Source organism: Caballeronia sp. LZ019, from assembly GCF_031450825.1.
GTDB lineage: Bacteria > Pseudomonadota > Gammaproteobacteria > Burkholderiales > Burkholderiaceae > Caballeronia.
Genome location: NZ_JARTVZ010000002.1, coordinates 226,738 through 284,408, shown reverse-complemented (window position 1 = coordinate 284,408; position 57,671 = coordinate 226,738). Strand labels below are relative to the sequence as shown.

The window sequence follows — 57,671 nt, the reverse complement described above, 5'->3', positions numbered from 1 at the left end:
GGCTTTGCGAAGAAGCCGGAAGAGCTCGAAGCGACGTACAAGACCGCTGACGGCATCGACGTGAAGAACGGCGACGTGCTGATCGCCGCCATCACCTCGTGCACGAACACGTCGAACCCGAGCGTGCTGCTCGCGGCCGGCCTGCTCGCGAAGAAGGCTGTCGAAGCTGGTTTGACGGTAGCGCCGCACATCAAGACGTCGCTGGCGCCGGGATCGCGCATCGTCACCGACTATCTGACGAAGACCGACCTGCTGCAGTATCTCGACAAGCTCGGCTTCACGCTGGCCGCTTACGGCTGCACGACGTGTATCGGCAATGCGGGCGATCTGACGCCGGAACTGAACGACGCGATCGTGAAGAACGATATCGTCGCGGCCGCCGTGCTGTCGGGCAACCGCAACTTCGAAGCGCGCATTCACCCGAACATCCGCTCGAACTTCCTGGCATCGCCGCCGCTGGTCGTGGCGTACGCCATCGCGGGCAACATCACGCGCGACCTGATGACCGAGCCGGTCGGCAAGGGCAAGGATGGCCGCGACGTGTATCTCGGCGACATCTGGCCGACGAGCGAAGAAGTGCACGCGCTGCTGAAATTCGCGCTCGACGCCGACGCGTTCCGCAAGAACTACTCGCAGCTCACGAAGGAAGGCGACCTGTGGAGCAAGATCGCGGGCGAAACGGGTCAGGTCTATGACTGGCCGAAGTTGACGTACATCGCCGAGCCGCCGTTCTTCGGCAACGACTTCTCGATGAAGCCGGCCGATTCCATCCCGGCTGTCACGGGCGCACGCGCGCTCGGCATCTTTGGCGATTCGGTGACGACCGACCACATCAGCCCGGCGGGTTCGATCAAGGAAACGTCGCCGGCGGGCGTGTGGCTGAAGGCGAACGGCGTGCAGAAGGCCGACTTCAACAGCTACGGCTCGCGTCGCGGCAATCACGACGTGATGATGCGCGGCACGTTCGCGAACGTCCGCATCAAGAACCTGATGATTCCGGCGAAGGCGGACGGCACGCGGGTCGAGGGCGGTCTGACGATTCATCAGCCGAGCGGCGAGCAACTGTCGATCTATGACGCAGCGATGAAGTACATCGCCGACGACACGCCGACCGTCATCTTCGCGGGCGAAGAGTACGGCACGGGTTCGTCGCGTGACTGGGCTGCGAAGGGCACGCAACTGCTCGGCGTGAAGGCCGTGGTCGCGCGCAGCTTCGAGCGTATCCATCGCTCGAACCTGGTCGGCATGGGCGTGCTGCCGCTGCAGTTCAAGGGCGCGGACAGCATTCAGTCGCTGAACATCACCGGCGAAGAAACGTACGACATCGAAGGTCTCGGCGAGGACTTCAAGCCGCAGCAGGAAGTCACGCTCGTGATCCATCGCAAGGACGGTAAGGACGATCGCGTGCAGGTGCTGCTGCGTATCGATACGCCGATCGAAGTCGACTACTACAAGCACGGCGGGATTCTGCCGTTCGTGCTGCGTTCGCTGCTCGCCGCTTAAGCGCGACCGTAGTTTTGCAGGTGACCGCGCTCGAAAGAGCGCGGGAACATTGGACCCGGCTTTGGCCGGGTTTTTTTCGCGCCGGCCTCACAGGTTCGACGCGATCGTTCCGTTTTGCCCCGGGCGACGCGCAAACCACGCCCGCAGCACTTCAATCACGCTCTTGTCGCCCGCCGATGCCGACGCCAACGCGAACCGGCTGCCCTCGCATGTGCCGCTGACCCAGATCGTCGAATACGGCTTCAGTTCGACGGCGTCGCCGGCTTTCAGCCAGTGATCGTCCGCCTCTCCTTCGACCGTCATCCAGATTTGTCCGCGCAGCACGCGCAGCGTTTGAGGGCGATGGCTCGTCCACCGTGTTGGCGCATCGCGCCCGTCGAGTTCGAATGTCCGGATTTCACGCATGATGCCGCTCCCAGTCGATTCATCGGATGGCCGCGCCGTGGCAGTCGTCGCTTGGCCGTTGTGCATATTATTCGGCCGGTTCCGAACATCTTGAATGAACACTTGCATACAGTTGCATCGGAACTGTTAAGTCAGACAGGGTGAACAGTTTCCACTGTTCAGTCGGCAACAGGACACTGCGTTAGCCGTACGGACGGCTTGACATGGCTTTACGGCTGCGTTCGAATCACTTCTGACACTCAGCGAACAGCGCGTCCAACTGTTCACCCGACTCCACCGAACACTTGAAACGATGAACGCACTTCCGCTCAGAATCGACGGCGCGACCGGCGTGCCGCTCACCGAGCAGATCGTCAGCCAGATCGAAGCGATGATCCGCTCGCGGCGCGTGCTGGCCGGCGCGAAGCTGCCGTCGATCCGCCAGCTCGCCGCCGAGCAGCGCATCAGCCGCTTCCCCGTGATTGAGGCCTACGACCGCCTTGCCTCGCGCGGCCTCATTCAGCCGAAGCACGGCTCGGGCTTCTATGTGGCGAATCGCGTCGACGACCGCGACGCCGAGTCCGGAAACTGCGATCCGCGTCTCGCGGAAGAAGAATCGAATCAGGTGCTTCAGCAGTTCAACTATCCCGGCGAGACGCTAAAGCTCTCCAGCGGCTTCATCCCCGAGTCGTGGCGCGATGTGGACGGCCTCACGCAGGCCATCCGTCAGGCGTCGCGCAGCGATGTATCGAGCGTGATCGACTACGCGATTCCGCACGGCGACGCCACGCTGCGCCAGCAAGTGACCCTGCGGCTCAACGCGCTCGGCATCGCCGCCGATTCGCCGAACGTGATGATCACGAACGGCGCGAGCCAGGCGCTCGATCTGATCGTGCGCACGATGCTGAAGCCGGGCGATACCGTGTTCGTCGAAGATCCCGGCTACTACAACCTGTTCGGCCTGCTGAAGCTGCAAGGCGTGCGTCTCGTCGGCGTGCCGCGGCTCGCCAACGGACCCGACATCGACGCCGCCGAAATGCTGCTGAAGCAGCACAAGCCGAAGCTATTCTTCGTCAACACGGTCTTCCAGAACCCGACGGCGACGAACATCTCGCCGCAAGTCGCGTTCAAGCTGCTGCAACTCGCGACGCTGCATGGTTTCGCGCTCGTCGAAGACGACATCTACGCCGACTTCCAGGCTGTGCCGACGCAACGGCTGGCATCGCTCGATCAGTTCGACCGCGTGATCTACGTGGGGGGCTTGTCGAAGACGCTGTCGTCGTCGCTGCGAATCGGCTATCTCGCCGCGAACCGGCAGCTCGTGAAGGATCTCGTCGATGTGAAAGTGCTGACGAGCCTCGGCGGAACGCGATTCGCCGAGAGCGTCGCGGCAAGCCTGCTCGAGCGCGGGACGTATCGCAAGTATCTGGAGCGGCTGCGCAAGCGCGTGCGCGATTCGCTGTCGAGCGCGGTGCAGCAGCTCGAACGTTACGGCTGGAAAGTGTTCGATGAACCGGGCGGCGGCAGCCTGGTTTGGGCGAGCGTGCCCGGCATCGACGATTCAGCGGTGCTCGTGGACGAAGCGTTGAAGTTCGGCGTCACGCTCGCGCCGGGAAGCTACTATCGGCCGAACGGCGAAGCGTGTCCTTGGGTGCGGATCAACTCCGCGTACGCGGGCGACCGGCGCGCGGCGCGCTTCTTCGAGCATATGACCGAGAAGCGCGACGCGGCCTGAAATCCGCCCGTGCGATTACATCGGCGGGGCGACGCCATCCTTTTCGACGACGATCCGCTGCGCCGCATACGCGCCGCCGCTTTCCGGGCTCGCCACCACGAACACCTTCTTGCCGGGCTTGAGATCGTCATGCGTGGCCGGCGCGAAGGTCACGACGGGTACGTTCTCGGGCACCGTCACCGCGTTCGATCCGCCCTTGTACGACAGCTTCAAGTCGCGCCCGCTCGTGCCCTGCACGACCTGATCGACGTTCGCGTTGGTCATCGAGCTTTGCGGGCCGAGATCCCACGCATAGTGGCCTTCGCCGGTGCCGCGCGCGGCTTCCGGGAAGACGAGCACTTCGGTGGCCGTCAGCTTGCCATCGGTGCCGGTGGTGGCGGCCGTGCCGACGAACTGACCCGGCTTGATGTCGGACAGCTTGATGTTTTTCAGCGCCGTGACGGGTGTATCGGACTTCACCGCGATCTTCACGGTATCGCCGCTGCGGCGATGCACGGTCAGGGTATCGCCCGACAACGCGACGATATCGCCGCGAATGCGCGTCGGCTTGGCTGCAGGCGTCTGCGCGAAGGCGGCGGTCGTGAACGCGAGCACCGCGATGCTGAGGCCGAGTTTCATGCGAATCGACATTGAATCTCCTTCAGTGAGTGGACAAGGTAAGCGATGCAGAAGCGTCATCAGGAACCGCCGAACCAGTTATAGCCCTGGTTCTCCCAATAGCCGCCGGGGTAATCGTTGGTCACGGTAATCGCGACGATATGCTTCGGATTCTTGTAGCCGAGCTTGGTCGGCATGCGCAGCTTCATCGGGAATCCGTATTTCGGCGGCAAGACCTGGCCGTCGTAAGTCAGCGTGAGCAGCGTCTGCGCGTGCAGCGCGGTTGGCATGTCGATGCTCGTCGAGTAGTTGTCCGCGCAGTGAAAAGCGACATACTTCGCGCTCGTGTCCGCGCCCGCTCGCGCCAGAAAATGGGCGAAGCGCACGCCGCCCCACTTGCCGATCGCGCTCCATCCTTCGATGCAGATGTGCCGCGTCACCTGGCTTTCTTGCGGCATCGCGTGCAGTTCATCGAGCGTCCACACGCGCTTGCCTTTGACGAGACCGCCCAATTCCAGCTTGTACGCGGATGCATCCACTTCCGGCACTTCGTCGATGTCGTAGAACGCGTTGAACGGAAACGGGCGCGTGATCATCGAATCCGGATACGTCGGCGCGAGCTTGTTCGGATCGAAGAGCAGCGCCTGCGCGTCGTCGTTGAACGACGATATCTTGCGCAGCATCGCGTTGACGGATTTGTCGTCGGTGAGATTGCAGCCCGACAGCATCACGAGGCCGCCTAACGAAAGAATGCGCTTGCCGAAGAGACGCCGTGCGGGCGCTTTCAGTTCTTTCGCGGCATCCTTGATGATGGACTCTGCATCGAGCCTGGGTTTGAGAATCGACATGGCCTTAACGTCCTCTGATCATCAGCACGAGCGACCGCGGCACGAGGGCGACCATCACCACATGCAGCACGACGAACGCCACCAGGAAACTCATGCCGAAGAAATGCACGACGCGGGCGTTGTCGTAGCCGCCCATCAGCGTGCGAAGCAAGGGAAACTGCACGGACTTCCACACGACGAGGCCCGAAAGAACGATGACCACGATATCCACGATCACCGCGAGATAAGCGAGCTTCTGCACGGCGTTGTAGTGCGTGAGATCGTCGTGGCCGAGCTTGCCGCGCAATGCGGCGAGCGCATCGTGCGCGACGCTCTTGATGCTCAACGGAAACATGCGCCGGCGAAAGCGCCCGGTAAGAAGATTCATCGCCACATACACGATGAAGTTCGCCACCAGCAGCCACATGGCCGCGAAGTGCCATTGCAGCGCGCCGCCGAGCCAGCCGCCGAGCGTAATCGATGACGGAAACGTGAGCGGCCTGAAGATCGGCGATGCGTTATAGATCTGCCATCCGCTCGTCACCATCACGACGATGGCGATCGCATTGAGCCAGTGCGTGATACGCAGCCATAGCGGCTGTAGCGTTCCTTGCTGCACGTCGGACCTCGCGTCGGGTTAATGGGACTCGAAACAGGAGCATGAAACGGATGCTAACGGCGCGGCGCTGATGGATCGATGACCACTCGATGACTTTTTTGTCATACTCCGCCGGCCTCACGCGCGCGCTGGCAGAATGGCGTCAACGTATCGACGACAGCGAAGCACGCGCATGACCATCCTCGTGATCGAAGACGACCGCAAGACCGGCGACTACCTGAAAAAAGGGCTTATCGAGTCCGGCTATCAGGTCGATCTCGTGCGCAACGGCACGGACGGCCTGCATCAGGCCCTCGCGAACCCATACGAACTGATCGTGCTCGATGTGATGCTGCCGGGCATCGACGGATGGCAGATCATGTCCGCATTGCGCGCGAAGCGTGACCTGCCTGTCATCTTTCTCACGGCGCGCGATCAGGTCAGCGACCGCATTCACGGCCTCGAACTCGGCGCGGACGATTATCTAGTCAAGCCGTTCTCGTTCACCGAACTCGTGCTGCGCATTCGCACGCTGCTACGCCGTGGGGTGATGCGCGAATCGGATACCTTTCAGGTCGCCGATCTTCACGTCGATGTCCTGCGCCGCAAGGTCACGAGGAAGGGCATCGACATCGTGCTGACGAACAAGGAGTTCGCGCTGCTGCATCTCTTTTGCAGGCATCGGGGCGAAGCGCTGTCCCGCACGCTGATTGCATCCGAAGTGTGGGACATGAACTTCGATAGCGATACCAACGTGGTCGATGTCGCCATCAAGCGTCTGCGCGCGAAGATCGACAATCCGTTCGAACTGAAGCTCATCCATACCGTGCGCAGCATCGGCTATTCGTTCGGGGAAGATTCTTGAGGCGGCCTTCGCAATCGCTCGCGGTTCGCATTGCGCTGTCGTTTGCGGCGATCGTATGCGTGGTCGTCGGCATGGTCGGCGCATCGCTGTATCAGGCGACGAACTCCGCGCTGTCCACGCGCGCCGATTATCAGGTGATCGCGCGCGTCGAACATTTTCGCTCGCTGCTGCACGACCTCTATACGATCAACGAACTCGAAGCGCGGCCCCGGCTCTTCGAAACCATGCTGGGCGACCGGCAGGACGTGATCCTCTTCCGGCGCGCGGGCACGGCGCCGTTCATCAACGTCAATCCGGAGCGCATGCCGTTGCCCCCGCTGTCGATCGTGCCGGTCGATCGCCGCATCGGTCTCGACGACCTGTACGAAGGCACGCGCGCCGACGGCGTGCGCATGCGCTGGGTCGGCGCGCAGGCGCGCATCGGCGATAGCGGCGAAGTGGTCGACATCATCGCGGCGCACGTGATGACGCAGGAAGCGCGCGTGCTGTCCGCGTATCTCGAACGCGTATGGTTCACGGTGATCGGCGCGGTCGCAGTGACGATGCTGCTCGCGTACTGGGTCACGAGCCGCGGGCTCATGCCGCTCAGGCTGATGGCCGACAAGGCCGCCGAGATCACGCCGAACCGCATGTCGGCGCGGCTCGACGTCGCTCATGCGCCGGCGGAACTGCAAAGCCTCGCGGCGTCGTTCAACGCGATGCTCGACCGGCTCGAACACGGTTACGAACGTCTGCTGCAATTCTCGGCGGACCTGGCGCACGAGCTTCGCACGCCGATCGGCGTATTGATCGGCGAGACGCAGGTCATGCTCGCGCACGAACGCAGCGTCGCCGAATATCGCGGCGTGCTCGAATCGAATCTCGAAGAACTGGAGCGGCTCTCGCGCATCGCGCAGAACATCCTTTTTCTTGCACAGGCGGATCATTCGCAACAGCCGATCGCGCGCGAGCGTATCGACATTCGCGACGAACTCGAAACCATTGCGGCATATTTCGAAGGCATCGCGGAAGAACGCCGCATCACGTTCGATATCGACGCCAGCGGCGCGATGCACGCCAACGCGATCATGTGCCGGCGCGCGATCGGCAACGTCGTGGTGAATGCAGTGCGCTATGCGACGGCGGGGACCGTCGTGCGTCTGTCCGGTCATGCCGATGCGAACGGCGCGTGCATCGTCGTGGGCAATCGCGGCGCCGTCATCGCGAACGAAGAGCTTACGCGGCTCTTCGACCGCTTTTATCGCGGCGACGCGGCCCGCAGCGAGTTCACGGAATCGAGCGGGCTCGGCTTGTCCATCGTCCAGGCGATCGTGCGCATGCATGGCGGCAGCGCGTCGGCCGAGTGTTCGCCGGATGGATGGATCGAGTTCACGCTGCGGTTTCCGGCAGGCGCCTGAACGCTACGCCCCGGCGACGCTCAGAGCCTGCCGCTGCGCGAGCAAGCCGTGAATCTGCGCGACGACCGCCGCGCCCTCGCCTACCGCAGCCGCGACGCGCTTGGTCGATGTCGAACGCACGTCGCCGATCGCGAATACGCCCGGCACGCTCGTCTCCAGGCCCATCACCCCTTGCGTGCGTCCGTCGTGCGCTTCGGGGCCGGTCAGCACGAAGCCCTTGCCATCCACGCTCACGCTGCAGTCGCGCAGCCAGTCCGTGTTCGGGTCCGCGCCGGTGAAGAGGAACAGATGGCGCGATTCGAGCGTGAGCGGGCCATCGGGCGTCTTGCAGTGGATGGCCGTGAGCGCGCGGTCATCGCCCTTCAGCGAGACGATTTCGGTACGCGTGCGTACGGTCACGTTCGGCAGCGAGCCGATGCGCTCGACCAGATAATGCGACATGCTCGCCGCGAGCCCGGAACCGCGAATCAGCACATGTACGTGCTTCGCGTGCGACGCCAGATACACCGCCGCCTGCCCCGCCGAATTGCCGCCGCCGACGAGCACGACTTCCGCGTTCTTGCACAGCTTCGCCTCGACCGGCGACGCCCAGTAGTACGTGCCATGCCCTTCGTAACGCTCGAGCCCTTCGATTGCCGGCCGCCGATACGCCGCGCCCGACGCGATCACGACCGTTTGCGTGGTCACGCGCGCGCCGTTCTCCAGTTCGATCTGAATCGGCGATGAACCGCAGTGCAGCGCCTTGATGCGCGTCGGAATCGCGATATGCGCGCCGAATTTCTGGGCCTGCACGAACGCGCGGCCCGCGAGCGCCTGGCCGGAGATGCCGGTCGGAAAGCCCAGATAATTTTCGATGCGCGCGCTCGCGCCCGCCTGCCCGCCCGGCGCGCGGCAATCGAACACCGCCACCGACAATCCTTCGGACGCCGCATAAACGGCCGTCGCGAGACCCGCGGGGCCGGCCCCGACGATGGCGACATCGTAGACATGCGCCGGATCGAATTCGGGCAGCCAGCCGAGTTGGGTGGCGAGCTGATTTTCGTCGGGCGCGCGCAGCACGGTGCCATCGGGGCAGATGACGAGCGGAAAATCCGCCGTCGATGCCGAGATGCGTTCGAGCAGCGCGATTGCGTCCGGGTCCGAGCAGGCGTCGATGACCGTGTGCGGATAGCCGTTGCGGCGCAGGAAGCCTTGCAGCGACACGAGGCGGCCATCGTCGGACTGGCCGAGCAGCACCGGGCCGCTGCCTTTCTCGATCAGGCCGACGCGCCGCAGGATCAGCGCGCGCATGATCCGCTCGCCGAGTTCGGCTTCCGCGACGAGCAGCGCACGGAGCCGCTCGGGCGGCACGACGATGCCTTCGACGTCTTCCACCGCCATGCCGTCGACGAGACAGGGCTTGCCGGACAACTGCGCGACTTCCGCGAGGAAATGCCCCGCGCCGTGTTCGACGATGATTTGGTTCGCGCCGAGCGCATCGCGCCGCGTGACGCGCACGAGTCCGTTCAGGATGATGACCATGCCGCGCCCGACTTCGCCCATGCGGAACATCCACTCGCCCGCACGCCAGCGCGCCGCGGTGCCGAAGCGGCTCATGCGCTCGATTTCGCCGTCGGTGAGGCGCGGAAACATCTGATGCGAGCGCGTGTGCAGCGGCGAGAACGGCGCGCTGTCATCGCCGGATGCGGGTGCATTGACGCCCGTCGGCACGACGTTCGGATCGTCGGGCGGCGGCATTCCCGGGCTCCAGGCGACGACGTTCGGCATCTCGATTGCGTGCCCGTTGCTCGGGGTCGTACTCATGCGCGATCTCCGTGGGGTAAGCCTGGTTCATGCAGGGACGCAGCCGCCTGTGCCGCCTGAACTTCCTTGACCTGCTGCACGATGGGCAGCGAGCATGCCGCCGCCATCTGCTCCGCTTCTTCGGGACTCGTCGCCGCGAGTTCGCCGAACTCGGTGAGATTGGCGACTTCGAAACCGGCGAGCCGCCACGCGTCGAGGCCGCCCGTCAGCGGCAGCACGTCGCGAAAGCCCGCGTTGCGCATCGTCTTGGCCATCCACGCCGCCGACACTTCGTTCGGACACGAGCAATAGATCACGACCTTGCGCGACTTGTCGTAGCTTTCAATGATCTTCTGCAGCTCGCGCTCGTCGGCGAAGAGCGCGCCCGGAATGGCGAACGGATCGAGCATGCGCTTTTCGGCCGAGCGGATGTCGAAGATCACGGGCAGCGGTTCGGCGTGCATCAGCGAGTACAGATCGTCGACGGTGATGCGCGCTTTTTCGAGCGTCGCCATCAGCGCGCGGCGACGCCACCAGCGATACGTCACATAGATCGCAAGCAGGACAGCGACGACCATCCCGGCTTGCCGCCCGAGCCGCGAGATCAGCGCGAAGACCATTTCCAGCTCCGCGGCGAACAGGACGCCGACGCTCAGGCCGACCGCTCCCCACAGCGCGATGCCTGCGCCGTCGTGCGCGATGAAGCTGCGCAGCCGCACGCCCATTGCGCCGGCGAGCGGCACGGAAACGAGCGACAGTCCGGGGATGAACTTCGCGACGAGCAGGATTCGCACGCCCCACCGGCCGAAGAAGCGTTCGGTTTTTTTGACGCAGGTGTCGCGTGACAGCGAGAGCTTGCAGATGGTTTTGAGCGTGCGGTCGCCGTATTTGCGCCCGCCCTGGAACCAGACGAAATCGCCCAGCACCCCGCCCGCCACCGCGACGCACAGAACGCCCGCCAGCGGCGTCCAGAACGCGGCGCCGTTCACGGCCATCAACGCGATGGATGCGCCGACGATGATCATCGTCGGCATGGCGGGCACGGGCAGCCCGAGCGCCGAGCCCATCACGTTGAGGAAAACGATCGCCGGGCCGAAACGATCGACTAGCTGATGCAGCAACATGGGAATCTCCCGCTTGGGCGCTACGGCAAGTGACGGGACGAAGCGGCTTCGCGCGCGGAGGCGGCGAAGGGAGAACCGGAGATTGGGGAAAACGGGCGAGCGACGCCCGTGATCCATGGCGGCGCATGGAGCGCCGGGCCGGCCTTCGTCACATTTAAGGGATGAGTTTAGCGCGGAAATGCGGATGAAAGCGTGACGGCGTGCAGGGGGACGGGGTCACGCCGGTTGCCGGGAACGTGCGCTCCTTAAGCCCGACCCTCCTCCTCGATATAGCCCCGAACCACCTCCGCAAACGACCCATCCCCCGCCAGCCCGAGTTGCTTCGCCCGCGACGTGTCCCACGCGCCCGGCCAGCTTCCGACGATCTTCTCGATGCGCTCGTCGCGCTGCCAGTCGATGCGCGCCGCCGCTTCGTCGCCCGCCACTTCGCGCAATGCCGCGACCATCTCGTTCACGCTCACCGACAATCCCGGCAGATTCACGACGGGACGATTCCCCAGTGCCGCGCGATCCAGTTCACAGCCGGCGATGAGCGCCTCGATCGCGCTTCGCGGCGACAGCAGCCACAGACGCGTTTCACCATCGACGGGACACGTCGAGCGCTCACCGTTCAGCGGCTCGCGAATGATGCCGCTCGCAAACGACGACGCCGCCGCGTTCGGCTTGCCCGGCCGCACGCTGATGGTCGGCAGCCGCAGCACGCGGCCATCGACGAAACCGCGCCGCGCATAGTCGCACAGCAGCAATTCGGCGATCGCCTTCTGCGTGCCGTAGGAAGATTGCGGATTGAGCGCCGTATCGTCCTGAACGATGGCCGGCAGCGCGCCGCCATAGACCGCGACCGAACTCGTGAACACGACGCGCGGCACATGTCCCGCCGCGCGACACACTTCGAGCAGCGCACGCGATGCATCCAGATTGATCTTCATCCCGAGGTCGAAGTCGGCTTCCGCCTGCCCCGATACGATCGCGGCAAGATGGAAGATTGCTTCAGTGCTCGCGTCAACGTGACGCTCCAGCACCGCGCGGTCCGAGATGTCGCCGGTTTCGGCGCGCACGCGGGAATCGGCGAGAAGCGCGGCATCGGCGGGACGCGCCACGTCGAGCAAGACAAGCTCCGTGACGGGCTTGCCGTTCAATTCGCCGCGATCGAGCAGCCGTCTGGCTAGCCGCTGACCCAGAAAACCCGCGCCGCCGGTGATGAGGATCTTCATTCGCATCGCTCCCGAATCAGAGATAGGACTTGAGCCAGCCGAGGCCGTCGGACGTGCCCGCCTTCGGACGATATTCGCAGCCGATCCATCCGTCGTAGCCGAGCGAATCGATCAGGTCGAACAAATACGGATAGTTGATCTCGCCGATGTCCGGCTCGTTGCGATCCGGCACGCCCGCAATCTGAATATGTCCGATGCCCGCGTTGGGCCGCTTCATGTCGCGCTTGAGCTTGACGGCGACATCGCCTTCGACGATCTGACAGTGATAGATATCGAACTGCACCTGCAGGTTCGGCGCGCCGATTTCATCGCAGATGGCCTGCGCTTCGTCCTGACGATTGAGAAAGAAGCCGGGGATATCGCGCGTATTGATCGGCTCGATCACGATACCGATGCCCGCGCCCCGCGCCGCTTTCGCCGCGTAGTCGAGATTCTTCAGATACACCGCGCGATGCTCGTCTCGCGACTGCTGCGGCCCAATGAGACCCGCCATCACGTGCAGCTTCGGGTTGCCGAGCACCGCCGTGTATTCGAGCGCGCGATCGACGCTCGCCCTGAACTCGTCCTCGCGCCCCGGCAACGAAGCGATGCCGCGCTCGCCCGCCGCCCAGTCTCCCGGCGGCGCGTTGAAAAGCGCCTGCGCGAGGCCGTTATCGCTCAGGCGCGTCTTGATCTCGGCGGCGGGGAAGTCATACGGAAACAGGAATTCGACCGCCTCGAAGCCGTCCTTCGCGGCGGCGGCGAAGCGGTCGAGGAACGCGTGTTCCGGGTACATCATCGTGAGATTGGCGGCGAAGCGGGGCATTGCGTTCTCCTTGCATGTGTTGTCGTGGCAGGCCGGGCGCTGCGGTCACTTCGCGGTTTTCGGAACCTCGATGCCCGGAAAGATCTTGATGACCGCGATATCGTCCTCGCCGCCGTGGCCGGCCGTCGACGCCATCATGAACATCTGATGCGCCGCCGCCGACAGCGGAAGCGGAAACTTCGACGTGCGCGCCGTATCGAGCACGAGGCCCAGGTCCTTCACGAAGATATCGACGGCGGAAAGCGGCGTGTAGTCGCCCGACAGCACGTGCGGGACGCGGTTCTCGAACATCCACGAGTTGCCCGCGCTGTGCGTGATGACATCGTAGAGCGCGTCCGGATCGACGCCCTCGCGCAAACCGAGCGCCATCGCTTCGGCGGCCGCCGCGATGTGCACGCCCGCGAGCAATTGATTGATGATCTTCACCTTCGATCCCGCGCCGTGGGCATCGCCGAGCCGATACACCTTGCCCGCGATCGCTTCGAGCACGTCTTCGCATGCGGCGTAGGCATCGGCGGGGCCGGACGTCATCATCGTCATCTGGCCGGATGCCGCTTTGGCCGCGCCGCCGGAAACGGGAGCGTCGATCATCCGCAGGCCCGCCGCCTCCACGCGCTTGCCGAGTTCCACCGCGAAAGCCGGCGAAACCGTCGCGCAGGCGAGCACGACGCCGCCCGGCTTCATCGCGGGTACGGCGCCGTCATCGCCGAACAGCACGGCTTCCGTCTGCGCCGCGTTGACGACGAGCGTGACGACCACATCGCACTTGCCGCCCAGCTCCGCCGGCGACGCGCATGCGATGCCGCCTTCCGCGGCGAAGGCGTCGAGCACGTCGCGGCGCACATCGCACGCATGAACGGCGAACCCCGCGCGCAACAGCGAGCGCGCGACGCCCAGTCCCATTGCGCCCAAGCCGATGACTCCCACGTTTCTGGACATGGCGATTCTCTTCGAGTGATGGTTAGCGGATGCCGGCTTCCGCGAGACGGCGCGCGGCGTTGTAAAGATGCGTCTGGGCGGCGTGACGCGCCGCTGCCGGATCGCCCGCACGAATGGCGTCGGCAATTGCGGCGTGCTCTTCGCGCACCTGCCGCGAGAAGTCCTCACGCAGCGCCTCGTTGCGGCGCGTGACGAGCGTGCCCGCCTCCAGATACTGATTCAGGAACGCGAGTGTCTTGAGGAAATATGGATTGCCGGTCGCGTTCGCGATCTCGCGATGAAACGCCACGTCTTCCGCGACGCCATCGCGGCCAGCGCGCACCGCTTCGTCGATGCGGGCGAGCGCCGCGTCGATAGCGGCGAGGTGCGCATCGGTGCGGCGCGTGGCGGCCTCGGCGGCGACCTCGGCTTCGATAGCCCGCCGCAGCGCGAGAATCTGCACGACCGCGCCCGGCTCGACGGCCTGCGCGTAATCGATGCGCAATGGCCGGATGCCCGCCCGCTCGACAATGAACACGCCGCTGCCCTGCTTCGGCTCGACCATGCCTTCGTTCTTGAGACGCGACACGGCCTCGCGGATCACCGTTCGGCTCACGCCGAATTCCTGCGCGAGCACGGCTTCGCTCGGCAGTTTGCCGGTCGCCGCGAAACTGCCTTTCTCGATCAGCTTTTGAAGTTGCTGCGCGACGGTATCGGAAAGCGCACGGGGCGAAATCTTCTCGAACATGCGCGGCGGCGTGGTGTGCAATGTCATCGGGTCATCATACAAGTCGACGCCGCGCGTGTCTCTTCGGCGATAACCCTTAACTCGCCATCATTCGGCGAGCGGCTCGTCGATGAGCGCGAGCGCGTCGCGGATTTCGCCGGCATCGCCGGGGCGCACGAGGCGCGCGACTTCCTTGCCGCCGAGCATGAAGACGAGCGTCGGCCAGAGCTTGACGCGGAAGGACCGGCCGAGCGGACGGCCGCTGCCGTCCTCGATCTTGATGTGATGCACGCCGCGATGCGCCTGAAACGCCTGCGCGATCAGCGGCTGCGCGGCGCGGCAGTACCCGCACCAGTCGGTGCCGAACTCCACGACCGTGGGCCCGGTGAGGGCGTCAACTTCGCTGCGGTCGGGCGCGGTCTTCGCATATTCGGTGGTCATGCTCATGGCGCTGTCCTCGTGCGTTCGTTGTCTCGCGAAGCAGCAGAAAACCTGCCAGCCCGCGCGTGCTTCACTGCCCGAATCCCGTCAGGCCGATCAGCGCGCCGGCCCCGAGCAGCCACAGCGGATGCAGCCTCGTCCGGTAAGCCAGCCACGCGACGGCGACCGTGATGCCGGCGAGCATCGCGGTCTGATCGGACGCTTCCGCGATCAGCAGCGCGCTCGCCGCGACGAGCCCGACGGTGACCGGCACGAGTCCGAGCTGCACGTAACGCCGCCACGGACGGTCCTTGAAGCGCTCCCACGCGTGCAGCGCGGCGATCGTCACGAGCGATGACGGCCCGAACTTCGCAACCGATGTAATCAGCACGCCCGGCCATCCCGCGACGTGCCAGCCGATCAGCGTGACGACCATCATGTTGGGTCCGGGCGCGGCCTGCGCGAGCGCGAAAAGCGCGGAGAAGTCGGCTTTGGTCATCCAGTGATGGACCTGCACGACTTGCCGCTGCATTTCGGGAAGGATGGTGTTGCCGCCGCCGAATGCGAGCAGCGACAACTGGCTGAAGATCGCGGCGAGGGAGACAAGATCGTCTTTCATCGGCGCACCTTCCATGCGATGAGTACCGAAACCGGCGTGAGCACGAGCATGGACGGGAGCAGCGGCGTGCGGAACAGGGCGATGGCCGCGAACATCGCGAGCGCGACGACAGCGGCTTCGGGCTTCTTGCGAAGCGGCCACATGAGCTTGACCGACATCGCGACCAGCAGTCCCGCCGCGGCCGCCGCGAGGCCCGCGAACAGATGCGCGACGCGCGGATCGTGATGCGTGCGCTGATAGATCACGCCGAGCGCGATCACGACCAGCGATGGCCCGGCCAGCAGCCCGAGCAAGCCCGCGAGCGCGCCGGGCAGCCCGCGAAATTTCATGCCGATAGCCACCGACAGATTGATGACGTTGCCGCCCGGAAGAAACTGGCAGAGCCCGAGTAGATCGGTGAACGCGTCGGCATCGAGCCATTTGCGGCGCTCGACGATTTCGCGCCGTGCAAGCGGCAGCGCGCCGCCGAACGCCGTGAGGCCGAGCGTCAGAAAGCCGATGAAGATTTCGGCGATGGTGGGCCGGGGCGTGTCGCTCTGATGCATGGCGCGCAAGAAAAGGCGAGAAAGCGGCAAGCGTACAGCGTCAGGTGCGCCTCTCGCAATTGCTCAGCCTTTCGACGCACGCCCGCGCCGCGCCTCATACGCCTTCAAGTGCGCGTAGGCGACCGCCAGCAACGACGTTCCATCCACCGCTGCCTTTCGCCGCGCCAACAGATTCCCGACGATATGATCCGCTTCGATCGCCGCGTCGTTTTCGATGTCGCGCAGCATCGACGCGGTCATCAGCGAGCCGCGCTCCGAGAAGAACGTGCGCGAGCGCGCGATCACCGCTTCGCCCGGCGCATGACCGTTGTCACGGGCGACGCCGCTGCATTCTTCGAAGAGCCCGCGCAGCAGCGCTTCGCCGCCGGGCGCGGCCACGATATCGCCAATGGGCGCGCGCATCAGACAGGTTCCGGCGGCGAGCGTCGCGAGGAAAACCCACTTGTCCCACATTGCCTGCAGGATGTTCTCGGTGACGTTCAGTTCAAAGCGCGCGCCGGCCAGTTGCTCACCGATCGAATCGATACGCGCTGACCGCCCGCCCGCGCGTTCGCCGATGGTCATCGACTGCATCGTGTTCAGATGAACGATTGCGCCGTGAGCATCGAGCGTCGCCGCGATCACGCATTGGCCGCCCAGCACCTTGTCCGCGCCGAAGCGCGCGTCGAGCGCATCGAGATGCGCCATGCCGTTCAGGAGCGGCAGGATGGCCGTATCCGGGCCGACGGCGGGCGCCAGCGAATCGATCGCACTGTCGAGATCGTAAGCCTTGCAACTGAGCAGCACGAGATCGAACGGCTTGTCGATATCCTGCGTGAGCACGATCGGCGGATTGGTGAAACGCACATCGCCCTCGGGGCTTCGCACGTTCAGGCCGCCGTCGCGCAGCCGTTGCGCACGCCGCTCGCGCACGAGAAACGTCACGTCGCGGCCCGCTTCGAGCAGCCGCGCCCCGAAATATCCGCCGATGGCGCCCGCGCCCACTACCAGAATCCGCATGCCTCGCTCCTTGTTGTCGATTGTCCGTTTCGCTCAAGCCTGCCACACGCCATAGCCCGCTTCGCGCAAGCCGATTGCGAGTTCCACTTCCATGTCGCGTGCGCCGTCGTAGGGCATCGGGTTGTACATCTCGTACAGATGGGGCAGAAGGCGCAGCCCGAAGTCCCGCACGAACCGGTTCGACTGGATGCCGGCCTTGTGCTTGTCGAAACGCACGTCCGGGTCGATGCCCGTCATCCCGACATAGACGAACGGCTTGCCGGGCACGTAATCCGGGTTCGCGCGACGAAAGCGCGCCTCGTTCCAGACGGCGTCCGACAGTTCGACGACATAAACCGAATAGTGATGCGCTCGTGTGCGCCGGGACAGCGCCATGAAGAATGCGATACGGTCAGGGGCGTCCATTCTATGCCGATGCCCGCACGCGCGCGCGGTCGCGACCGCTGCCGGATGCGGCTCAAAGTGGTAAATTCGGGCGGTCTGCGCTCGCCCACTGGACATGCGTCGTTCGAATCCAGGACGCACCGTGGCGCGCGAGCGCCGCATCCATCGACAGTTTTCATCCGAAGCGCCCGCGCCACGAGCGGCAGGCGCTTCGGTCATTCGGAGATCAAGCATGAGCAAACAAGCTATCGGCGTGGTGGGCCTCGCCGTCATGGGCCGCAATCTGGCCTTGAACATCGAGAGCCGCGGGCACGCCGTTTCGGTCTACAACCGCAGCCGCGCCAAAACCGACGAACTGATTGCCGAACATTCCGACAAGAAGCTCGTGCCGACGTACACGCTCGAAGAGTTCGTGCAATCGCTCGAAACGCCGCGCCGCATTCTGCTCATGGTGAAGGCCGGCGCGGGCACCGACGAGACCATTGCGCAACTGCGTCCGCTGCTCGAAAAAGGCGACATTCTGATCGACGGCGGCAATACGCATTTCACCGATACCATCCGCCGCAATCAGGACCTCGCGAAGTCGGGCCTGCATTTCATCGGCACGGGCGTGTCGGGCGGCGAGGAAGGCGCGCTGAAGGGACCGTCGATCATGCCGGGCGGGCAGAAGGAAGCGTACGAACTCGTCGCGCCGATCCTGCACGAAATCGCGGCGAAGGCGCCGGACGGCGAGCCGTGCGTCGCGTACATGGGTCCGGACGGCGCGGGCCACTTCGTGAAGATGGTGCACAACGGCATCGAGTACGGCGACATGCAGTTGATCGCCGAGAGCTATGACGTGCTGAAGCGCGTGGCGGGCTTGTCGAACGACGAGCTCGGCAAGGTGTATGTCGAGTGGAATCAGGGCGAGCTGGACAGCTATCTGATCGAGATCACGTCGAAGATTTTTTCGAAGAAGGACGATGAGACGGGCAAGGATCTCGTCGATGTCATTCTCGACCGCGCGGCGCAGAAGGGCACCGGCAAGTGGACGAGCCAGAACGCGCTCGATCTCGGCGCGCCGTTGCCGCTGATTACCGAAGCGGTGTTTGCGCGCGTGCTGTCGTCGCTGAAGGATCAGCGCGTCAAGGCGAGCAAGGTGCTCTCCGGCCCGTCGCCGAAGTTCGATGGCGATCGTGAAGCGTTCATCGAATCGGTGCGTCGTGCGTTGTATCTGTCGAAGATCGTGTCGTATGCGCAGGGCTTTGCGCAGTTGCGCGCGGCATCGGATGAGTACAACTGGAACCTGCAGTACGGCGAGATCGCGAAGATTTTCCGCGCGGGCTGCATCATCCGTGCGCGCTTCCTGCAGAAGATCACGGATGCTTACGCGGCTGACAAGGACCTCGCGAATCTGCTGCTCGATCCGTATTTCAGCGATATCGCGGCGAAGTATCAGGATGCGTTGCGCGATGTCGTGGTCGCGGCGGTGAAGGCGGGGATTCCGGTGCCCGCGTTCTCGTCGGCGATCGCTTATTTCGATGCGTATCGGTCGGAAAGGCTGCCGGCCAATCTCGTGCAGGCGCAACGCGATTTCTTCGGCGCGCATACGTTCGAGCGGACGGACAAGGCGGGGAGTTATCACGCGAATTGGGCGTGATGACCTGAACCGTTGAAGGAGCGGGGCAGCCGAAAGCTGCCCCGTTTTTCAATCGATGCCGACCCACGCCCCATCACTCCGGCTACTCCTCAACACCCCTTCCACGAACCTCAACCCCGCGACCCCATCCTCGACGGTAGTCAACCAGTCATCCCCTTGAGTCGTCCCGCTCGCAATACACGCCGCCGCGTCCGTATAAACCTGCGCGAACGCTTCGATATACCCCTCCGGATGCCCTGCCGGCACGCGCGTCGCATGTTGCGCCTCGATGCCCTGCACCCGTCCGCGCGTCAGGCGCCGCGACGTCCCGCCGACCGGCGTGAACCACAACTCATTCGGCGACTGCTGATCGAACGCGAGACCCGCCTTCGTCCCATACACGCGCAAGCGCAAGCCGTTCTCTTCGCCCGCCGCAACCTGACTCGCCCACAACATGCCGCGCGCTCCGTTCGGATACCGAAGCATCGCCTGAACGTGATCGTCAACACGCCGCCCGGGCACGAACGTCGTCACTTCCGCCGATAGCTCCGACGGCCGCATTCCCGTCACGTATTCGGCAAGCTGATACGCGTGCGTGCCGATGTCGCCGAGACAGCCCGCCGGCCCCGCCATCGACGGGTCCGTGCGCCACGCCGCCTGACGGTTCGCCTGCGTCTCCACCGGCAACGAGAGCCAGTCCTGCGCATATTCCACCTGCACGACGCGGATATCGCCGAGCATGCCCTGCCGCACCATCGCGCGAGCGTGGCGCACGAGCGGATAGCCCGTGTACGTGTACGTCACCGCGAACACGAGCCCCTTCTCTCGCGCGAGCCTTGCGAGCGCCTCGCCTTCATCGAGCGATACGGCGAGCGGCTTGTCGCAGATCACGTGAATGCCCGCTTCGAGAAAGGCGGTCGCGATCGGCGCATGCAGATGGTTCGGCGTGACGATCGCCACCGCTTCGATACCATCGGAGCGGCCCGCCTCGATGCGCGCCATCTCGCGATAATCGTCATAGCTGCGCGGCAAGCCGATCGCCGCCGCGCTCGATGCCGCCCGCCGCGCATCCGACGACAACGCGCCCGCCACCAGCTCATAGCGATCGTCGAGCCGCGCCGCCATCCGATGCACCGCGCCGATGAACGCGCCCTCGCCCCCGCCGACCATCCCCAGGCGCACGCGTTTCATCGCTCGTCTCCGATGCCCAGCACATCGCGCATTCGCTCCCGGCTCGCGCCGCTGCCGGCGAAGTCATCGAATGCACGCTCCGCCACGCGGATGATGTGATCGCGGATGAACACCACCCCCTCGCGCGCGCCATCCTCCGGATGCTTCAACGCACATTCCCATTCGAGCACGGCCCAGCCTGCGAAGTCGTACTGCGCCATCTTCGAGAAGATCGCCTTGAAGTCGATCTGGCCATCGCCGAGCGAACGAAAACGTCCGGCGCGATCCACCCATCCCGAGTAGCCGCCATACACGCCTTGCCGTCCGTCGGGGCGAAACTCTGCGTCCTTCACATGAAACGCCTTGATGCGCGCGTGATAAATGTCGATGAACGCCAGATAGTCGAGCTGCTGCAACACGAAGTGGCTCGGATCGAAGAGGATGTTCGCGCGCGGATGATCGTCCACCGCCGCGAGAAAGCGCTCGAACGTCACGCCATCGTGCAGGTCTTCGCCAGGATGCAGCTCGTAGCACACATCGACGCCCGCGCGATCGAACTCATCGAGAATCGGACGCCAGCGTTTCGCCAGTTCATCGAATGCCGCTTCGACGAGACCTGCCGGACGCTGCGGCCACGGATACACATACGGCCACGCGAGCGCCCCCGAGAACGTGACATGCGCGTTCAATCCAAGGCGCTTCGATGCCGCCGCCGCATGCTTCAGCTGCGATATCGCCCATTCGGTCCGCGCGGACGGATTGCCCCGCACATGGGGCGCCGCGAAGCCATCGAACAGCGTGTCGTAAGCGGGATGCACCGCGACGAGCTGCCCCTGCAGATGCGTCAACAATTCGGTGATCGCGACGCCCGCATCTTCCACGGTGCGGCGGATATCATCGCAATATGCATCGCTCGATGCGGCCTTCTCGAGATCGATCAGGCGCGCATCGCAAGGCACCTGGATGCCCTCGTAGCCGAGCGAAGCCGCCCACGACGCTAGGTTCTTCAACGAATCGAACGGCGCGGCGTCGCCCATGAACTGCGCGAGAAAAATCGCAGGGCCCTTGATGGTCTTCATCTTTCGCCTCGATAAGAATGCCGGTCAACGCGTGACCGGCCTGGCGTTCAGAACGGCGAGTTCGGATAGTAGAACTGCTTCGCGTTGTCCTTCGTGATGAGCACCGAAGGAATGATGGTCGTCGGCGGCAGCTTGTCGCCCTTGAGACGCGCTTCGGCGGTCAGCTTGATCGCGTCGTAGATGAACTTCGGCGAGTAGGAGACATCGGCCTGCACGCGCTTGTCGCCATCCATGATGCGTTTCACCGCTTCCTTCGATCCCGCACCGCCGAACACTTCCTTGATGTCGGTGCGCTTCGCCTGATCGATCGCCTTCAGCACGCCGATCATCATGTCGTCGTCGGCGGCCCATACGGCGTCGATATGCTTGAAGCGCGTGAGATAGTCCTGCATCACCTTGAACGCGTCATCGCGATTCCAGTTCGCATACTTCGCGTCCAGTATCCTGATGTCCGGATGCTGCTTGATCACGCCTTCGAAGGCAGTCCAGCGTTCGTTGTCGAGCGTCGTCGGAATGCCGCGCAGCGCGACGATATCGCCACGGCCGTTGAGCGTTTTCGCGAGATACTCGGCGGGCAGCTTGCCGAACGCGGTGTTGTCGCCAGCAACGTAGGCATCCTGAGCATTGGTATCCGTCAGGCCGCGATCGACGACCGTCACGTACACGCCCTTCTTCTTCACTTGCGCCACCGGCTGCGTGAGCGAAGCCGATTCGAACGGGAAGATGACGAGCGCATTGATCTTGTTGACGGTCACGAGATCCTGCAGCTGATTCGCCTGCTCGGGCGCGCCGCCCGCCGTCTTGACGATGATCTTCAGGTCCGGATGCGCCTTTTCCAGCTCCTTTTTCGCCTCGTTCGCCCACCAGACGATGCCGCCCGTGAAGCCGTGCGTGGCGGTCGGGATGGCGACGCCCACCACGACCTTGTCGGCGGCGCGAGCGGATGGCGCAACGGCGAACGCGCTCGCCGTGAGCGTCAGCGCGGTGAGCGCGCGGAAGAGTTTCTTCATGACGATGTCTCCTGTTCGATTATTAACGACGGCCACGCTGCAAGAAGGCTACGAAGATGATCACGGCGCCCTGCACCGCCGCGTTCAGATACACGCTGATGATGCTCGTGAGATTGAGGATGTTGTTGATGACCGATAGCAGGATCGCACCGATGACCGTGCCGATCACGCGCCCTTCGCCGCCCTTGAGCGCCGTGCCGCCGACCACGACGGCCGCGATCGCTTCGAGCTCCCACAAGAGGCCGGTCGTTGGCGTCGCAGAACCGAGGCGCGGGACATAGAGCACGGTCGCCACCGCGACGCACAACCCGAGCAGCACATAGGTCGCGATTTTCACGTGATCGACGCGTATCGCCGCATAACGCGCGACCTGCTCGTTCGACCCGATGGCCTGCACGTGCCGCCCGAACACCGTGCGGTTCAGCACGAGCGCACCGCCTCCCGCGACGATCGCGAAGACCCAGATCGGCACCGGCACGCCGAAGAGGCTCGCGTAATACACCGGGCCGTAGAGATCGACGAGGGAATTGTCGAGCGTCAGCGCGCCGCCGTCCGCGAGCCACGTCAGCAGCGCGCGAAAAACGCCGAGCGTGCCGAGCGTCACGATGAACGGTTCGATGCGCCCTTTCGTCACGAGCAGGCCATGCGCAAGACCGAACAGCGCGCCGAGCACGAGCGCGAGCACGATGCCGAGCGCGACGATCAGAAGCGGCGGCACCGCATGGCCGCTTGCTCCCTGCATCAACCCGTTCATCATGTAGATCATGCTGCCCGCGATCAGCGCGGCCATCGATCCCACCGACAGATCGATGCCGCCCGAGATGATCACGAAGGTCATGCCCACCGCGATGATGCCGATGAACGACGTGCGCGTGAGCACGTTCATCGCGTTATCGACCGTGGCGAAGTCGCTGTTGAGCAGCGTGCCGCCGATACATAGCGCAATCAGCCCGAGCAGCGGCCCGATGCCGAACAGGATGCGCGAAATGGCGGCGAAACGGCTTTCGCGTTCGGTGTCTTCAGTGTGTGCCGGTCGCATGCGCGATCAACCTCTCTTCGGTCAGAAGGTCCATGCCGAGTGTCGCGACGAGTTCGCCCGCGCGCATCACCGCGACGCGATGGCATAGCCCGATCAGTTCGATCAGCTCGGAAGAAATGACGATTACCGCGCGCCCTTCGGCGGCGAGGCGATGAATCAGAAAGTAGATGTCGCGTTTCGCGCCGACATCCACGCCGCGCGTGGGTTCATCGAGCACGATCACGCGTGGATCGGGATGCAGGAACTTGGCGAGCGCGAGCTTTTGCTGGTTCCCGCCGGACAACATGCGCGCGCGGTTTCCCGCATTGCCCGTGCGAATGCCGAAGTCCTTCAGCGCGACGCCGAGCGCATTGCGCTCCGCGCGTTTGTCGATGAGCGGATGCGCGTAGCGTTCGAGCGTCATCATCGTGAGGTTGTCCTTCAACGCCATGTCAACGTGCAGGCCGCGTCCCTTGCGGTCTTCGCTCAGATACGTGATGCCGTGACGCATCGCGTCGCGCGGGCTTTTCAGCGTGGCCGCCTCGCCCGCGATCGACACGCGTCCCGTGCTCAAGGTCCGCAGGCCCACGAGCGCTTCGAACAATTCGGTGCGTCCCGCGCCGACGAGTCCCGCAAAGCCGAACACTTCACCTTCGCGCACCGAGAAGCTCACGCCATCGGCCCAGCCCGGCACCGATGCCGCTTCCACTTCGAACGCGACGCGCGCATCGGCGGCAAGGGCGGGCTTCGGCGGAAACATGTCGGAGACTTCACGGCCGACCATCAGATTCGCCATCTGCTGCCGCGTCAGGTCGGACGTGGGCGCGCGCGCGACGAAACGGCCATCGCGCATCACGATGACTTCATCCGTCACGCGCTCGACTTCATCCAGCTTGTGCGAGATATAGACGATGGTCGCGCCGGCGTCCTTCAGGCGCGCCATCAGCGCGAAGAGGCGCTGCGTTTCGGAGGGCGTGAGCGTCGCCGTCGGCTCGTCCATGATGAGCAGGCGCGCATCGCGCAGCATGGCCTTCGCGATCTCCACGAGCTGCTTCTCCGCGACGATCAGTTCGCGCACCCTGGTATCGGGATTCTTGTGCAGGCCGACTTCGGCGAGCGCGGCGCGGGCCTCGTCGCGCATCGACGGTTCATCGAGAAAATAGCCTTTGCGCAGCTCGTGCCCGAGATACATGTTCTGCGTGATGCTCAGATGATCCGCGAGATTCAGCTCCTGGTGAATCAGCACGATGCCCGCGCGTTCGGCATCGCGCGAACTCGTGAAGTCCGCGCGCGCGCCATCGATCGACACGATGCCTGCGCTCGGCCGCTCGTAGCCCGCGAGAATCTTCATCAGCGTGGACTTGCCCGCGCCGTTCTCGCCGAGCAGGCCATAGATGCGTCCGGGCGCGAGATCGAAGCTCACGCCATGCAGCACGCGCACCGGCCCGAACTGCTTCTCGATTCCCTCAAAGCGCACGGCAAGGCTCATTGTCAGGCGCTCCTTCGTTGGATCAGCCGATGCGGCAGCAGCACGCCCGGCACATCCGCGCGTGGATCGCGCAGGCGCCGGAGCAGCAGATCGGCGGCGGCTTCGCCGAGCGCCTGCATCGGCTGCGCGACGGTCGTCAGCGGCGGATCGACGTGCGCCGCCACGGCGATATCGTCGAAGCCGACGACGGCGATATCGTCCGGCACGCGCAGGCCCACGCCGCGCAAGCCGTTCATCACGCCGATCGCGAGCGTGTCCGAGACCGCGAAGATCGCCGTCGGCCTGTCGCGACCAAGCGATGCGAGCTGCACGGCGGCACGTTCGCCCGCGTCGTAGTCGAGGCTGTCGAGGTCGATGCGCCATGCCGGATTCGGCGCGATGCCCGCGGCTTCGAGCGCATCGCGATAGCCTGCGAGCCGCTGCCGTCCGTACAGATAGCCCTGGCCCGAACCGACCAGCGCAATGCGCTCGTGACCCTTGCCGATCAGATATCGCACGACGTCGCCCGCTGCAAGATGATTGTCGATGCCGACATACGGCACGCCCGCGTCGGGATCGAACTCGCAGCACGCAACCCACGGCAGCGTCGATGCCTCGTCGGCCAGCGCGTTCTGCACGGCGGCGGGATCGAGACAGATGGCGCCATCGGCGCGCCGTCCCCGCAACAGGTCGAAATAGCTGCGTTCGCGTAAGGGGTCTGCGCCGGTATCGCACAGCAGCATGAAATAACCATTTTGACGCGCTACGCTGTCGATGCCGCGCACGATCGCCGCGTAGAACGGGTTGCCGAAGTCGGGCACCATCGTGAGGAGGAGGCGGCTCTCGGCCGTGCGAAGATTGCGAGCCAGCTCGTTGATGCGATAGCCGCTCGCCGCGACCGCCGCGCGCACCTTGTCGCGTGTGATCTCGCGCACGTTCGTGTGGCCGTTGAGCACGCGCGATACCGTCGCGACGGACACGCCTGCGCGTGCCGCGACATCGGCAATCGATACTTCCTCACGGGGACGAACGGTTTCCGACATGCTGCGCGCCACGACGGCGGACGGGATGTAATGGATTACATTATTTGATCCGACGTGCCCGCATGGCAACCGGAATCGGATAGGGATAAACGCTTAATGTCGATTCGGCGTGGGTTCGGTCGTCGTGACGTCATGACCCGACGAACCACCACGAGGAGCACGTCCATGCGATTCATGATGCTGATGATCCCGCGCGGTTACGAGAGCGCGGAACCCGGCACGATGCCGGGCGCCGAAGCCGTCGCCGCGATGATGAAATACAACGAAGCGCTGCAGAAGGCCGGCGTGCTGCTCGCGCTCGACGGGCTGCATCCGCCGTCGATGGGCGCGCGCGTCAGCTTCGAAGAAGGCAAGCCGCGCGTCGTCGACGGCCCGTTTGCCGAAGCTAAGGAAGTGCTCGGCGGTTACTGGATGATTCAGGTCAGTTCGCGCGAGGAAGCGATCGAATGGGCGAAGCGTTGCCCCGGCTCGCCGAACGAGACGATCGAAGTGCGGCAGGTCATGGAGTTCGACGACTTCCCGCCCGATGTGCAGGAAGCGTCCGCTGGCTTCGACGAGATGCAGAAGGCGGCGAAGCGGTAACGCCGGATCAGCGCGGGATGCCGGTGATATAGACCGGCGCTTGCGTCGAAAGCGATTGCTTGACGGCGCGGCCGGTGTCGTCGACGAGCACCTCTTCTTCGCCGCGCTCGACCGCCGCCAGCACTTGCTCGACCACGCTTGCCGGCGATGTCTTCGGCGCCGCGACTTCCGCGACCATGTCCGTGTCGATATAACCGGGATGCACGCCGACCACGAGCGTGCCCTGTGCGCGCAGTTCGTCGCGCAGCGCGTTGGTCACCGCCCACGCCGCCGACTTCGACACGCTGTACGCGCCGCCATCGGGCAATACGACCCAGCTCAGCACGGACAGCACGTTGACGACCGCGCCGCCGCCGTTCTTCCCGAGAACGGGCGCGAACGCCTGCGTGACGTTGAGCGGTCCGATCGCGTTCACTTCGATGAGATCGCGCACGCCCTGTGTCGATGCCGGATCGAGCAGCGGGCCGCGCGTGAGCGCACCTGCGTTGTTGATGACGATCTGCACGTCGGTGTACGTCGCTGCGGCCTGCGCGATCTCCGCGGAATTCGTCACATCGAGCTTGATGGCCTTCGCGCCTTCGATATCGACGCTGCCCGGATTGCGCGCCGCCGCATAGACTTTCGCTGCACCCGCATCGAGGAGCGACTTCACGAACTGCTTGCCGAGACCGCGATTCGCGCCGGTGACGAGAACGACCTTTCCTTTGATCTGCATGACGACCTCCACTTGAAGTGCATATGCACTGAAAACGGTATATAAAAGCCCGCATCGCTGCGAGCCACGGTTCAATCGATCATTCCATCTCGGTCAGTTCGAAGAGCGTCTTGCGCAAAGCCTTCGCGCGCTTCTCGCCGAACTTCGCTTCGAATTCCGTCTGCGCCGCGCGCCATTGCTCGTAGCCCTGCGCGAGCATGACCTTGCCCGCCGCCGTCAGCTTCAATCCGACCGCGCGCGAACTCGGCGCTTGCTGCTCCATCTCGACGATGCCATCGCGCTGCAGCGGCTTGAGCGCGCGCACGAGCGTGGTCCGATCCATCACCATCGATTCCGACAGCTCGGCCATCTGCACGCCTGGCTTGCGGGAAATCGCGGCAATGAGCGTGAACTGCGCCGGCGTGATGCCCACGACGCTCATATGCCGCTGGTAAAGCTGCGATACATAGCGCGCGGCCTGACGAATGGCGAAGCAATTGCAATCGAGAGGAGAAGAATTCGTTGTCATGGATGCAGCCTATCTGTGCATATGCACTTCGTCAAGCACGGCGTTTTTATCGCGACGATAGGCGCGGCACAAATCGTCGCGCGAGACGAAGCGCAAAAACCCGCGCCGCCGCGCCGCATCTGCGAAAGCGCGCGGCCGGGCCTGTGCCGAAATCCGCATTCCGTTCGCGATGAAACGACAAGACGCGGCGAATTTGGCTTCCTACATTGCCCATGTCCGCCGCTCTCGCGCGAGGGCAACTCCGTCTTGCCGGCGGGTAATTGATCGTGTTCCATGCAGTGGTCATGCGCGATGCAACGGCCACGTCTGACCGGACTGCCAAACCACAACAGGAGAGGAAACCATGCGTATCCGCACGAGCTTCAAACAGTCTGCATGGATCGCGGCGTGCGCCGCCGCGTTCGCCGCCGCGCCGATGATGGCTGCAGCCGAGGACGTCACGGTGAAGGTCGGTTTCGCCGCCCCTCTCACCGGCGCGAATGCAGGCTACGGAAAGGACCTCCAGAACGGCGTGCAACTCGCGCTCGACGAAGCCAACGCCAAAAAAATCACCATCGGCGGCAAGACGGCGAAGTTCGAGATCGCGGCGCAAGACGATCAGGCCGATCCGCGCGTCGGCGTGCAGGCGGCGCAAAAACTCGTCGATGACGGCGTCGCGGTCGTCGTCGGCCACTTCAATTCGGGCACGACGCTGCCCGCCTCGCCGATCTACAACAACGCCGGCATCCCGATGATCGATCCCGCCGCGACCAACCCGACCATCACGACGCGCGGCCTCGAGAACATCTTCACGGTGATCTCGAGCGATGCGCAGAACGCGGGCAACGCCGGCGTGTACGCGGTGACGACGACGAAGGCGAAGCGCATCGCGATCATTGACGATCGCACGGCCTTCGGTCAGGGCGAAGCCGACGAGTTCGAGAAGGCAGTGAAGGCGAACGGAGGCAATATCGTCGCGCGTGAATTCAGCGACAACCAGACCGTTAACTTCAGCGCGCAGCTCACGCGCCTGAAGGCCGTGAACGCGGACCTGATCTTCTTCGGCGGACTGGACCGGCAAGCGGCGGCGGTCGTCAAGCGGATGAAGCAGCTCGGCGTGAACGCGCAGTTCGTCGGCGGCGGCGGCGTGATGGACGCCGATTTCCTCAAGCTCGCCGGCGATGCCGCCGAAGGCGCGCAGGCGTGGGAATACGGCAGTCCGCTCGACAAACTTCCGCAAGGCAAGGCGTTCGGCGACAAATTCCAGAAGCGCTTCGGCGTCGCGATCCTCTCGTATGCGCCGTTCGGCTACGACGCCGCATGGGCCGCCATCAACGCGATGCAGAAGGCGAACTCCGCCGATCCGAAGGTGTATCGCCCGGTGCTGAAGAGCATATCGTTCGAGGGCATCACCGGCCCGATCGCGTTCGACGAAAAGGGCGCGCTGAAGAATGCGTCCTCGACGCTCTATCAGGTAAAGAACGGACAGTGGGAAACGATCGTCACGAAACACGGGATGTAGCGTGCAGCGCGTTCCGCGTGGCCGCGGCCTCGCCGTCGAGCCACTGCGCGAACTGCCGCAGCGCGGACGACGGCGCGGGCCGCTCCGGATAGACCAGGTAATAGCCCGCGCCGCTCGGCACGCGCAGTGAAAACGGCGCGATCACGCGTCTTGCGCGCAGGTCTTCTTCGATCAGCGATACGTCGCCGATGGTCACACCGAGACCCTGCATCGCCGATGACATCGCAAGATCGAGCGTATCGAAATGCTGCGCTTTCGCCGATGGCAAGCCCGCGTAGCCGTATGCGCCGAGCCACAGCAGCCAGTCGCGGCGATCGCGCGTCGGATGAAGCAGCGTCTTGCCGGCGAGGTCGCCTGGCGTGGGCGTCGTGTGCCTGCGCGGCTTCCACAGTTCGGGCGCGCATACGGGCGTCAGCACTTCGTCGAAAAGAGGATGCACGGTCACGCCTTTCATCGACGACACCACGGCCGGCACGCCGAAGACGATGGCGGCATCGAAATGCTCGGCGTCGAACTCGACGCCATGCGACACCGACGCCGTCACTTCCACCACCAGTTCCGGCCGCTCGTTCTGCAGGCGGATGACGCGCGGCAGCACCCAGCGCATCGCGCAGGTCGGGCATTTGACGCGCAGCGTGCCGGACTGGCTGCCGCTTTTGGCGAGCGCATCGCCGATTTGCGCGAACGCCTGCTGCAGCGGCGCGACCAGCAGCGTTCCCTGATGCGTGAGCGCGAGCCCGCGCGCCTGCCGCACGAAGAGCGCATAGCCGAGATGCGCTTCGAGTCCGGCGATTTGCCGGCTCACCGCGCCCTGCGTGACGTTGAGCAGGTCTGCGGCGCGCGTGAAGTTCAGCTTCTGGGCGACCACGAGGAAGGTCTTCAGCACGTCCAGCGAAGGCAGCGGTTTCATCGGGTTTTTGTCGAGTAGCCATGAGCAGCAAGCATGGCTAGTATGACAAACTTTCGATTGTCGGCGCTTTATTGCCGCGGTTGAATCGCCGCAATGCCAAAGTGGAGTCTTCTGCCGTGCAAAGCGCCTGCATCCCCGAGTCCAAACTGCCGAATGTCGGCACGACCATTTTTACCGTCATCGGCCAGCTTGCCGATGAACACGATGCGCTGAACCTGTCGCAAGGCGCGCCGAACTTCGCGTGCGATCCGAAGCTCGTCGACGCGGTTACGCGAGCCATGCGGGCAGGACATAACCAGTACTCGCCGATGGCCGGCACGCTCGCGCTGCGCGAGGCGATCGCCGTGAAGACGCTTAAGCTCTACGGCGCGCAATACGATCCGGGCACGGAAGTGACGGTCGTCGCGAGCGCGAGCGAAGGGTTGTACGCGACGATCAGCGCGCTCGTGCATCCCGGCGACGAGGTGATCTACTTCGAGCCGTCGTTCGACAGCTATGCGCCCATCGTGCAGCTTCAGGGCGCGAAGCCGGTTGCGATCAAGCTGTCGCCGGAAGATTTCAGCATCGACTGGGACGAAGTCGCCGCCGCGATCACGCGGAAGACGCGCATGATTCTCGTCAACACGCCGCACAACCCGACGGGCAGCGCATTCACGCCCGCCGATATCGAGCGGCTCACGGCGCTCACGCGCGGCACGAAGATCGTCGTGCTGTCGGACGAAGTGTACGAACATGTCGTCTTCGATGGCGCGCTGCATCACGGGATGGCGCGTTATCCCGAACTGGCCGCGCGCAGCGTGATCGTGTCGTCGTTCGGCAAGTCGTATCACGTGACGGGCTGGCGCGTCGGTTATTGCCTCGCGCCGGCGGCGCTCACCGCCGAAATCCGCAAGGTCCACCAGTTCATGACCTTTTCCGCCGATACCCCGATGCAGATGGCCTTCGCCGAGGCGCTCGCGGACGAATCCAGCTATCTGCATCTCGGGCCGTTCTACCAGCACAAGCGCGACGTGCTCGCGAAGGCGCTCGAAGGCTCGCGCTTCGAGCTATTGCCGAGCGCGGGCAGCTTTTTCATGCTCGCGCGCTACAGCGCCATTTCGGACGAGCGCGACAGCGACTTCGTGCTTCGGCTGATCCGCGAGGCGCGCGTCGCGACCATTCCGCTGTCCGCGTTTTATACCGATGGCACCGACAATCGCCTGATCCGTCTTTCGTTCGCGAAGGACGACGACACGCTCACCGAAGGCGCGCGCCGCCTTTGCTCGATTTAGCCTTTCGTTTTCCGGAGACCATCACGATGAAGAAGAATCACATTGCGGCCGCGCTGTTGATCGCGTGCTCGTTCGCAAGCGGCGCCGCGCTCGCCGCCGATACGCTGCGCTTCGGCCTCGAAGCGCAATATCCGCCGTTCGAATCGAAGTCCGCGACGGGCGAGCTGGAAGGGCTGGACATCGACGTGGGCAATGCGGTCTGCGCCGCCGCGAAGATGCAGTGCAAGTGGGTCGAGACCTCGTTCGACGGCCTCATTCCCGCGCTGCAGGGCCGCAAGTTCGACGCGATCAACTCCGCGATGAACGCGACCGAGCAACGCCGCCAGGCGATCGATTTCACGACGGTCGTGTATCGCGTGCCGACGCAGCTCATCGCGAAGACGGGTAGCGGTATCGAGCCGACGCCGGCGTCGCTGAAGGGCAAGAGCGTGGGCGTGCTGCAGGGCTCGATTCAGGAGACGTTCGCGAAGGCGCATTGGGAGAACGAGGGCGTGAAGGTCGTGCCATATCAGGATCAGAATCAGGTTTACACGGACCTGAAGTCAGGCCGCCTCGATGCGACCCTCGTGCTCGCGCCCGCCGGTCAAAGCGGCTTTCTGTCGAAGCCTGACGGCGCGGGCTATGCGTTCGTCGGCGCGCCGGTGCGCGATGACAAGATTCTCGGCAGCGGCATCGCTTACGGCATCCGCAAGGGCGACGATGCGCTCAAGACGAAGCTGAACGCCGCGATCGAGAAGGTCAAGGCGGACGGGACCATCGACAAGTACGCGAAGAAGTATCTGGGGAACATCGACATTTCGGCGAAGTAAGGCGGGGCGTGCGCGGCGTGCGTGTCGCGCACGCGTCGGTTCAGAGCTGCAGGAAGGTGCGAACCGCGAGCTTTCCAGCGGATGGCCCGGTCTCGCAGCGTGTCGACGCGTCGATACGCGCGCTGATGCTGCGTCAGGACGCCTATCGTCCGTCTGTCCAGCAGCATTCACTGACAACAGGCACACTTGCGGATCGACCAACCGCCGTCGCATGACCCGCGCGGCGATTCACCGGGAACCGCATGAGCACGCCGCCGCCAACCAACGCCGGGCAGCCGACGCCGCCGCCGCTTCAGGGCGCTCGACTCGTGCTCGCCACCTTTGCCGTGGCGCTCGCGACGTTCATGAACGTACTCGATTCGTCGATTGCGAACGTCGCGATTCCGACGATCTCCGGCAATCTCGGCGTGTCCGTCAACGAAGGCACCTGGGTCATCACGGTGTTTGCGGCATCGAATGCGGTGTCGATTCCGCTTACCGGCTGGCTCACGCAACGGCTCGGGCAGATCCGGCTCTTCGTCGGCGCCATTCTGATGTTCGTGCTGTCGTCGTGGCTGTGCGGCCTCGCGCCGAACCTGCCGGTGCTGCTTGTTGCGCGCGTGCTGCAGGGCGCGGTCGCCGGGCCGCTGATCCCGCTTTCGCAGGCGATCCTGCTCGGCTCGTATCCGAAAGAGAAGTCGTCGATGGCCCTCGCGCTATGGGCGATGACCGCGACCGTCGGCCCCATCGCCGGCCCGGCGCTCGGCGGCTGGATCACCGACAGCTATTCGTGGTCGTGGATCTTCTACATCAACATTCCGGTCGGCCTTTTCGCGGCGGGCGTGACGTGGGCGATCTACAGCAAGCGCGAATCGCCGACGCGCAAGGCGCCCATCGACGTGATCGGCCTCGCGCTGCTCGTCACATGGGTTGCGTCGCTGCAGATCATGCTCGACAAGGGACGCGACCTGGACTGGTTCTCGTCGCCGGTGATCGTCGTGCTGGCGATCGTCGCGGCCATCTCGTTCGCGTTCTTCGTCGTATGGGAGCTGACGGAGGCGAACCCGGTCGTCAACCTGCGCCTTTTCGCGGGGCGCAACTTCTTCGGTGGCACGGTGGCGATATCTGTCGCGTATGGCGTCTTCTTCGGCAACCTCGTGCTCCTGCCGCAATGGATGCAGCAGTATCTGAACTACCGTTCCGTCGACGCCGGCCTCGTCACCGCGCCGCTCGGCGTGTTCGCCGTGATCCTTGCGCCGGTGATGGGCAAGGTGCTGCCGCGCAGCGACGCCCGCGTGATCGCGACGATGGCGTTCATCGGCTTTGCATTCGTGTTCTGGCTGCGGTCCAGGTACGTGATCGAGATCGACACCTTCCATCTCGTGCTGCCGACGCTGCTGCAGGGCATTCCGATGGCGATGTTCTTCGTGCCGCTCACGGCGATCGTCTTGTCGGGCTTGCCGCCATCGAAGATTCCGGGGGCGGCGGGATTGTCCAACTTCGCGCGCGTGTTCTGTGGCGCAGTGGGCACGTCGCTCGCGGGCAACGCGTGGGACAACCGCATCGCGCTGCATCACGAGCGGCTGACCGATGTGGCGAATATCTATAACCCGGCGTTTTCCCAGTCGCTCGCGATGTCGCAATCGACGCTCGGCATCAGCGAAGCACAGGCGCGCGGCATGTTCAACTTCACGGTGAACTCGCAGGCCGCGATGATGGGGCTCAACGATATCTTTCTGATCTCGGCGGTAATTTTCATTCTGATCATTCCGCTGATCTGGATCACGAAGGTGGCGAAAGGCGGCGGGGGTGGAGCGGCGGCGGGGGCGCATTGATGCCTTGGAGTATCAGTCATAGAGCCGTTGCGCCCGCGCGTTTTTAGCTCTGCGGCGTCAAGAAATATATGGGCGTCAGCGGCATGCGCGCCCGTGCATTGTCGTCGAGCTTCCCATAGAACTCGATCCACAGTTCAATGAGGCGCTCTGCATCGATCAGTGTGATCTTGCGGCGCTCCTGGTCCCGCGCGAACGATTCCGCATCGCGGGTGAATCCGCCTAGAGAAACGAAGAGTCCGACGTCGTCATCGTTGATGATAGCGATGAAGGACTTGAGCCCGTCCTTGTCGACCGATGCCCTATCCGCTTCACCTGCACCTTGATGCGCGGTGCTCGCGTGCCCAGCGGATCCATATTCGCGATTATATCGACTCCGCCGTCCTTGCCTGGCGGCGATACCCAGCCGATGTGGTAACCCATCGCCCGCAACAGATCCGCGACGAGATCCTGAAAATCGTACGGTGGCATCTTGTGGAGATGCTGTTCGATCTCGCCCCACGCTTGCTCCTCGGCCTGTCATATGTGACGCTGGCCGCTTCCGCGTCAGCATCGAATGACAGCGCGACCTGCTCGCTTAACTTCGCTGAGACGTTGACTAGTCCGACGGGATCGCGAGACTGTGACGCCCGCCACTGTGCATACAGCCGACCGGTTTCGCGGCAGAATTCAGCAGGATCCTTGAACTTTGCATCGGCCGATATTCCGACGTCCGTCACTGCCCATATTCCCTTGTGCTTTACGAGCCAGCCCCCTTTCACGCAGGCCACAGTGGCAAACCGCACTATCTTCTCGAAGCGCCTCACACCGCTTTCATAGTGACCGGATTCATACGGCGTGAGCGTCACAGTGTTGGCGAGCGCTTCGAGCGCCTTGCCGGCAGGCATCCCCTCGGGATGCAACTTCAAGATTTCGAACAGTTTCTTCAACAGTTCGCCAGTGCGTTGTCTGGAAGTTTCGGCCATTGCTATTCCTTCGTCGTACCGCGCATATATGTGGGGAGCGCGGAAAGACTGCAATTGTCCCTGTGCAGAGCGATACAACAGTCAAAATTGTTGGCTAAGTCAGAAGGAATCAGTGCTTGCGCTGGCCGGCTCGCTTTGCGCGAATTTCGCAAAACGGGCTTGATCGGATTTCGCGATTCCGAATTCACCTGATCCTTACCACGAAGTGGCAAACCGCGATGAAGACGGCGCGGCGCATTGAACCGCGCCCGTGACAAAAGCGCGAGCCGGGCCGCTCGCGCGTTCGCGGTCATTCCGGCAGAAATCCCTCTTCAAGCACGGATGTCATCGGCCACGGGCATGTTTCCGGGAACGAATCGAAGTCGATGCCCGTCTCGGTTTCCGCCAGATTCCGGGCCTTCATCCATACAAGGTCGAGCCACCTCGCTTCCTCGAACCGGCGTCGCAGGCTCGGCGCTTCGCTCAGAAGATAAAGCGCTTCGGTCCTTTGCGTGCGGATGGTATTCATCCAGCTCTTGCCCCGCCGCTCAGGTTGATGTCGCCACTTGAGCAGATGCGCGAGAAGCACCGACACCCTGCTCCCCAGCTCGCGTAATTGGCTCTTACCCACGTCCTCGATTTCCTCTGCAATATGCTCGATATCGATGGCCGAGAGCCTTCCTGCCCGCAGCAGCGCGACCTGTTCTTCGGCCCACGCCACCACGTCTTTGTCATAAGGCGTTCCCATCGGCTCACTCCCGTTTTCCTCAGGACTTCCGGTATCGATCATGCTCTGCAGTTCCCTCTTCATCGAGTCGTCCGAATGGCCAGTTCGCTTCACTTCAACCCCAGCTCCACGCGGCTCCCCGCGCCCTTGTCGTCGATGCCGTCCGCATTCAGCTTCGGCGCGACGACGTATATTCGGCTGCTGTCGATTTTCCCGTCGAAATACTCCTTCACCGCCTGCGCGCGCCGCTGTGCAAGATCGCGCAGCGCCGTCTCATCGACCGGAGCGTTCTGCATCAGCGCAGCCTTCATGTCGGCATCGGGCAAACTCTTCGTCAGGCCGATCATGTTGCGCGGCTTCTTGAAGTCCGCTGCCTTGTAGACCTTCGCCAGATACTTGTCGTAGTCGTCGCCTGACACCTTCACCGCCGACCAGTCGACCGACTCGCCGCGATCCGACAGCTCGCGCACCTTCGCGCGCTTCACCTGCGCATCGACCCACGCACTGCGCAAGCCCGGCTCGTCCACCTTCGGATCGACGCGGCCCGTCACATCCAGCCTGATCGACGGCTTGTCGGCCAGCGCCTTCGCAATCGTGTCCAGCTTCTTCTGCGCGGCATCGCCGAGCGTGGCCGAGCCTGCATCGAACTCGACGTAATTCAGCTCCTCGCCGCTGCCGCCGATCGCGTGCGCGAGCAGCGAGAACGGCGCGGTCACCGCTTTCTGCACGAGGTTCACGATGGCCTGCCACACGAGTCCGCCGATCGAGAACTCCGGGTTCGAGAGCGATCCGGAAATCGGAATGTTCACGTCGATCTCGCCGCGCGAATTCTTCAATAGCGATACCGCGAGCCGCACCGGCAGCTTCGTCGCGCTCGGATTGTCGATGTGGTCGCCGAACGTGAGCTGGTCGATGAACAGGTGATTGTTCGCGGTGAGCTTGTCGTCGGCGAGCATGTAGTGCAGATCGACGTTGAGCTTGCCCTTCGTGATCGGATAACCCGCGTATTTGGCCGAGTAAGGCGTCAGGTTCGTCAGTTCGACATCGTGCGCGCTCGCGGTCAGATCGAGCGCGGGTTTCTCGATCAGCGGATTGACCTGCCCCTTGATCGACACCGGCCCGTTCGCCGCGAGCTTCGCGGTGACGTCGACGGGCGCGGGCGTCGTCGAATGCGTGCCGAACGCGCCGATGGTCCCGTTGATCGCGACGAGATTCGCCGTGTAATTCGGCTTGATGAAGTCGTCGGTATAAGTCACGCGGCCGTTCTGCAGCACGAGCTGCCCGAAGCGCATGTTGACCGGCGGCCCCGACTTCGCGGTGTCCGGCGGCGCGCTCGCCGCGACCGGCGCGGACGCCGACGGCTGCGTCACCGACTGCGCCTGACCGCTGTCGCTGACGACGACGTTCTTCAGATTCAGCTTGCCCTGCGCATCCAGCAGCACGCGGCCGTAGAAACTCGCGAACATGATACGCGCCGCCTCGACGTCCGTGCCGCGCTCGCCGTACGTCGCCTTCACGCTGGTGAGGCCGAGCAGTTTCCAGCCGGCGAAGCGGTCCGACGTGGACTTGTCGAGCATCCGTACGTCCGTGAGCGAGACGTCGCCCTTATACGATGCCGCGAGCGTCTTGCCGCTGCCCGACATCGCCACGTCGCCGTTCGCGTTCAGATACGCGCTCGTCACCGCCACGTTCAGCCGGTCGCCGAAGTACGGTTCGAACGCGGAGGCGTCAACCTGATCGCCCTTCACGTGCAACGCGAGTTTCAGCGGACTCACCGTCACGTTGCCCGTCACGCCGAGCGCGCCCTTGCCGTTCAGCGTGAGCTTGCCGTCGACGGCAAGCGGTTTCGTCAGATCGTCGCTGAACTGCTTCACACTGACCGATACCGGTGCGAGATGCAGCTTCACCGGCCGCGCAGGCGTTTCGTCGGTGAAGTTCGCCGATGCCTCCGCCAGCGATATCTCGCCGATCTGATAGCGCCATGCCGGACCGGCCGCCTGCGCCTTCTGAATCTTGCGCGTCGCGGTCTGTTCGGGCGCGGCTTCGTGCGGACCGGCGAGCGCGGCGAGATTAATGCTGCCGTCCTTGCGGCGAGTCGCATCGAGCGAAAGGCCGCGCAGCTGCACGCTGTCGAGCGAGGCGGTGCGCGCGGCGACATCGACCTTGCCGATCTTCGCGTTCGCCGACGCCAGCTTGATCGGCGCAGCGCCCGCTGCATGCGCTGGCAGGAGCGTGAGCGAATCGAGCTTCAGCTCGCCGGCGCCGACCTGCACGGCGGCGTCCGGCTTCGACCAGTCGACCGATAGCGGCAGTTTCGCGCCGAGCGTGCCCGACGCGACGCGCGCCGCCACCGCATTCGCGATGTACGGCTGCAGCGGCGGGAGCGCGAGCGCGTCGAGCGTGAGCGTCGCGTCGGCGGTTTTGGCGGCGAGCGTCACGTTGCCGGATGCGTCGAGCGCGCCGCCCTTGTCGAACGCGGTCTTGAGCGTGTAGCGCGCGGGCGTTTTCGCGAGCGTCGAAAAGCCGTCGAGCGTGATCGCGACATCGGTCAGCGCGCCTTGCACCGGCTGCTTCAGCAGACGGTCGTCGAACGTGAGCTTGCCGCCGTCGATCGCCAGATGCCCGACCGACAAGTCGAGCGGCGGCGTCTTGTCCTTGCCTTCCGCGGGCTTGCGGTCCTCCGGCTTCGACGGCGACGCGAGCTTGCCGACATTCAACGCGCCCGAAGCATCGCGCAGCAGATGCACGTCCGGCCCGGAAAGCGTGATCGCGTCGAAGCGATAGATGCCGCGCAACGGCTGCATGTCCGCGATCTTCACATGCACCGCGCGAGCCGCGGCGAGCGGTGCGTTCGCGCGGTCGGTGACGGCTGCATCGGCGAGCGTCGCGGTTCCGTCGATGCGGATCGTCGGCACGTCGCCCGCGAAGGCGAATTGCACGTTGAGGTCGGTCGAGAGCCGCCCGCTCTTGACCACGACCGGCACGGAAGCCGGCGCATACGACGCCATCTGCGGCACGTCGAGCGCATCGAGCGTGAGCGCGACTTCCGATTCGCGCGACGTGGCGAACGGCTTCGTGCGGCCCTTGACGACGAGCGGCGAGCCGTCGATGCGCGCCTGCAGGAGCGGCGTCACGAAGATATCGGTCGCGGAGGGCAGGGTCGCGATGAACGGAATGCCGAGCGCGACACGATCGATGACGTGCTTCGCGTTCGTCGTCCGGTCGTCGAATTCGATGCGTCCGTTCTCAAGTTGAATGTTCGATACCGAGAAACGCGCGGGTCCGCCCGATGGCTCGGGCGTCGGCTTCGAGAACTTCGCAATCAGGTCGGAGAAATTGAAATGGTCGGCGTCATAGCGCGCGATGCTGATGCGCGGCGAGTCGATCTTCAGTTCATCGACGACGGGCGCGAGCCGGAAAAGCGAAGTCCACGAAGTCCGCACGACGAGCCGCGAAACATCGACGAAACTCGCTGTTCCGCCCGGCGCTTTCGCGATGTTCGCCGCCGATTCGCCGATATGCACGTCATCGGCTTCGAATCGCAGCGTGTACGGATTGAGCGCGATGCGGCGAATGCTGACCGGCCGGTCGAGCTGTTGCGACAACTGCGATTCGGCGACGTGACGAATGACCGGCGGCGCGGCGAAGAAGCCGAGCACGCCGACGACCAGCAATGCAATGACGAGCCCGATTGTGATGCGCCGCGTGCGGCGCGCGCGAACCACGTCGCGCAGGGTTCGCCCGGCCGTGGTGAAGGTTGACTTCGTGGTGCTTGACATTCGGTGCGCGGCGGCGCGTGCGCGCGGGATCGCCGTTCGGAAGGGGGATGCACGAGTATACGACGATGCACCGCGCCGACGTTGTCAAAACTTTTGGTGTTTGCTTGCCGTGCAGAAAGCTATTGCCGCTCGATTGCGGGGGGCGCCCACGTGCCGTCGCTTGCCTGCGGCTTCGGCGCATAGAGGCGCATCGTCAGCTGGAATTCGCCATCGGGTGCGGGCAGCCAGTTCGATGCCCGCGCCTTGCCCGGCGATCCGGCCGACACGACGACATCGATCGAGCCATCGCGATTCTTCTTCAGCCGGTCGCGATCCGACAGCGCGATGCGCGGGAGCTTGTCGTCGGCGAGCGCGCCGTCCTTCGTGTACGCGGTGAGCGTCCAGAAGCCGCGCACCGGCGGAAGCTGATTCGGCGCGAAATGCAGCACGTACTGGTTCGCGCCGTTGAGCGGATGACCCTCGCTATCCAGATGTGCGACCGGCTTCACTTCGCCCTCCTTCGTCGTCGTCGCGATCTGCTGGCGAGCGAGATACGCGCGCAAGATGTAATCGGTGCCGTATACGCCGACGCCATCGCCGAACCACGTCCAGCCGTTCCTGGTGATCGCGTTGGTCGGCGCGGTCGCGAGGCGCGCGCGGGCATCGGCGACGCCGGAATCCAGCAGCGGGGCATCGGCTTTCCTGAACTGCACCGGCTCGCCGGGCTTCACGCCGAGCGCGGCGAGACGGCTCATCGCAGGGGTATCGGCAGTGGCGGGCGGGTTGGCGTCGAGCGAGCGGGCGAGACGGGCGAAGAACGCGTTGGCGTCCAGCGCTTCGGCCTGCGCGCCCGGCGATGCCGTCGGCGGCGCGGCAGGCAGCGCCGGCACCGCGGGCAACTGGCCGCTGGAACCGCCCGGCCACGCGCCGGTGACGGCGGCGGGCGCCGCGCCGGCTTCCGCGTCCGCGCCCTTTGCGGGGGTCGCCGTGTCGATGCGCATCGCGGTCTGCAGCTTGCGCGCCTCGCGGACGTCGCGCGGGCCGTTCACCCGCACGCGCACCGACAGCCACACATAGCGCGTGCGGGTTTCGACGCGCGTCGCGTTGGCGGGCAGCGAGCCGGTCCATCCCGCCGGCACGAACGCTATCGTTTGCGCTTTCGGGAACGGCGTCGTGTCGGCGCTCGAATACAGCGCGTTGGTCCACGCGTCGAAAGCGCGGGCGTCGAGGTAGCGGCCGCGCGGCGCGGCGGGCAGCGAGACGATGACCGGCTCGGCCGATACATCGAGCCACGCGGTCGAATCGAGCGTATCGACGGTCGGCCAGCCGGTCGCACCGACAGGCGGCAGCGCCGTCGCATGACGGAACGTGTTGAGCGGCGCGCGGCCGGGCTGCCCGGCGCTGCCGCTCGCCCGCTCCCGCGCGATGTCCGACGCGACGAGCGGAAAGCCGAACGTGTAGGCATCCGCGACCTGATCCTTCACCCAGCCGCCGCCGCTCGTCTTTGCTTCGGGCGCTTTGTCGGCGGCGCAGCCGGACAGCAGCGCCATGCCGGTCAGGCTGGCCGTCATCCAGAAAGCGGCGGTCAGCGGGAACGTCCAGCGTCGGTTTTGGTTCATTCGAATTGGAATCCGGTTCTTGTTCTGCACGGGCGCACGCGTGGCGCAAGGGAGTCGACGACGCGGCCTTCGTTCCCCGTCGGGGCCCGCTTCCGGCGCTATCTCGGAATTCGGGTTTTAACGTATCCGCTGAGGATAGGCAAGGATTCGGCGCGTTTTGCTTATCACCGATGGCCTAGCAAGCCGCGTGCGCCGGCATCGCGTAACATCGGCGTCACGCACGCCTTTCCGTTCAACCTACCGTCATCGAGTCGCCACGATGTATCTGCCCGTCCATTTCGAAGAGAACCGCACCGACCTTCTGCACGCGCTCATCGCGGCGAATCCGTTCGGCGCGCTCGTCACGCACGGTCCGAACGGGCTTGACGCCAACCACATCCCGTTCGAGTTCGATGCGGCCACCGGCGAGCACGGCACCCTGCGCGCGCACGTGGCGCGGGCCAATCCGGTCTGGCGCGAAGTCGGGCCGCGCGAGGACGTGCTCGTGATCTTTCAGGGCCAGGAAGGCTACATCTCGCCGAACTTCTATCCGAGCAAGCAGGAGACGCATCGGCAGGTGCCGACGTGGAACTATGCCGTCGTGCACGCGCATGGGCGCATCACCGTGCGCGACGACGAAGCCTACGTGCGCGGCGTCGTCGCCCGGCTCACGCGCAAGATGGAGGCGGGAGAGCCTGCGCCGTGGAAAATGGGCGACGCCCCGCGCGATTTCATCGATCAGATGCTCGCGGCCATCGTCGGCATCGAGATCGAAGTGACGCGGCTCGTCGGCAAGGCGAAGCTCTCGCAAAACAAGGCCGACGCCGACCGCATCGGCGCAATCGACGGCCTGCGCCAGCGCGGCGGCGATGCAGCCGGCGCGCTCGCCGACGCGATGCAGGCCACGCTCGGCGATTCCCCGCGCGGCTGACGCCCTCTGCGCTCCTTGACCTTCCAATCGCTGGAAGGTCGATACTGGCCTTATAGGTTCAGCCAGATTCGGAGCTTTTCATATGTCATCACCTTCATCGCAGTCAGCGCGGACTGCGGAATTCGCCGTCAGCGGAATGACGTGCGCGTCCTGCGTCGCGCGCGTCGAGAAGATGCTCGCGCGCGTGCCGGGCGTCGAGTCCGTCGCGGTCAATCTCGCCACCGAGCGCGCGACGGTGCACGCGGCCAGCGCCGTCACCGACGATCAACTCCTCGCCGCGATCACGAAAGCGGGTTACGAAGCCGCGCTCGTCGCGCCGGAAGCCACGCCCGCCGCCTCGCCCCGGCGCGACAGCGAACTCGCGGTGGTGATCGGCAGCGCGGTGCTGACCTTGCCGCTGCTCGCGCCGATGTTCGGCGGCGAGCTTTCGCCGTGGCTGCAGCTCGCGCTCGCGAGCGTCGTGCAATTCGGTTTCGGCGCGCGCTTTTACGTGAGCGCGTTCCGCGCGGTGCGGGCGCTCGCGGGAAACATGGATTTGCTGGTCGCGCTCGGGACGTCGGCGGCGTGGGGCCTGTCCGTCTATCAGATGCTCGCGCACGGCGGCGCGCACGCGCATCTGTACTTCGAGGCGTCGGCGGTGGTCATCACGCTCGTGCGCTTCGGCAAGTGGCTGGAGGCGCGCGCCAAGCGCCAGACGACCGATGCGATCCGCGCGCTCAACGCGCTTCGCCCGGACAAGGCGCGCGTGCGCGATGCCGCCGATCCGTCGCGCGAGCGCGACATCCCGCTCGCGGACGTGCGGATCGGCGATATCGCCATCGTGCGGCCCGGCGAACGCGTGCCGGTGGACGGCATCGTGCGCGAGGGACGCACCCATATCGACGAATCCCTGATCACCGGCGAAAGCCTGCCCGTCGCGAAGGAACCGGGCGCACGCGCGACGGGCGGCTCGATCAACGGCGAAGGCGTGATTGCGATCGAAACGACCGCCGTGGGCGCGGAAACGACGCTCGCGCGGATCATCCGCCTCGTCGAATCGGCGCAGGCGGAAAAAGCGCCGATCCAGCGGCTCGTCGACGGGGTATCGGCGGTGTTCGTGCCGGCGATCCTCGGCATCGCGGCCGCGACGCTCGGCGGCTGGCTGTTGCACGGCGCGAGCGCCGAAACCGCGCTGCTGAACGCGGTGGCGGTGCTCGTGATCGCGTGCCCGTGCGCCCTCGGCCTCGCGACGCCGACCGCGATCATGGCGGGCACGGGCGTCGCGGCGAGGCAGGGCATCCTCATCAAGGATGCGCAGGCGCTGGAACAGGCGCACGCCATCTCCATCGTCGCGTTCGACAAGACGGGCACGCTGACGGTCGGCCGTCCCGCGCTCGTCGCGTTCGAACCCGCGCCGGGACAGGATCGCGCCGGCGCGCTCGCGCTCGCGGCGGCGGTGCAGCGCATGAGCGAGCACCCGCTGGCGAAGGCCGTCGTCGCGTCGGCGGTGAAGGCGCGCGTGCCGCACTACGAAGCGAACAATGCGCGGGCGGTCGCCGGGCGCGGCGTGGAGGCAGGCGTGACGACGCCGGGCGCGCGCCGTATCGCGATCGGCAGCAGCCGCTGGCTCGCCGAGTTGCACGCGGACGTGCCGCCCGCCCTCGCCTCGCGCGCCCGCGAGCTCGAAGGCCAGGGCAACACCGTGTCATGGCTGATGGATCTCGACCGCCCCCGCGCGCTCGCTCTCCTCGCTTTCGGCGACACGGTCAAGCCGACGGCGCGCGCCGCCATCGGCCGGCTGGCGAAAATGGGTGTGCGAAGCGCGCTCGTCACCGGCGACAACGCCGGCAGCGCGCGGGCCGTCGCACGGGCGCTCGGCATCGCGCCGGACGCGGTTCACGCCGAGACCCTGCCCGCCGACAAGGCCAGCGTCGTCGCGCAACTGAAGGCGGCGAACAGCGGCGTCGTGGCGATGGCCGGCGACGGCATCAACGACGCGCCCGCGCTCGCCGCCGCCGATATCGGCATCGCGATGGCGGGCGGCGCGGACGTGGCGATCGAAGCGGCCGGCCTCACGCTGATGCGCGGCGATCCCGCGCTGGTCGCCGACGCCATCGACATTTCGCGGCGAACGTATCGGAAGATCCGGCAGAACCTGTTCTGGGCGTTCATCTACAACCTGATCGGCATCCCGCTCGCGGCGTTCGGCATGCTTGATCCGATGTACGCCGGCGCGGCCATGGCGTTCTCGAGCGTGAGCGTCGTGACGAACGCGCTGTTGCTGCGGACGTGGCGCGCGCAAGCAGGATCGGCGGCGGGCGCGGATGCGGCTGACGAGCACGCTGCGAGTGCGATCACGCGCCCGGCATGAGAGCGTCTTTCGCTGCGATGGCCGGATACGCAGCGGCCTTTGCTCGCACGCCGAAACCGGTTCGAGCGCGCCGCATTGGAACATGTTTGGAGAACACTCGCTTGGGCACGAACCGCAGCGCCTTGCCTACCTCGCGCAAATAAACGATATGCATTTCCAGCGCATTAGGCTGGCGTCGTCGAGCCGAGTCGGTAAACGGCGCATCGGTGACGAAGTTCTATACCGGTATATATAGAACGCGTCGCGCAAATGGCCGTTGTAAGGGACTTATAGAGTGTGTCTCCTCTGCATGCGTCATTGTGGATCGAATCGCCGATAATCCGGCGAATTCCCGAATCCGCCAAACCGCAGCGAGAATGCCCCTCTGCCGAAACTGGGCGCGGCAATACCTTTCTATTTGAAAGCAATCATATTGTCAGTTGTTTAATCGGCCAGCGGATCGTGCAGTCCGGTTTCGATTCGAATCAAAGGAATGATTCCAATCTCCGCCACGCTCGTTAACGCTGATTGATATGTTCAGCTTTTCCGCACGAGTACTTATTGCTGCGCTTTGGGGTTCAAAGCACATTTTCTCCCCGAAAAGCAAGGGCGTTCTTGCCTGTTGCCCCACGGCGTTTTGTGGTTAGTCGCACATTGCGGCGCTTTAGCTCGCGGTAATCTGATTTCCGAGGAAGTGAGCCTGCCTCCGGCGATTACGCGCACCACCGAAAAATGAGAGATTCTCGGAGCCTGTCGCCGAGCACATTACAAATCCATAACCCCGTGCAAATTACAGGTGCTTCAGACGATGGAACGTCAAAACGCCATTCGGGAGAGTGCGCAGTTCTATTTGCGACAGTCCCTCTACGAGCCGACGCCGGAACGCATATCGCGTTCGCGCATGACTCGCTTTATCGAAAACTTCGAGAAGCACACCGGAGAGCACTTCGCCGATTACCCCGCATTTCACGATTATTCCGCCCGCGAATTCCGCCAGTTCTGGCGATCCTTTCTCGAATCGGCTGAAGGGCTCGAATGGTCGGGAATGGCGGAACCCGTTTGCACCAGCGACGAGATCGAAACCGCCCGGTTTTTTCCGAATGTCGAACTGAATTACGCGGAGAATCTGCTCGGCCCGCGCATCGCGCCCGACGACGCGGTGGCGCTCGTCGCCTGTTATGCAGACGGCGGCCGCGTCGCGTACACGCGCGGCGAATTGCGCGACCGCGTCATGCGGCTTGCGCAGGCGCTGCGCGAACTCGGGCTGAAGCCCGGCGATCGCGTCGTCGCGATCATGCGCAACGACGCCGAAGCGATCACCGCAGCGCTCGCCGTCGCCTCGCTCGGCGCCACCATTTCGACCGCCGCGCCCGAAAACGGCGTGCAGGCCATTCTCGACCGCTTCGCGCCGCTCGCACCGCGCATGCTGTTCGCACACACGATGCAGCGCTCGTTCGATACCGCCGGCGCGCTCAGCGCACATGTCGCCGCGGTGGCGGCCGCGCTGCCCACGCTCACCGACATTGTGTGTCTCGACGAAACGCCGCTGCCGAGCACGGTGAGAACGCGCCAGCACGAGGTGCGCGAACTGATCGAACATAGCGATCCGGCGCGCTTCACGTGGCGGCGCTTTCCGTTCAACCATCCGCTCTTCATCATGTTTTCGTCGGGCACGACGGGCAAGCCGAAATGCATCGTGCATGGCGCGGGCGGCACGCTCGTCGAGCATGTGAAGGAGCATCGGCTGCATAGCGATTTCGGCCCCGGCGACAAGCTGTTCTTCTTCACCAGCTGCTCGTGGATGATGTGGAACTGGCAATTGTCGGCGCTTGCGTCGGGCGTGCAGATCGTCACGTACGACGGGCCGGTGGCGGCGGTGGACACGCTATGGCGCATCGTCGCGAACGAGCATGTCACCGTGTTCGGCACGAGCCCCGCCTATCTCAAGATGAACGAGGACGCGGGCCTCGAGCCCGGCACGCTCTACGACCTCTCCGCCCTGCGCGCGATGATGTCGACCGGCGCGGTGCTCTACGACTCGCAGTTCCACTGGGTGCATCGGCACGTGAAGCCGCTGCAGCTGCAGTCGATATCGGGCGGCACGGACATCATCGGCTGCTTCGTGCTTGGGAATCCGAACCTTCCCGTGCATGCGGGCGAAGCGCAATGCAAGACGCTCGGCCTGAACGTGCAGGCGTTCGATCATGGTGTGCCGTCGAACATGCCGGGCGAGCTCGTCTGCACCAACCCGTTTCCGTCGCGCCCGCTCGGTTTCTTCGGCGATACGGACGGCTCGCGCTTTCACAAGGCGTATTTCGCGGAGAACGAAGGCGTCTGGACGCACGGCGACGTCATCGAGTTCTCGCCGGACGGCGGCGCGCGTCTGCATGGGCGCAGCGACGGCGTGCTCAACGTGCGCGGCATCAACGTGAGTCCGGGCGAGATCTATCGCATCCTGAGCGACGTGCACGAGATTCGTCAGGCGATGGCCGTGCCGCAAACCCGCCCGCGCGCCGGCGATGGCGGCCAGCGCATCGTGCTGCTGCTCGTGCTGCGCGAAGGCGCGCATCTCAACGCGACGCTCGCCATCCGCATCCGGCGCGAACTCACGCGACACGGCTCGGCCGCGCTCGTGCCGGATGTCATCGTGCAGGTCGCGGGCTTGCCGGTCACGCACAACGGCAAGCCGTCCGAAGCCGCCGCACGCGATGCCGTCAACGGCCTGCCCGCGCGCAACGTGTCGTCGCTTGCGAATCCGGACTGTCTCGATGGCATTCGCGAGCATCCGCTGCTCGCGCGCGCGCAGTCCGACCTGCCCGCGCCGGGGGAATCGGCGGAAAGCATCGAAGCGTATCTGTGCGCGCTGTGGGAGCAGTATTTCAGCTTCTCGCCCATCGGCCGCGACGACAATTTCTTCGAGCTCGGCGGGCATTCGCTGCTTGCGGCGCGCATGCTGGCCGACATCAAGCGGACGACGAACCGCACGCTGCCGATCGCCACGCTGATCGTCGCGCCGACCATCGCCCGGCTCGCGGCTGTCATCGCCGCCGATCCGGGCATGAGCGCGGAAAGCTCGTCGCTCGTGCAGATGCGCGCGGGACGCGGACGGCCGCTCTTCATGGTCCACAGCATCACCGGCTCGGTGATGGAATGCCTCACGCTCGCCGGCACGCTCCAAAGCGAACGGCCCGTCTACGGCCTGCAGGCGCGCGGCCTCGATGGCGATGAAGCGCCGCAGCGCAGCGTCGAGGACATGGCGCGCGCCTATGTGCTGCGCATGCGCGGCGTGCAGCCGAGCGGACCGTATGCGCTCGTCGGCTATTCGTTCGGCGGACTCGTTGCGTTCGAGATCGCGCAGCAGCTCGTGAAGGCGGGCGAGCAGATCGAGATGCTCTGTCTGCTCGATACCTATGTCCACGAGCGCTGCCTGCCGCTCACCGCGTGGACGCGGTATCAGGCCAATATGATCGCCTACCGCATGCGGGAGTTCCGGGCGCTCGGCGGGCGCGAGCGCATCGCGTACGTGCGCGGCAAGGCGTTCGCGATGAGCGATCGCGTGCGGATGCGTTTCGGCAAGACGGCGCAGCGCCCCGGCCCCGAAACGCGCGGGCTGCCGCCGCCGCTGATGCTGGTGCGCGAGTCGATGCGCGTTGCGATGACGACCTACAAGCCGCGCCGCTATCTCGGCGGGCCGATCGTCTATGTGCGCGCCTCGATCCAGCAGGACGATCGCGGCGATCCGCTGCCGGTCTGGCGGCGCGTCGCGAAGCAGGGCTTGCGCATCATGCAGGTGGAGGGCCGGCATAACGATCTGGTCGTCGAGCCGCAGCTCCTTACCGTTGCGCTGGCGCTGACGAACGCGCTCGCGGGTGCCTGAAACCGCACTCGGCGCCACATCGCCGGCGGTCCCGCGGGGCAGGCCGGCTTCCCCATGTCGATAGAATTTCCTCGAATTAAGACAACCCCGATAGGAAATAACCGGGTGTCTCCTCATACTTCCGAATCTGTAAAAAAGCCGCATTCAGCAAGTCGAAAACCGCGCTGCGCCTCTGCCTGGGGCCATCGTTCCTTCGTTCGCTGGAGACGGGAAACGCTTAACCGTTACACCCGAGACCGCCTTGTCATCCTCGCCCCTCGTCACTGTCGTCATTCCCGCCTTCAATGCAGAGCCGTTCATCGGTGAGGCGATCGCCTCGGTTCAGCGTCAGACTCTCGAAGACTGGCAGCTCATCGTCGTGGACGATGGCTCGACCGATCAGACCTTGTCCGCCGCCCGGCAGGCCGCAGGCGACGACAAGCGCATCCGCCTGATACGCTTCGACCGGAACGAGGGTATCAGCGCAGCATCGAACGCCGGCTTCGACGCGGCCCGGGGCGAGTTCATCGCCCGCGTGGATTCGGACGACCGCGCGGTTCCCCACAGGCTTGCCGCGCAAGTCGCCGCCTTCCGCGAGAACGAACGCCTGGCGGCGGCCGGCTCCCACGCAAGCGTCTTCGGCGACGTCCCCGACGGCGTCGCCTATTGCGCGCAGGGCGACGGCAATATCAAGGCACGGCTGCTCGACGGTCTCAACACGATCAGCGGCGGCACGCTCATGGTGCGTCGCGCTTTCGTTCGCGCGCATGGCGTCCGGTTCGACGATTGCGCGCGCAGCGCCGAGGACCTCGACTATCTCACCCTGGTCATGGCGGCCGGCGGCCAGCTCGCGAATGTCGATGAAGTCCTGACCGAGCACCGGTCGCATCCCGGCAGCTTCACCAACAGCCAGACGGACATCGCCGGCCCGTGGCTGCAGACGGCGCGCCGCCGCCTCCTCGCGCTGTGGTATCCCGATCTCGACCCGCGCGACATTGAACGCATCGTCATTCTGTTTCTTAATGTCTATCCCGGCGTGACCGACGAACTGTTCGCCATCGTCAAGGCGATCGATCGCCTCGTGAGCGCCCGCGCTGCCGATTTCGGGCAAGACGTAGCCATCGTCCACGAGATCGTCCTGGACCGAATGACCAGGATGCTCGGTATCTATCAGGACAACAAGGTCATCGATGCTTCGCAGATCCGGACCATTCGTCACTTCGTCGCGCCGCAAATGCGCGCCGCTCTCGACAAGCTCAGCTTCTAGATGGAGCGTTGGCCACTTCGCGATGCGCCGTCCGAAGGGACAGTGTGAATCGCCGGCTGACGCTTCCATACCATTGCGACGGCGCATCGCTTCTATCTCCGTATTCTGGCGTTTGCTCTACTAGCGGCACGCTCGCCCGATTCCGCGGCGAGGCATCCTCTGGAACGGAGCCACGCATGTCAGCCGAATCACGCCTCAATCAACTGGTGCTTACCGTCGCGTGTCCGAGCGCGGCCGGACAGGTCGCCGCCATCGTCGGCTTTCTGGAGCGGCATCACGGCTATATCGACGAACTCACCGTGTTCGACGACGACCTCAGCGAACGCTTCTTCGTGCGCTGCGTGTTTCATGCGGCGCGGCGCGAAGAAACGCTCGATCTCGACATGCTGCAACGCGAGTTCGGACCCATTGCCGCGCGCTTCTCGATGACCTGGGCGATCCACGATCTCGCCGTGCGCCCAAAGATGCTCATCATGGTGTCGAAGCTCGAACACTGTCTCGCGGACCTCCTGTTCCGCTGGCGCATGGGCGAACTGAAGATGGATATCGTGGGCATCGGATCGAACCATACGGACCTCGCGCCGCTCGCGCAGCAGCATGGGCTGCCGTTTCACCATCTGCCCATCACCGCCGATACCAGGCCGCAACAGGAAGCCCGCCTGCTCGACCTGTTCGACACATCCGGCGCGGAACTGATGATTCTCGCGCGCTACATGCAGATTCTTTCCGGCGATACCAGCCGCAAGCTGGCTGCCCGCGCGATCAATATCCATCACTCGTTCCTGCCGGGCTTCAAGGGTGCGAAGCCTTACCATCAGGCGCATACGCGCGGCGTGAAGCTGATCGGCGCGACGGCGCACTTCGTCACCGACGATCTGGACGAAGGCCCGATCATCGAGCAGGAAGTGGAACGCGTCGATCATTCCTATAGCCCTGATCGCCTCCTTGCGACCGGGCGCGATGTGGAATGCATCACGCTGGCGCGCGCGGTGAAGGCGTTCGTCGAGCGGCGCGTGTTCATCAACGGGGAACGCACCGTCGTTCTGCGCTGAACGCGTGCAAAGCAAAAGCGCCGCTCATGAGCGGCGCTTTTGCATCATGCAGCATACAACCGGGCTTACTTCACCCAGCTATCCACCCGATCCCCGTGCGCGCTGATCCACGCGTCAGCGGCCGCGACAGGCTTTTCGCCGTTCTGCGTGGCGAGCATCACGCTATCGATTTCACCCGGTTTCCACTGGAATTTCTTGAGGAACGCGACCACCGGCGGCGCCTTCTTTTCCAGCTCGGGATTCACGACGCTATCGACATGCTCGGCTTCGCCGAACACCTTCTTCGGGTCTTCGAGGAACTTGAGCTTGTACTTCGCGAACATCCAGTGCGGCTTCCAGCCCGTCACGATGATCGGCTTGTTCGATGCCTCCGAGCGCGCCAGTTCCGCCGTCATCGCGCTGCCTGAACTCGGCATCAGCTTGTAATCGAGGTTGTAGGCCTTGATCGCCTCGCTCGTCTTTTGCATCACGCCCGCGCCCGCATCGATGCCGACGATGCGCGAATCGAATTCCGCCTTCTTCGCCGGCAGGTCCGTGAGGCTCGTCACATCGACATTCTCCGGCACGATCAGGCCGATCTTCGCGTCGTTGAAGTTAGGACCGAGATTCACGACCTTCGACTTGAAGTTGTTCCAGTACGCGCCATGCGTGACCGGCAGCCACGCGGACAGCGTCGCATCCAGATCGCCGCGCGCCACGCCCTGCCACATCACGCCCGCCGCGACGGGCACGAGCTGCACCTGATAACCGAGTCGCTTCTCGATGATGCGCGCCGCCACATTCGATGTCGCCACGCTATCGTCCCAGCCTTCGACGTAGCCGATCTTGATGGTCGGCTTCGTATCGGCGCTTGCCCCCATGCTCGCTGCAAGGGCCGCACTCATCGCGCCCAGCACGAACAGTCTTCTCATCGCTTTCATATGGTTTCCCCTTTGCGGCCCCACGCCGTGCAGTCAGAATCGCCAGCCAGAAATGCCCTGTAACGCGCTTTTGCGACATCCAGTTGTCAAGAAGCGACGCGCGAATTTCTACTTGTCGACGACGAGATCGCTCAACGGCTTGCTGCAACACAGCAGCACCATGCCCTGATCGATCTCGCGCTGACGGATGCCACCCGCGTGCTTCATCGCGACCTCGCCCGATACGAGCTTCACCTTGCAGGTGCCGCACATGCCCTGCGTGCACGATGACGGCAAGCGCACGCCCGCTTTCTTCGCGGCGTCGAGCACATGTTCGCCGCTGCCGCATTCGATCTCGCGCCGGCTCTTGGCGAACGCGACCTTGTACGTCGTGTCAACGGGCGCGGGCGCGAAGTTGCTGGTTTCGACGAGCTCGCCATCGGTGGCGATGGCATCGGCGACATGCGCGGTCGTCAGTTGCGACGCGACTTCGGCGATCGTCTCGAACGAGAAGCTCTCTTCGTGATAGTGCTTGCGATCGAAGCCGCCTTCGTCGAGCAGATCGCGCACGGCCTTCATGTAAGGCGCGGGACCGCACGTGAACACTTCGCGATCGAGATAGTCCGGCGCGATCAGCCTGAGCAGCGGCAAGCTGAGAAAGCCCGTGACGCCAGGCCAGTTCGTGCGCGCGCCGACGCGTTCGCAGACGAACGCCGTGCGGAAATTCGCCTGATTCGATGCGATCAGGTCGAGCTCCCGCGCGAAGATGATGTCGTCCGGCGTGCGCGCGCTGTGCACGAACACGATGTCGGCATCGTCGCCGAGCTCATGATGCGCGCGGCTCATCGACATCAGCGGCGTGATGCCCGAACCCGCCGACAGGAACAGGAACTTGCGCGCCGGATGCCGCGCGCAGGTGAATTCGCCCGATGGCCCGAGCACGCGCACACGCGCTCCCGCAACCACGTTGTCATGCAGCCAGTTCGACACCTTCCCGCCCGGCACGCGCTTCACCGTGATCGAAATGGTATGCGGGCGCGTGGGCGCGGAAGAGATCGTATAGCAGCGGTTGACCGGCTCGCCGTCGATATCGAGCTCGAGCGTGATGAACTGCCCCGGCTCGAACACGAACGCGCGTTCATCGGGCGCCTTGAAGAAAAAGCTCTTCACGTCATGCGTTTCCTGCCGCACATGACAGCAGACGAGCGTGTCGTCAACGTCGCTATTCCAGCGCGCGGGCAGCGCGCCCCAGAATTTCGGCTGGGTCACGCGGCTCTTCGTCGGCTCGAACGTGGCCTGATCGCGCATCATGATGTGCCTCTCTAACGCGCTTAGCGCATGAAGGAAACGATTTTCTCGCCATGCGATGCGGGCGCTTCGCCGGGCGCGTTCGCATAGCCGTCGAGACGCCCGATGTACCAGTCGCAGAACTTCTCGACGAGGCCTTCGGTATAGGGCGAATACGGGCCCGGCTGATACGCGCTGCTGCCCGCGCCGAGCTGCGAGTACTCGACGAGCGTGCGATCCTGCTCGTTCGTCGCGCGCCATACGGCCGTCAGATTGTCAACGTCGTAATCGATGCCTTCGCGCGCATCCTTGTGCACGAGCCACTTCGTGCGAACGAGCGTTTCGCCGGCGGAAAGCGGAATCACGCTGAACGTCACGATGTGATCGCTCATGAAGTGATGCCACGAATTCGGCTGCGTCCAGAACGAGAGGCCGCCCAGGTCCGCGCGTTCGAAGCCGCCCAGGAGCTTCCTGCATGCGACCTTCGCATCGAGCGTCTGCGATTCGCCGTCGCGATCGAGCGGCAGGCGCTGCGTGCGAAAGCCGGTGACGAGATCGGAGAGGCGTTCGATTTCGGCGGACGGCAGGTTCATCGCTTCCCACTGCTTCGTGCGCTCCACGACGGTGCGCTCGAACGCGGCCATGCCCTCTTCGTTCGCGGGCGAACGTTGATAGCCGAAGCCGTATTCATAAAGCGAGATGGTCAGCTCCGGATGGTTCGCGACGCAGTGATAGCACTCGCGATTGTTCTCCATCGTGAGCTTCCAGTTGCCCTTCTCGATGAGATCGGCGCTTGCCGCGATCTTGCAATCCTTGAGGCCGTGCGGCAGCAGATACGGCTCCATCGCTTCGCGCATGACGGCAAAATCGGCGGGCGGCTCGTCGGCGAGACAGATGAAGATGAGGCCCGCGAGGTTCTGCACATGGACCTTTTTCAGGCTGTGCTTGCAGCGGTCGAACTGGTCGCCCATGTGCTCGGCGAACATCAGGTCGCCGGTCAGGCTATACGTCCAGCTGTGATACGGACACACGATATTGCCGAGCGAGCCTTTTTCCTCGTTGCAGAGGCGCGCGCCGCGATGACGGCACACGTTATGGAACGCGCGCACCTGCATGTCGTCGTCGCGCACGATCAGGATCGAGTCGTTGCCGATATCGACCGTCGTGTAATCGCCGGGCTCGGGCACATCCGGCTCGATCGCGACCTGAATCCAGTGCTGCCCGAAGATCGCCTTCATATCGAGCGCGTGAATCTCTTCGCTCGTATAGAACGGCGCTTCGAGCGTGTAGCCCTTCTTGCGGCGTTCGATCATTGCGCGAACGTCTGCCGAAACTTTCATCGTGTGCTCCTGCATCGCTTTTGGCCGCTGTTGTGCCCGTTTGTCTGCCCGACTGCCGTGCGTCGATATCAGTAATCGACGAGTTGATGCTCGCGCAAATACGCCAGTATCACTTGTGCTTTTTCGACGGAACTCCCTTCAATTACGACGCTGCCCCCACGGCTTTCCGTCGTCGTCGCCGAGAGCATCCGCGCGTGGCCCGAGCGCTTCTCGGGCGCGGCGAGACGCTTCGGCTTCGCGGTGACAGGGCCGAGCGTCCACACGCCCTGTTCCTTGTCGGCCAGTGCGCTCGCCGCGACGGGAGCCACGCGCCCTTCCTTCATGCGCGCATACGCATAACGCGGCGCGGCGTTCGCAAGCGGATGAACGGCGACGAGCGCAGGCACTTGCACGCGCACGCGCCGGCGCAAGCCCTTGGGCATGAACTGCCGCACTTCGACGCCATCGTTCGTTACGCTCACATCGACCGCGGAGCCGACGAGCGCAATGTTCAGCGCATCCGCGAGCCTGTACGGCAGCGTGCCGCTGTCGAATGCGCCTTCCGCGCGCGCGCCCGTCATCACGAGTTCATAGCCCGCGAGCCGTTGCGCGAGCGCGGCGCAGGCATCGCCCGATGTGTTGAGCACTTCGACGCGCGGCGCGCCAAGCGCAAGGTATTCGGCAAGCGCGGGACTGGCCGGATCGCCGGCATGCAGCACATCGAGTTGCGCGCCGTGCTGCTTCGCGATATCGAGCGCGATGGTCAGCGCCGCGGCATCGTTGCGGCTGTAGCGCGCCGTGCCACTCACCGGATGACGTCCCACGGAAACGAGTACGGCGATCTTCATGCGAACGCTCCTTCCGCCAGCGATGTCGCGACGATCGACGCCCCGCTCGCACGCGATGCTCGCGCGGCGGCGGCGGCATCGGTCAGCGCCTTGATGGTCTCTTGCGTGTCCGCGACGATCGTGAGGTTCGCGCGTTTGGCGATGGGCGCGCTCGCATCCGTATTCACCGCGATCACGTGACGGCAATCCTTGATGCCCTGCAAGTGCTGCACCGCGCCCGAAATGCCGAACGCGATATACACGCTGGCTTCGACGGTCTTGCCGGTCGCGCCGATCTGCTTGTCGCGCGTGAACTTGCCGTCGTCAACGGCCACGCGGCTCGCGCCGATCGCCGCGCCGAGCGTCGAGGCAAGGGCTTCGAACGCGGGGACATCGGACACGCCGTTGCCCGCCGAGATGATGAAGTCCGCTTCTTCCAGCGCGACCTGCGCGGCGTCCATCTCTTCGATGCCGAGATCGACATAGGCGCTTTCGAGCGAAGCGGGCACGATGCCTTCGCGCTGCACGCGTTCGCCTGCGCCGACGAACGGCAGTTTGGCGTCCACGGCGTTGGGCGCGAGCAGGATCACATCCGGCAATGCGCGCGATGCGATCGCGCGGCCAGCCTGCGCATACGATGCAACGTGCGCCGCATCCAGCTCGACGACGTGCGTCGCGATACCGGCGTCGGCGTGTGCGGCGTAACGCCGGCCGAGATCGCCATCGCCGGTAGCGTTGTCGGGCATGAAGACATGCGCGGGCGCAAATGCCGCGACGCATGCCGCGAGTGCGCGCAGTTCGTCGTCGGGCGCATAGCGGCGGCGGTCGAACGCGTCGAGTTCGATGAAGCGGTCGGCCCCGAGCGATGCGGCGTCATCGCTGAAGGCGCCGAACGCGATCAGCACGACTTCGGTCTCATCGTCCGCAAGCAAGGCGGCGGCCGCGAGCGCCTGGCGCGCGTGATCGTCCAGCGCGCCGCGGTCCGTGTGCGCCGCGACGAGCAGCGCACGGCGCGCAGCCTTCGTCGTGCGACGCGGCTTGACCGCATCGTGATGCGCGGCATGCGCCGCAGTGAAGTCGAGCATGGCGCCGCTGCCAATCTCGCCGAGCGTGATGCGCCTGAGTCCTGCCGTCGTGATGACGAAGGGCCGGCGCGGATCGATTCGTTTGATCGTGTTCATGCGTTACTCCAGTGCTGCGGCGACCAGCTCCGCCACGTCGAGCACTTCGGGACGAGGACCGACCACGCCTTCGAGCATCGCGGTGCATTGCGGGCAACCGACGGCGACCACTTCAGCGCCGATCGCCTTCGCATCGCCGATGCGAATGTCCGGAATGCGCTGCTTGCCGGGGATATCGGTCAACGGCGCGCCGCCGCCGCCGCCGCAGCAACGCGCACGCATGCCGTGGCGTTCCATCTCGACCACCTTGATGCCGATGGTCTTCAGCAACTTGCGCGGGGCTTCGGTTTCGCCGTTATAGCGGCCGAGATAGCACGGATCGTGATACGTGATCTTCTTGTCCGCGAGCACCGCAGCGGCCTTCGGCGTGAGCTTGCCGCTCGCGACGAGTTCAGCCATGAACGCCGTGTGATGCTGCACTTCGTAGAAGCCGCCGAGCGCGCGATATTCGTTGCGCAGGCTGTGCAGCACGTGCGGGTCCGTCGTCACGATGCGCCTGAACGTGTAACGCGAAAGCGTATCCATCAGCTTGGCGGCGCACTGCTGGAACGTGGCTTCGTCGCCGAGGCGGCGGGCCGTGTCGCCCGTATCCGTTTCCACGCTGCCGAGCACCGCATAATCGACGCCGGCCTTGTTCAGCACCTTCGCGAATGCACGCAGCGTGCGTTGATAGCGCATGTCGAACGCGCCTTCGCCTGCGATCAGCAGCACATCGACCATGCGGCCCGGCTGTGCCACCTGCACCTGCAAGTCCACGGACCAGTCATAGCGCGCACCGATGTCGAAGCCGTTCGCGCTGCCCGTCTCGCGCAGGTTCGCGAGCGTGATCGGGCCTTTGCCCGGCACGTTGCCTTCGACGAGCGTCTGATTGCGGCGCATGTCAACGATCGCATCGACGTGCTCGATCAGCATCGGGCACTCCTGCACGCAGGCGCGGCAGGTGGTGCAGGACCAGATGGTGTCCGCTTCGACCATGCTCGAGATCAGCGGCTTGCCGGGCGCGCCCGCATGTTTGCCGACCGGTATGCCCGGCGTGGGGCTGCCTGCATAGGCGGCGTCGGTTCCGCCGACCATGCCCGTCACCAGGTCCTGAATCAGCTTCTTCGGATTCAGCGGCTGACCCGATGCAAACGCGGGACATGCCGCTTCACACTTGCCGCACTGGACGCACGCATCGAAGCTCAGCAGTTGATTCCAGCGGAACTCGATCGGCTTGGCGACGCCATATTCCTTCGCATCCAGCACGGGCTTCTTCAGTGCAGTGGGCGGCACCACGTCCTGCTCGTGCTTCGCCTTGAAGCGCTCCTGGCGTGGATGAAACGCGAGATGCAGGAGACCGGCCATCGCGTGCTTCATCGGGCCGCCGCGCGCCGCGCCGAAGGTCATCGTGTAGGCGCCTGCCCCGATCAGCAATGCGACGATGATCGCGAGCGCACCGGACATCCACGTTGCGGGCAACAGCATGAACAGCGCAAGGCCGAGTGCGAACGAGCCGAGCAGCAGCGGCAGGCTGTCCCACGGTCCATGCGACAGACGCGCGGGCACCTCCTTCGCGCCGTGCCTGCGCTTGTAGACGAACACCGCGCCGACCAGCATGATGAGCGCCGCGATGAAGATCGCCTTATCGAGCCACGGCGAATAGATCGCAAGCCCGTAGTTGAGAAACACGAGCGCCATCGCGAGGATCGCGCCGCCCGCCGTCGCGACGTGCGTTCTCGCGATATACGGATCGCGCGCCAC

General features: G+C 64.7%; 49 protein-coding genes and 1 pseudogene (2 of these 50 only partly in view). 15 read left to right on the top strand and 35 right to left on the bottom strand.

The window, feature by feature from the left end:
• A protein-coding gene (acnA, locus tag P9255_RS04320) for an aconitate hydratase AcnA (protein ID WP_309789188.1) crosses the window boundary here: on the top strand, positions 1–1,503 show its 3' portion. The gene continues 1,215 nt to the left of window position 1, outside the view; only the last 1,503 of its 2,718 coding nucleotides appear in the window; its start codon lies off the left edge, out of view; it ends in the stop codon at positions 1,501–1,503.
• A gap of 87 nt (positions 1,504–1,590) precedes the next feature.
• Here the strand turns inward: acnA and P9255_RS04315 are convergent, their stop codons facing one another.
• Positions 1,591–1,908: a DUF2917 domain-containing protein gene (locus P9255_RS04315; RefSeq protein ID WP_309765685.1), complete on the bottom strand. Its 318-nt coding sequence runs from the start codon at positions 1,906–1,908 to the stop codon at positions 1,591–1,593.
• Positions 1,909–2,200: 292 nt separating this feature from the next.
• On the opposite strand from P9255_RS04315, the gene P9255_RS04310 reads away from it, so the two are divergent.
• Positions 2,201–3,622, top strand: a complete 1,422-nt coding sequence (locus P9255_RS04310) for a PLP-dependent aminotransferase family protein (RefSeq protein ID WP_309765684.1) — start codon at positions 2,201–2,203, stop codon at positions 3,620–3,622.
• Between the two features lie 15 nt (positions 3,623–3,637).
• Here the strand turns inward: P9255_RS04310 and P9255_RS04305 are convergent, their stop codons facing one another.
• Genes P9255_RS04305 through P9255_RS04295 form a run of 3 tightly spaced genes read right to left on the bottom strand, consistent with a single transcriptional unit; the run spans position 3,638 to position 5,665 of the window.
• Positions 3,638–4,252, bottom strand: a complete 615-nt coding sequence (locus P9255_RS04305; protein WP_309765683.1) for a DUF5666 domain-containing protein — start codon at positions 4,250–4,252, stop codon at positions 3,638–3,640.
• Between the two features lie 47 nt (positions 4,253–4,299).
• Positions 4,300–5,067: a molybdopterin-dependent oxidoreductase gene (locus tag P9255_RS04300; protein WP_309765682.1), complete on the bottom strand. Its 768-nt coding sequence runs from the start codon at positions 5,065–5,067 to the stop codon at positions 4,300–4,302.
• Between the two features lie 4 nt (positions 5,068–5,071).
• Positions 5,072–5,665 (bottom strand): cytochrome b/b6 domain-containing protein, encoded by a 594-nt coding sequence (locus P9255_RS04295; protein ID WP_309765681.1) that lies wholly within the window; start codon positions 5,663–5,665, stop codon positions 5,072–5,074.
• A gap of 172 nt (positions 5,666–5,837) precedes the next feature.
• On the opposite strand from P9255_RS04295, the gene P9255_RS04290 reads away from it, so the two are divergent.
• Complete coding sequence (locus P9255_RS04290; protein ID WP_309765680.1) at positions 5,838–6,509, top strand: heavy metal response regulator transcription factor; 672 nt, start codon at positions 5,838–5,840, stop codon at positions 6,507–6,509.
• A complete protein-coding gene (locus P9255_RS04285) occupies positions 6,506–7,906 on the top strand; it encodes a heavy metal sensor histidine kinase (RefSeq protein ID WP_309765679.1) in 1,401 nt (466 codons plus the stop codon). The genes P9255_RS04290 and P9255_RS04285 overlap by 4 nt, the downstream gene beginning before the upstream one ends.
• Positions 7,907–7,909: 3 nt before the next feature.
• Here the strand turns inward: P9255_RS04285 and P9255_RS04280 are convergent, their stop codons facing one another.
• The 11 genes from P9255_RS04280 to P9255_RS04230 form a co-directional block, all read right to left on the bottom strand.
• Entirely contained in the window at positions 7,910–9,709 is a 1,800-nt protein-coding gene (locus P9255_RS04280; protein ID WP_309765678.1) for an FAD-dependent oxidoreductase, read from the bottom strand.
• Positions 9,706–10,809, bottom strand: coding sequence for a DedA family protein/thiosulfate sulfurtransferase GlpE (locus P9255_RS04275; protein ID WP_404980289.1), 1,104 nt, complete (start codon positions 10,807–10,809; stop codon positions 9,706–9,708). Before P9255_RS04275 ends, P9255_RS04280 begins: the two co-directional genes overlap by 4 nt.
• Before the next feature lie 248 nt (positions 10,810–11,057).
• On the bottom strand, positions 11,058–12,026 hold the full coding sequence (denD, locus tag P9255_RS04270; protein WP_309765676.1) for a D-erythronate dehydrogenase: 969 nt from the start codon (positions 12,024–12,026) through the stop codon (positions 11,058–11,060).
• 16 nt (positions 12,027–12,042) lie between these two features.
• Positions 12,043–12,831, bottom strand: coding sequence for a 2-oxo-tetronate isomerase (otnI, locus tag P9255_RS04265; RefSeq protein ID WP_309765675.1), 789 nt, complete (start codon positions 12,829–12,831; stop codon positions 12,043–12,045).
• A gap of 45 nt (positions 12,832–12,876) precedes the next feature.
• Positions 12,877–13,770 carry an L-threonate dehydrogenase gene (gene ltnD / locus P9255_RS04260; RefSeq protein WP_309765674.1) on the bottom strand — a complete coding sequence of 298 codons (894 nt, stop codon included), beginning with the start codon at positions 13,768–13,770 and terminating at the stop codon, positions 12,877–12,879.
• A 22-nt stretch (positions 13,771–13,792) separates the two neighbouring features.
• On the bottom strand, positions 13,793–14,497 hold the full coding sequence (locus P9255_RS04255; protein ID WP_309766756.1) for a FadR/GntR family transcriptional regulator: 705 nt from the start codon (positions 14,495–14,497) through the stop codon (positions 13,793–13,795).
• Positions 14,498–14,584: 87 nt separating this feature from the next.
• Positions 14,585–14,923: a thioredoxin family protein gene (locus tag P9255_RS04250; protein ID WP_309765673.1), complete on the bottom strand. Its 339-nt coding sequence runs from the start codon at positions 14,921–14,923 to the stop codon at positions 14,585–14,587.
• Between the two features lie 64 nt (positions 14,924–14,987).
• On the bottom strand, positions 14,988–15,515 hold the full coding sequence (locus P9255_RS04245) for a chromate transporter (protein ID WP_309765672.1): 528 nt from the start codon (positions 15,513–15,515) through the stop codon (positions 14,988–14,990).
• Entirely contained in the window at positions 15,512–16,060 is a 549-nt protein-coding gene (locus P9255_RS04240; protein ID WP_309765671.1) for a chromate transporter, read from the bottom strand. The genes P9255_RS04245 and P9255_RS04240 overlap by 4 nt, the downstream gene beginning before the upstream one ends.
• Before the next feature lie 63 nt (positions 16,061–16,123).
• Entirely contained in the window at positions 16,124–17,059 is a 936-nt protein-coding gene (gene panE, locus P9255_RS04235; protein WP_309765670.1) for a 2-dehydropantoate 2-reductase, read from the bottom strand.
• A gap of 33 nt (positions 17,060–17,092) precedes the next feature.
• On the bottom strand, positions 17,093–17,464 hold the full coding sequence (locus P9255_RS04230) for a hypothetical protein (RefSeq protein WP_309765669.1): 372 nt from the start codon (positions 17,462–17,464) through the stop codon (positions 17,093–17,095).
• A gap of 211 nt (positions 17,465–17,675) precedes the next feature.
• On the opposite strand from P9255_RS04230, the gene gndA reads away from it, so the two are divergent.
• Positions 17,676–19,082, top strand: coding sequence for an NADP-dependent phosphogluconate dehydrogenase (gndA, locus tag P9255_RS04225; protein ID WP_309765668.1), 1,407 nt, complete (start codon positions 17,676–17,678; stop codon positions 19,080–19,082).
• A gap of 48 nt (positions 19,083–19,130) precedes the next feature.
• Here gndA and P9255_RS04220 read toward each other — a convergent pair whose 3' ends face one another.
• From P9255_RS04220 to P9255_RS04195, 6 genes are read right to left on the bottom strand one after another with little or no spacing between them, the layout of a single operon-like run.
• The gene (locus P9255_RS04220) at positions 19,131–20,252 is read right to left on the bottom strand and encodes a Gfo/Idh/MocA family oxidoreductase (RefSeq protein WP_309765667.1); all 1,122 of its coding nucleotides are present in this window, start codon (positions 20,250–20,252) and stop codon (positions 19,131–19,133) included.
• On the bottom strand, positions 20,249–21,310 hold the full coding sequence (locus P9255_RS04215; RefSeq protein ID WP_309789187.1) for a sugar phosphate isomerase/epimerase family protein: 1,062 nt from the start codon (positions 21,308–21,310) through the stop codon (positions 20,249–20,251). Before P9255_RS04215 ends, P9255_RS04220 begins: the two co-directional genes overlap by 4 nt.
• Positions 21,311–21,357: 47 nt before the next feature.
• On the bottom strand, positions 21,358–22,320 hold the full coding sequence (locus P9255_RS04210) for a substrate-binding domain-containing protein (RefSeq protein WP_309765665.1): 963 nt from the start codon (positions 22,318–22,320) through the stop codon (positions 21,358–21,360).
• 22 nt (positions 22,321–22,342) lie between these two features.
• Positions 22,343–23,359, bottom strand: coding sequence for an ABC transporter permease (locus tag P9255_RS04205; protein WP_309765664.1), 1,017 nt, complete (start codon positions 23,357–23,359; stop codon positions 22,343–22,345).
• Positions 23,340–24,827 (bottom strand): sugar ABC transporter ATP-binding protein, encoded by a 1,488-nt coding sequence (locus P9255_RS04200; protein WP_309765663.1) that lies wholly within the window; start codon positions 24,825–24,827, stop codon positions 23,340–23,342. Before P9255_RS04200 ends, P9255_RS04205 begins: the two co-directional genes overlap by 20 nt.
• Positions 24,828–24,829: 2 nt before the next feature.
• Positions 24,830–25,849 carry a LacI family DNA-binding transcriptional regulator gene (locus P9255_RS04195; RefSeq protein WP_309765662.1) on the bottom strand — a complete coding sequence of 340 codons (1,020 nt, stop codon included), beginning with the start codon at positions 25,847–25,849 and terminating at the stop codon, positions 24,830–24,832.
• A gap of 165 nt (positions 25,850–26,014) precedes the next feature.
• On the opposite strand from P9255_RS04195, the gene P9255_RS04190 reads away from it, so the two are divergent.
• A complete protein-coding gene (locus tag P9255_RS04190) occupies positions 26,015–26,431 on the top strand; it encodes a YciI family protein (RefSeq protein WP_309765661.1) in 417 nt (138 codons plus the stop codon).
• A 7-nt stretch (positions 26,432–26,438) separates the two neighbouring features.
• Here P9255_RS04190 and P9255_RS04185 read toward each other — a convergent pair whose 3' ends face one another.
• Entirely contained in the window at positions 26,439–27,146 is a 708-nt protein-coding gene (locus tag P9255_RS04185; protein WP_309765660.1) for an SDR family oxidoreductase, read from the bottom strand.
• A 79-nt stretch (positions 27,147–27,225) separates the two neighbouring features.
• Positions 27,226–27,654 carry a MarR family winged helix-turn-helix transcriptional regulator gene (locus P9255_RS04180; protein WP_309789186.1) on the bottom strand — a complete coding sequence of 143 codons (429 nt, stop codon included), beginning with the start codon at positions 27,652–27,654 and terminating at the stop codon, positions 27,226–27,228.
• 343 nt (positions 27,655–27,997) lie between these two features.
• On the opposite strand from P9255_RS04180, the gene P9255_RS04175 reads away from it, so the two are divergent.
• Positions 27,998–29,155: a branched-chain amino acid ABC transporter substrate-binding protein gene (locus P9255_RS04175; RefSeq protein ID WP_309789185.1), complete on the top strand. Its 1,158-nt coding sequence runs from the start codon at positions 27,998–28,000 to the stop codon at positions 29,153–29,155.
• Here the strand turns inward: P9255_RS04175 and P9255_RS04170 are convergent.
• On the bottom strand, positions 29,136–30,065 hold the full coding sequence (locus tag P9255_RS04170; protein ID WP_309765657.1) for a LysR substrate-binding domain-containing protein: 930 nt from the start codon (positions 30,063–30,065) through the stop codon (positions 29,136–29,138). The genes P9255_RS04175 and P9255_RS04170 overlap by 20 nt on opposite strands.
• 116 nt (positions 30,066–30,181) lie before the next feature.
• Between P9255_RS04170 and P9255_RS04165 the strand changes: the two genes are divergently transcribed.
• The 3 genes from P9255_RS04165 to P9255_RS04155 all read left to right on the top strand — a co-directional run bounded on the left by P9255_RS04165 (position 30,182) and on the right by P9255_RS04155 (position 33,959).
• Positions 30,182–31,336 carry a methionine aminotransferase gene (locus P9255_RS04165; RefSeq protein WP_309789184.1) on the top strand — a complete coding sequence of 385 codons (1,155 nt, stop codon included), beginning with the start codon at positions 30,182–30,184 and terminating at the stop codon, positions 31,334–31,336.
• 26 nt (positions 31,337–31,362) lie between these two features.
• On the top strand, positions 31,363–32,145 hold the full coding sequence (locus tag P9255_RS04160) for an ABC transporter substrate-binding protein (protein WP_309765655.1): 783 nt from the start codon (positions 31,363–31,365) through the stop codon (positions 32,143–32,145).
• A 242-nt stretch (positions 32,146–32,387) separates the two neighbouring features.
• The gene (locus tag P9255_RS04155; RefSeq protein WP_309789183.1) at positions 32,388–33,959 is read left to right on the top strand and encodes a DHA2 family efflux MFS transporter permease subunit; all 1,572 of its coding nucleotides are present in this window, start codon (positions 32,388–32,390) and stop codon (positions 33,957–33,959) included.
• A gap of 43 nt (positions 33,960–34,002) precedes the next feature.
• Here P9255_RS04155 and P9255_RS04150 read toward each other — a convergent pair.
• The 5 genes and pseudogenes from P9255_RS04150 to P9255_RS04130 all read right to left on the bottom strand — a co-directional run bounded on the left by P9255_RS04150 (position 34,003) and on the right by P9255_RS04130 (position 41,004).
• A pseudogene (locus P9255_RS04150) lies at positions 34,003–34,379 on the bottom strand (restriction endonuclease).
• Positions 34,322–34,921 (bottom strand): hypothetical protein, encoded by a 600-nt coding sequence (locus tag P9255_RS04145; RefSeq protein ID WP_309766853.1) that lies wholly within the window; start codon positions 34,919–34,921, stop codon positions 34,322–34,324. Before P9255_RS04145 ends, P9255_RS04150 begins: the two are co-directional and overlap by 58 nt.
• A gap of 289 nt (positions 34,922–35,210) precedes the next feature.
• Positions 35,211–35,648, bottom strand: coding sequence for a DUF29 domain-containing protein (locus P9255_RS04140; RefSeq protein ID WP_309766754.1), 438 nt, complete (start codon positions 35,646–35,648; stop codon positions 35,211–35,213).
• A gap of 89 nt (positions 35,649–35,737) precedes the next feature.
• Entirely contained in the window at positions 35,738–39,406 is a 3,669-nt protein-coding gene (locus tag P9255_RS04135) for a DUF748 domain-containing protein (RefSeq protein ID WP_309765653.1), read from the bottom strand.
• Positions 39,407–39,525: 119 nt separating this feature from the next.
• Positions 39,526–41,004 carry a DUF1214 domain-containing protein gene (locus P9255_RS04130; RefSeq protein WP_309765652.1) on the bottom strand — a complete coding sequence of 493 codons (1,479 nt, stop codon included), beginning with the start codon at positions 41,002–41,004 and terminating at the stop codon, positions 39,526–39,528.
• 259 nt (positions 41,005–41,263) lie between these two features.
• Here P9255_RS04130 and P9255_RS04125 point away from each other — a divergent pair, with 259 nt between their 5' ends.
• The 5 genes from P9255_RS04125 to purU all read left to right on the top strand — a co-directional run bounded on the left by P9255_RS04125 (position 41,264) and on the right by purU (position 50,418).
• Positions 41,264–41,914, top strand: a complete 651-nt coding sequence (locus tag P9255_RS04125; RefSeq protein ID WP_309765651.1) for an FMN-binding negative transcriptional regulator — start codon at positions 41,264–41,266, stop codon at positions 41,912–41,914.
• Between the two features lie 82 nt (positions 41,915–41,996).
• Positions 41,997–44,264, top strand: a complete 2,268-nt coding sequence (locus P9255_RS04120; RefSeq protein WP_309765650.1) for a heavy metal translocating P-type ATPase — start codon at positions 41,997–41,999, stop codon at positions 44,262–44,264.
• A 787-nt stretch (positions 44,265–45,051) separates the two neighbouring features.
• Positions 45,052–48,120 (top strand): acetoacetate--CoA ligase, encoded by a 3,069-nt coding sequence (locus P9255_RS04115; protein WP_309789182.1) that lies wholly within the window; start codon positions 45,052–45,054, stop codon positions 48,118–48,120.
• Positions 48,121–48,361: 241 nt separating this feature from the next.
• Positions 48,362–49,366, top strand: coding sequence for a glycosyltransferase family A protein (locus P9255_RS04110; protein ID WP_309765648.1), 1,005 nt, complete (start codon positions 48,362–48,364; stop codon positions 49,364–49,366).
• Between the two features lie 176 nt (positions 49,367–49,542).
• Positions 49,543–50,418: a formyltetrahydrofolate deformylase gene (purU, locus tag P9255_RS04105; RefSeq protein ID WP_309765647.1), complete on the top strand. Its 876-nt coding sequence runs from the start codon at positions 49,543–49,545 to the stop codon at positions 50,416–50,418.
• A gap of 65 nt (positions 50,419–50,483) precedes the next feature.
• Here the strand turns inward: purU and P9255_RS04100 are convergent, their stop codons facing one another.
• From P9255_RS04100 to P9255_RS04075, 6 genes are all read right to left on the bottom strand, one after another.
• On the bottom strand, positions 50,484–51,338 hold the full coding sequence (locus P9255_RS04100) for a glycine betaine ABC transporter substrate-binding protein (protein ID WP_309765646.1): 855 nt from the start codon (positions 51,336–51,338) through the stop codon (positions 50,484–50,486).
• A gap of 108 nt (positions 51,339–51,446) precedes the next feature.
• The gene (locus P9255_RS04095) at positions 51,447–52,625 is read right to left on the bottom strand and encodes a hybrid-cluster NAD(P)-dependent oxidoreductase (protein WP_309766752.1); all 1,179 of its coding nucleotides are present in this window, start codon (positions 52,623–52,625) and stop codon (positions 51,447–51,449) included.
• 23 nt (positions 52,626–52,648) lie between these two features.
• Entirely contained in the window at positions 52,649–53,944 is a 1,296-nt protein-coding gene (locus tag P9255_RS04090) for an aromatic ring-hydroxylating dioxygenase subunit alpha (protein ID WP_309789181.1), read from the bottom strand.
• A 68-nt stretch (positions 53,945–54,012) separates the two neighbouring features.
• Complete coding sequence (locus P9255_RS04085; protein ID WP_309765644.1) at positions 54,013–54,771, bottom strand: electron transfer flavoprotein subunit beta/FixA family protein; 759 nt, start codon at positions 54,769–54,771, stop codon at positions 54,013–54,015.
• Positions 54,768–55,931, bottom strand: coding sequence for an electron transfer flavoprotein subunit alpha/FixB family protein (locus tag P9255_RS04080; protein WP_309765643.1), 1,164 nt, complete (start codon positions 55,929–55,931; stop codon positions 54,768–54,770). Before P9255_RS04080 ends, P9255_RS04085 begins: the two co-directional genes overlap by 4 nt.
• Positions 55,932–55,934: 3 nt before the next feature.
• Positions 55,935–57,671 carry the 3' portion of a (Fe-S)-binding protein gene (locus tag P9255_RS04075; protein ID WP_309765642.1) on the bottom strand. 177 nt of this gene lie beyond the right edge of the window, so 1,737 of the gene's 1,914 nt are visible here — the last part of the coding sequence; the start codon falls outside the window, past its right edge; it ends in the stop codon at positions 55,935–55,937.

Bases quoted from the DNA above. Each gene is read 5' to 3' on its own strand.
- P9255_RS04315 (WP_309765685.1), bottom strand. From the start codon at position 1,908: ATGCGTGAAATCCGGACATTCGAACTCGACGGGCGCGATGCGCCAACA.
- P9255_RS04310 (WP_309765684.1), top strand. From the start codon at position 2,201: ATGAACGCACTTCCGCTCAGAATCGACGGCGCGACCGGCGTGCCGCTC.
- P9255_RS04305 (WP_309765683.1), bottom strand. From the start codon at position 4,252: ATGTCGATTCGCATGAAACTCGGCCTCAGCATCGCGGTGCTCGCGTTC.
- P9255_RS04300 (WP_309765682.1), bottom strand. From the start codon at position 5,067: ATGTCGATTCTCAAACCCAGGCTCGATGCAGAGTCCATCATCAAGGAT.
- P9255_RS04290 (WP_309765680.1), top strand. From the start codon at position 5,838: ATGACCATCCTCGTGATCGAAGACGACCGCAAGACCGGCGACTACCTG.
- P9255_RS04280 (WP_309765678.1), bottom strand. From the start codon at position 9,709: ATGAGTACGACCCCGAGCAACGGGCACGCAATCGAGATGCCGAACGTC.
- denD (WP_309765676.1), bottom strand. From the start codon at position 12,026: ATGAAGATCCTCATCACCGGCGGCGCGGGTTTTCTGGGTCAGCGGCTA.
- otnI (WP_309765675.1), bottom strand. From the start codon at position 12,831: ATGCCCCGCTTCGCCGCCAATCTCACGATGATGTACCCGGAACACGCG.
- ltnD (WP_309765674.1), bottom strand. From the start codon at position 13,770: ATGTCCAGAAACGTGGGAGTCATCGGCTTGGGCGCAATGGGACTGGGC.
- P9255_RS04255 (WP_309766756.1), bottom strand. From the start codon at position 14,497: ATGTTCGAGAAGATTTCGCCCCGTGCGCTTTCCGATACCGTCGCGCAG.
- P9255_RS04250 (WP_309765673.1), bottom strand. From the start codon at position 14,923: ATGAGCATGACCACCGAATATGCGAAGACCGCGCCCGACCGCAGCGAA.
- P9255_RS04245 (WP_309765672.1), bottom strand. From the start codon at position 15,515: ATGAAAGACGATCTTGTCTCCCTCGCCGCGATCTTCAGCCAGTTGTCG.
- P9255_RS04240 (WP_309765671.1), bottom strand. From the start codon at position 16,060: ATGCATCAGAGCGACACGCCCCGGCCCACCATCGCCGAAATCTTCATC.
- panE (WP_309765670.1), bottom strand. From the start codon at position 17,059: ATGCGGATTCTGGTAGTGGGCGCGGGCGCCATCGGCGGATATTTCGGG.
- P9255_RS04230 (WP_309765669.1), bottom strand. From the start codon at position 17,464: ATGGACGCCCCTGACCGTATCGCATTCTTCATGGCGCTGTCCCGGCGC.
- gndA (WP_309765668.1), top strand. From the start codon at position 17,676: ATGAGCAAACAAGCTATCGGCGTGGTGGGCCTCGCCGTCATGGGCCGC.
- P9255_RS04220 (WP_309765667.1), bottom strand. From the start codon at position 20,252: ATGAAACGCGTGCGCCTGGGGATGGTCGGCGGGGGCGAGGGCGCGTTC.
- P9255_RS04215 (WP_309789187.1), bottom strand. From the start codon at position 21,310: ATGAAGACCATCAAGGGCCCTGCGATTTTTCTCGCGCAGTTCATGGGC.
- P9255_RS04210 (WP_309765665.1), bottom strand. From the start codon at position 22,320: ATGAAGAAACTCTTCCGCGCGCTCACCGCGCTGACGCTCACGGCGAGC.
- P9255_RS04205 (WP_309765664.1), bottom strand. From the start codon at position 23,359: ATGCGACCGGCACACACTGAAGACACCGAACGCGAAAGCCGTTTCGCC.
- P9255_RS04200 (WP_309765663.1), bottom strand. From the start codon at position 24,827: ATGAGCCTTGCCGTGCGCTTTGAGGGAATCGAGAAGCAGTTCGGGCCG.
- P9255_RS04195 (WP_309765662.1), bottom strand. From the start codon at position 25,849: ATGTCGGAAACCGTTCGTCCCCGTGAGGAAGTATCGATTGCCGATGTC.
- P9255_RS04190 (WP_309765661.1), top strand. From the start codon at position 26,015: ATGCGATTCATGATGCTGATGATCCCGCGCGGTTACGAGAGCGCGGAA.
- P9255_RS04185 (WP_309765660.1), bottom strand. From the start codon at position 27,146: ATGCAGATCAAAGGAAAGGTCGTTCTCGTCACCGGCGCGAATCGCGGT.
- P9255_RS04180 (WP_309789186.1), bottom strand. From the start codon at position 27,654: ATGACAACGAATTCTTCTCCTCTCGATTGCAATTGCTTCGCCATTCGT.
- P9255_RS04175 (WP_309789185.1), top strand. From the start codon at position 27,998: ATGCGTATCCGCACGAGCTTCAAACAGTCTGCATGGATCGCGGCGTGC.
- P9255_RS04170 (WP_309765657.1), bottom strand. From the start codon at position 30,065: ATGAAACCGCTGCCTTCGCTGGACGTGCTGAAGACCTTCCTCGTGGTC.
- P9255_RS04160 (WP_309765655.1), top strand. From the start codon at position 31,363: ATGAAGAAGAATCACATTGCGGCCGCGCTGTTGATCGCGTGCTCGTTC.
- P9255_RS04155 (WP_309789183.1), top strand. From the start codon at position 32,388: ATGAGCACGCCGCCGCCAACCAACGCCGGGCAGCCGACGCCGCCGCCG.
- P9255_RS04145 (WP_309766853.1), bottom strand. From the start codon at position 34,921: ATGGCCGAAACTTCCAGACAACGCACTGGCGAACTGTTGAAGAAACTG.
- P9255_RS04140 (WP_309766754.1), bottom strand. From the start codon at position 35,648: ATGGGAACGCCTTATGACAAAGACGTGGTGGCGTGGGCCGAAGAACAG.
- P9255_RS04135 (WP_309765653.1), bottom strand. From the start codon at position 39,406: ATGTCAAGCACCACGAAGTCAACCTTCACCACGGCCGGGCGAACCCTG.
- P9255_RS04130 (WP_309765652.1), bottom strand. From the start codon at position 41,004: ATGAACCAAAACCGACGCTGGACGTTCCCGCTGACCGCCGCTTTCTGG.
- P9255_RS04125 (WP_309765651.1), top strand. From the start codon at position 41,264: ATGTATCTGCCCGTCCATTTCGAAGAGAACCGCACCGACCTTCTGCAC.
- P9255_RS04120 (WP_309765650.1), top strand. From the start codon at position 41,997: ATGTCATCACCTTCATCGCAGTCAGCGCGGACTGCGGAATTCGCCGTC.
- P9255_RS04115 (WP_309789182.1), top strand. From the start codon at position 45,052: ATGGAACGTCAAAACGCCATTCGGGAGAGTGCGCAGTTCTATTTGCGA.
- purU (WP_309765647.1), top strand. From the start codon at position 49,543: ATGTCAGCCGAATCACGCCTCAATCAACTGGTGCTTACCGTCGCGTGT.
- P9255_RS04100 (WP_309765646.1), bottom strand. From the start codon at position 51,338: ATGAAAGCGATGAGAAGACTGTTCGTGCTGGGCGCGATGAGTGCGGCC.
- P9255_RS04095 (WP_309766752.1), bottom strand. From the start codon at position 52,625: ATGCGCGATCAGGCCACGTTCGAGCCGACGAAGAGCCGCGTGACCCAG.
- P9255_RS04090 (WP_309789181.1), bottom strand. From the start codon at position 53,944: ATGAAAGTTTCGGCAGACGTTCGCGCAATGATCGAACGCCGCAAGAAG.
- P9255_RS04085 (WP_309765644.1), bottom strand. From the start codon at position 54,771: ATGAAGATCGCCGTACTCGTTTCCGTGGGACGTCATCCGGTGAGTGGC.
- P9255_RS04080 (WP_309765643.1), bottom strand. From the start codon at position 55,931: ATGAACACGATCAAACGAATCGATCCGCGCCGGCCCTTCGTCATCACG.